A 57,671-nucleotide genomic window follows, 5' to 3' on the forward strand; every position below is an offset into this window, starting at 1 on the left:
CGCACTGTTCATCTTCGCGGTCAGCTGGTTTCGCTGACTCTGCGCAGTGAGGAAACCGAGGTTCGCTTCCTCGTAGGTAACCTTGGCGAGATCAGGGTGAGCCGCCTGGAATCTCTCCGCCGCCACCACGAGGGATTTAGTGGGCACGCAGCCAATATTGATGCAGGTGCCGCCATACATTTCCGGCGAGGCCTCCACCAAGGCAACCTGCTTACCTGAGGCGGCCATTTTCATGGCGACAGTTTTTCCGGCTTTCCCCCAGCCTAGGACAATGAGATCAAAATCAGTGCTAGTCATAGATCAATACTAGGCACTTTGTCCAGCAATAACATTTCGGGGAACTGCGAGGTTGAGGGTTGGGCAGCGGGTTGGGGGAATAACCCATACACAAACACACAAAACCCCGCAAAACCCCCGGTTACGTATGGGGTATTCCCCAAAACAGCCCAAAATTGTCCCCAATTGGGGAATAACCCATACACAAACGCACAAAACCCCGCAAAAACACCGGTTGGGTATGACATTCGGCCAAAAAACGGGCGAATTCGGGCTAAAAATGGCAGAAAGTCATACCAAACTGCACAACCACACTGATTGGTGGGTGTTTGTGTGGGGTATCAGGCGGACTCCATATCCCGGCGGCCAGCCAACACCACAGCCATCAGCACCATCAGCAGGCCAGCGCCACCAAGCACCAGCGCGCCAGTCCAGTGATTACTGCCGTCGGATTGCCGCACCGCCCAGGCAAACAAAGACGCATCTTGCACCCAGTCATCCAGTTTCAACAACTCGCCTAGGATCGAAACAAAAGCCGACCAGGCAATCGGCAGCCACACCAGCCAAGACGCCCTCGGCACCAAAACCAGCAGCAACAAAACGAAACCAGCCGCAGCTAAGGCCGGGCCGACCGAGCCGAACATGACCCAGATGAAAGTGTCACCCAGGTCAGCTTCGCTGCCCGCCTGCGCGACCGCGCCCAAAACCACCGTCACCGCGACGGCGGACACAATGAAGGCGGCAACCCCCACCAGCCAGGAGAAGAACACACTGCGGCGCACCGAAATACCGGACGCGGCCTCGTTCGCCAGATACCCGCGGCGCTCATAGTTGCGGGCGCTCAACACCAGCTGCACAGCCATAATTGTCAGCAGAATCGCCAGCATATTGCCGACCATCAGCAGGTACGCGGTCGCCGGCTCCGAGGTTCCACCCATCGCCGCAATCATCTCCCGCATCCGCTCAGAATCCTCCAGCATCTGCCCCACATTGCCCACAATCGAGCCCCACAGCACGCTCATCACCAGCAGGCCGCCCAGCCAAGACAGAATCGTGGACCGTTGCATCCGCAGCCGCAAACCCAGCAGGCTGTAGCCCTTCGCGGGCTGAGGATTCGCGGCGGAGGTGGTGAGGGTGTCCGGCGTGTACGGGGTGGCCGAGGGCGCTGCCGCGGCCGGGGTTCCAGCGGAGGTGGGTGCATCGCCCGCACCAGCCACCGCGCCCGCCGCCCGCCACCGCCAGGTAGCAAAGAGATCCCGGCTCTGAGACATGTGCGCCGCCAGCCAGCCGAGGGCCAGCACAATCAGCAGCATCGGCGCCAGCGGCCACCACTCGTTCTCCCGGTAGGGGCCGGTCAGATTATGCCAGCCCATGGGTGTGAACCAGTGCAGCCATTTGGTGTCGGCAACGTCCGCGATGCCGCGCAGCACGTAGGCCAGCAGCACGAAACCGAAGGCGCAGAGTTTGGCGGCTCGGCCGCTAGCCGCGACCTGCGCCGCCAGCAGCGCAATCGTCCCGTAGGCCGCAATTTCCAGACTAAAAGTCGCGCCGTACAGTAAAGATTCCGACACCGCAAAATCCTCGATATGTGCCCCGCCGATCGCTAAGGCCAGCCCGCTTCCCATACCTACGGCCAGCGCGGTGCCGTACACAATAGTGGCGGCCGCCCAGAATGGGGCGCTGGGTTTCAGGCCGGCGGCCCGGAGCAGCTCTGTGTTGCCTTGCTCTTCTTGGGTCCGAGTCATTCCAACAGCCAGCAGAATAATCATGGCGGCAACCACGATTTGCAGTACCACACCAATCTTCCATACCGCGAAGTTCGCCAGATTCACCGGCTCTGGAATCGGCCCGTACAGCATCGTGATGCCGTCATTGCCGCGGAATGTCGGCACAATCTCCTGCAGCTCCGCAATCTCTGGGAAGCTGGCGCGATGCGCTTCCGGCATGGCCGCCATGAACCCGATGACCGCCAGTAGCCACGCCGCCAAATAGAACCGCCGCGTTTTCAGGTTGAGGCGCAGCAGCGTGCTCATTTGCGGCTCCTTCGCGGGAAGGTCCGTTTCGGGGTTTCTGGGGCCGAGGACGAGGGAGACTCCGACGTTTCAACCTCCGGCACATGCTCGGCCTCCGGCAGGGTGATGCTCGGTTCGGCAGTCACCGGCTCTGACGCGGGCTGCCGCCACGGCTGAGGTTCTGGCTCCGGTTCAGTGACCAGAGGCTCAGGCATCGGTTCCAGCGCAACCTCCGGCATAACCTCCGGCTCTGGTTCAGTCACCACCGGCTCCGGCTTTTCCTCAGCTAGTGTTGGCTCAGCCAGCTCAGCGAAGACCGGCGGCACGTATCCGCGGTCACTTGGCGGCACATACTCTACTGCGCTGGCCTGGTAATCCTCAATCACCGGGGTCCGCTGCTGTGGCGGCTGCCAGGTGGCCGGTGTTTCAGCCGCCGGCTCATCCCACTGGACGGCAGGCTTCAGCTCAGCCGCCCCACCTACGGTATCCGCAACGCCAGCAACACCCATGGTGCCCGTAGCGCCCGCGGCGTCATCCGCCGACCCGATTATCACCGGTTTGAAGCTCAACACTGCCGGCTCATCCGTATCCGCTGGATCCTCGGCCGGCTCTGCCGCGGGGGCTACCGCCACACCCTCGACACCCCCAATCTCGGCGGGCACTCCCGTCGCGTAATGCGCCAAGAAAATATCCTCCAAGCTGGCGGGCGCACACACAATATCGGTGGCCCGCTGGTCAATCAATCGCTGCAACACGGCGGGCTGCTGGTCGGCGTCCGTGTTCGTTTCGAAACGACTACCGTCAGGCAAAAGCGCCGAAATGTGGAAGCCATGCAGGTACGACAGTTCAGCCAAAGCTCCGGACTCTACGACGCGGCCAGCGCGAATAATCGTAATATCGTCAGCCAGCTGCTGAACCTCGGACAGAATATGGCTAGACAGCAGAACCGAGGTGCCGCGCCCCGCAGCCTCCTGCAAACACTGCGCGAAAACCCGCTCCATCAGCGGATCCAGACCAGAGGTCGGCTCATCCAAAATCAGCACATCCGCGTTCGCGGCCAACGCCGCAATCAGCGCAATCTTCTGCCGATTGCCCTTAGAGTAGGTGCGCATCTTCTTCGACGGGTCCAGCTGGAAACGCTCAATCAGCTCCGCCCGCCGCTGCGGATCATCACCAGAGGGACGCAGCCGCGCCAAAGTCGCCAAAGTCTGCGCACCCGTCAGCTGCGGCCACAACGCCACCTCGCCGGGCACATACGCGGCCCGCGCCGTCGCCGCCGCCGGATCCTTCTGCGGATCATGCCCACCCAACAGCATCCGGCCCGCATCCGCCCGCAACATTCCCAGCAGACAGCGGATAGTGGTGGACTTTCCCGCCCCATTCGGGCCGAGGAAACCGTGGACCGTGCCCGGCCGCACCTCCAGATTCAGCTGATCAACCGCCACGGTCTTCCCGAAGCGTTTCACTAGGCCTTCAATCAGTACTGGGGAGGGGGTTGTCTCGGTCATCTGTCTGCTTCCTATCTTTCCGGCGGGTCCTGCACTGGTGCAGCACTCAAATATCTGTGCTCAACTTTGCCGTATTCTGATAGGGTTTCGCAAGGTTTTTCGGCGGGAAAGACTAAACTCTTGCTGGCGGGTGGGTGGGGAACGCCCTCGTCCTCGGCCCCGAAAGGGCGCCAAATCAGCAACCGGGGCGGCCGTGGCCTACTTCGGGTCCTGCACCTGGTCGCCCACAATCCAGAAATCGCACATGTCGTCGCCCTGCGCCAAAGTCTTCTCACGCAGCAGCTGGGCGCGGCGAGTCTTCACCGTAAGATAATCCAACTCGCAGAAAATCGGCGCCAAATCGCCCATCCCCTGATCATTGAAAAACTTCGCGATAGGGCATTTCGTGAAGTAATAGTAGACGCCGTCCTGGTGGCTGTCATCAAAGTTGAACTTCCAGGTCTCCGGGTATTCTTCGCGGTGCTCCTCCGCCCAGTCCGAGTTGTCGTGCATCTTCTTCCCGAACTTCGCCAGCTGCTTCGGGTCGTTAAAATCACCGTTCCCCATCAGTTTCAGCAGGATCGGGTCGCTGAGGGTGTCGCGCATCAGCTGCCGCAACTCCTGCGGCCCGATCTTGCCGTCGCTAGCTTTCATGAAGGAGAAAAACAGCAGACTGAAATACAGGTTGTCGGCCATCGGGTTCTTTTCGCCAATATTGTCGGCTTGTTCCAGCAGTTTCTTGTATTCGTCCTTGGCGCCACCCATGATCAGTTTGACGTCGGCGGCATCGTAGCGTTTTTTGAGTGCCCGCTTCACAAAAGGCGCCAGAAACAGCCAGTGCTTGGCTTGGTACTTCAGCATCTTTGCTCCTTGGGGCCGAGGATTCGTGGTGTTCTCTCACCATTTACGATACAGCACTGTAGCTTTCTTTGTCTCATTTATGGCCGAGGGAGACGCCGAGCGGCGTGCCCGCGGTTTATGTGAGACAAATTCCCCAAAAAGGGCTGAATTCGAGCGATTTTGGAGAAAACCCCACACACAAACAGGAAGTTGAGGGCAGCGATGGCTACCGAAGGGGTGGGCACAGCGTAGCAACAGGCACTACGGCACGGGCACTTACGGAACAGCTCACCGCACCACCACCGCACCACCACCGCACCACCCGCCGCACCACCACAGCAGCAGCGGAATCCTCCCAAGTGACTTGGCTAACTCCGCTGGGCGTGACAAAATAGAAGTATGCATGAACGCGCTGGCCAGAGGGCCCTTCCAGAAGATTTGATTGATGTCGATGCGGTTGTTTCCGCCTACTATGATTTGGTGCCGGATCCGCAGATTCCTGCGCAAAAGGTGGTGTTCGGAACGTCCGGACATCGCGGTTCCAGCTTGAACACTGCCTTCAATGAGGCGCATATTGTGGCTACTACTGCCGCGATTATTGAGTACCGGCGTAGTCAGGGAACTGACGGCCCGCTGTTTATTGGCCGTGACACTCATGCGTTGAGTGAGCCGGCTTGGCGGACTGCGCTGGAGGTGCTGGCTGCTGCCGACATTGACACGCGGATTGATGCGCGCGGCGGGTTCACCCCCACTCCGGCGGTTTCGCACGCTATTTTGCGCGCCAACGGCGCTGGCACTACCGGCGGCGTCCGCATTGAGGGCCCTGGCCGGGCTGACGGCATTGTGGTGACACCGTCACACAACCCGCCGGCTGATGGTGGCTTCAAATACAATCCGCCCAATGGTGGCCCCGCGGACTCGGATGCGACCAGCTGGATCGCTAACCGGGCCAATGAGCTGCTGGCCGAGGGGTGGCGGGAGGTGCCTAGGCATCCGGATCCTCTCAACGCCGAATGCGTCCATCAAAATGATTACATGTCCGCCTATATTGATGATCTTGCGGATGTGATTGATTTTGATGCGATTCGTGAGGCGGGCGTTAGGATTGGCGCAGACCCCCTCGGCGGTGCGGCCGTAGAGTACTGGGGCATGATCGGGGAACGCTACAACCTGGACCTGACCGTGGTGAACCCGGAGGTTGACCCTGCCTGGTCGTTTATGACGCTGGACTGGGATGGCAAGATCCGGATGGACTGCTCCTCCCCGTACGCGATGGCTTCCTTGATGGACATTATGCGTCCCGCCGAGGATGGCTCCACCCCCTACGATATTGCGACCGGTAATGATGCAGACTCTGACCGTCACGGCATTGTGACCGCTGACGGGCTGATGAATCCGAACCATTTCCTGGCGGTAGCGATCGAGTACCTGTTCACTCACCGTCCCGGCTGGGCGAAGAACGCCGCGATTGGTAAAACCCTAGTGTCTTCCGCTCTGATTGACCGGGTGGCGGCTGATTTGGGCCGTCAGATGATTGAAGTTCCCGTCGGTTTTAAGCATTTCGTGCCCGGCCTGGTGAACGGCTCGGTCGGTTTCGGCGGTGAAGAATCTGCGGGAGCCTCATTCCTACGTAAGGATGGCACCGTGTGGACCACCGATAAGGACGGCATCATCATGTGTTTGCTGGCGTCTGAGATTCTGGCGGTCACCGGTAAGACTCCGTCACAGTTGCACCGTGAGCAGGTCGAACGCTTCGGTGCTTCCGCCTATGAGCGGATTGACTCCGCCGCCACGAAGGCTGAAAAAGCGAAACTGGCGAAACTCTCCCCCGAGGATGTCACCGCCACAGAGCTGGCCGGCGAACCGATCGTTGACCGCCTGGTGGATGCACCCGGCAACGGGGCGCCGATTGGCGGCCTTAAAGTCACGACCGAGAACGCTTGGTTTGCGGCCCGCCCCTCTGGCACGGAGGACGTGTACAAGATTTACGCTGAATCATTCAAGGGCGTGGAGCATCTAAAGGAAGTACAGGAAGCAGCGAAACAGGTGGTGGCGGACGCCCTCGGCGCCTGAGCAGAGGGCACACTAAAAAGAGTAGGTAAAATATGGGAAAGAAAATCGGAAGAATTCCTCTGTACTTGGCTGTATTCGGAGTACTTTTGTGCTCCATCATAATATTCTTCTCCGCATTAAGGGGAATGCCAATCGTACTGGATTTTTTTGGATATGAAGAGCTAGAAACCAACCAGTTGGTAACCATTTCTCTCTCAATCACAGCGGGATTGGGAGCAGCTGTGTTTATGGTGGTTAACTACCGAAAACAATCATTGGAGGAACGTAAATACGCGGACTCGCATGAGTCTGAACTTGTCGCCAGTTTTAACGAGTACGCAAGAGATTTGAATCAGCAAACCACTCAGGCAGTGGCGGCAATTATCGGTATTTCATATATCACAGACAAGATATCAGAACTTGGCCCCGAACATAAAGAGACTTTTAATCAAAGATGCGTGGATATTCTGTGCTCTTTTCTGCGCAGTCAAACTGACGAGAAGAGCCCCCGACTAGCCGAAATAAAACAGTCCGAAGTAATCAAACAGTTTCGTGTACACACACTAGAAGATGCTGAGAACAGTTGGTCTGGATGCACTTTTAATCTGCCTGAAATCAGGTTTTTTGCCAAACTCGATTTACGCAACTCCGTCTTCGATGGCTTGGTAGACTTCAATGGATCACAGTTTGAACGTTCCATAGACCTAAGCTATACGAAGTTCAGTACAGTTAATTTCGATAACACAACATTTATGGGAGAGAAAAACCTCTTCATTCACACCAAATTTAGAGATGAAATCACGTTTACTGGAAACTGCAAGTTTATGCATGATACTTATTTTAACGAGGCAGTTTTTCCAGATCAGGTTGTTTTTGGCAACTCCTTCACTCCCTCAACCCGAGAAAGCGAAGAACACTCAAATATTACAATTTTCTACGGAAACCTATCGTTTCAAAATGCCCATTTTGGGTCAACAGGCTCTGGCAGTGCATACTTCAATAGTGCAATGTTTCGCGATTCTGCAGATTTCTCAAAGGCTCATTTCGGCTCCTTAGAGTTTGTTTATGCCCAGTTTGAAAAGTCACTATACCTCGACCAGACCACTATTCTTTTGGGTATTAATCTAGAGCATGCATCGATTCGTCACGATTTACAACTAAAATCTCTCACTTTTCCCGACGTTAACTATGCGGCACCAGAACTCAAGTTATACAAGACCAAAGTCGGGGGTAGCTTCATACTGGATGAAAAACTAGACGAAAAACTAGGCGAAACGTACGCCGAGAACTTCGAGGAAAATACCGCGCTTCCTCGACATCTACAAATCTCCGAAATGGAGGTAGGAGACGCTTCTCCTAGTTCTATGTTAAACGGATTCTTTGAAACTAATCGGTTACGCATCCATTCCTCCGCAAAGACAGTTTGAGCCCCGCCTCGGTCTTGAGCCATTAAAAGCGCGGCAGCTAGGCTACTTTCAGCCCGGCTGCCGCGCTTTTCAATACGCACTCTGCAAACCCGCACCCCTTCCGCACCCCACTTCAACGCGCGTTTCCCCACAAAATCTTGAACTGTGCGGAAAGTACCAGAAAGCTGTCCCGGGCAGGGTGCATAATGGATACGTGCATATATCGTGCACTAGCGAGGCGAAATCAATGCCCCACAACGGCAAGGCAAATCCAATCCTGCCTGCATGATTTCGCACGTAACCCACAACTGTGACGGCCTCCGCCTGCGCTGAGCGCCGCCCTTTGAGAAGGAATACATGTTGAATATTGCTGCTTTAGGCTTAGCGGCCCTTATCCCGACCGAAACTTGGAGTGAAACCATTAATCAGGCGATTTCTAGAGCACTTGACCCCTTCGTAAATGCACTGTCTGCAGTGGTTTTCTACTCCCCCTCAATCGGGGGGACGCAGATTCCGCTGATTGTGCTGTGGCTGCTGGCTGGCGGTATTTTCTTCACCGCCTACCTGGGCTTCATGCAGCTGCGGGTATCCACTTACCGGCACTCTCGTAAACTCATTAAAGGCCAGTACACGCGCCACTCCGACCCGGGTGAAGTGACCAGTTTCCAGGCGCTCGCCACGGAACTTTCCGGCACAGTGGGCTTGGGCAATATTGCGGGTGTCGCGGTCGCTATCACGATGGGCGGCCCGGGCGCTGCCCTGTGGATCATTATTGCGGGCCTGATCGGTATGGCGTTGAAGATGGCGGAAGCCACCCTCGGCGTGAAGTACCGTGAAGTGGATGAGGACGGCAACACCTCGGGCGGCCCCATGTACTATTTGAAGCACGGTTTGGCGGAGCTAGGGAAGCCGCGCTTCGGTAAAGTGCTGGCTGTTTTCTTTGCGATTGCGACCGTGTTCGGGGTGACTGGTGCGGGCAATATGTTCCAGTCGAATCAGGCGGCGGCGCAGCTGGTGAATGTGACCGGCGGCGACACCAGCTTCCTGTACGGCAAGGAATGGCTGATTGGTGTGGTGATCGCGATTTTTGCGGGCGCAGTCATCCTCGGCGGCATCTCGAAGATCGGTTCGGTGACTTCGAAGATTGTGCCGTTCATGGGTTTGCTGTACGTCTTGATGTGTCTGTTCGTGCTGGTGCCGAATATCACGCACATTCCGGCTGCTTTCGGTGAGATTTTCGAGGGCGCTTTCACTGGCCAGGGTGTGGCCGGCGGCATTTTGGGCGTCATGATTGTGGGCTTGCGCCGGGCGGCGTTCTCTAACGCGGCGGGCGTCGGCACGGCCGGCATGGCTCACTCCGCGGTGAAGACTCGCCGTCCCGCGACCGAGGGTTTCGTCGCCATGTGGGAGCCTTTCGTGGATTCGGTGGTGATTTGTACTCTAACGGCTTTGACGGTGATTATTTCCGGCGTCTGGAAGGGTGCGCAGGGTATCGAGGGTGTGGCATTGACTGCAGCCGCCTTGGAGACCAGTGTTTCTTGGTTTGATGTGCCGCTGACGATTGCGATTATTCTGTTTGCTTTCTCCACGATTCTGTCTTATTCCTACTATGGGATGAAGGCGATGGGTTTCCTCTTTGGCGGTTCTAAGACCGCGGAGAAGGCTTATAATATCGCCTATTTGCTGCTGATTGTGGTGGGCGCTGCGGCCTCTTTGGATACGATTATTGCTTTCTCTGACGCCATGTTTTTCTTGATGGCGGTGCCGAACTTGCTGGGCATGTACATGCTGGCGGGCGTGGTGAAGCGTGAGATTTTTGGTCATCGAGAGAAGGTCGATGCGGGCGTGATTTCTGAGGTTGCCAAGGACGAGCAGGTTGGTGTTTTCAACGCGGCAGAGGCGGATGAGTCTCATGCGGCGGTCGCGCAGGCGGAGACGGTGGCGGCTTTTGAGTTGGCGGCGGAGGCCCGTTACGATGCGGAGCAGGCGCAGGCTGATGACAGTGTGAATGAGGCGGCGACCGAGGCGGCGGTTTCCGCCTACCAGGAGGCTTCGGCGCAGGCGGTGGAGACGGCGCAGCAGGCGCGCGAGATTTTCGCGGCGGCTGACGATGAGACTGGAATGCTGCCGGAGGAAGCTGACGTGGAGCCTTTGGTGACTGGTTTCGCGAATGAGATTATGCCTGACCTAGAGGAATCAGGGACTGGGGACGAGGGTTCTCAGATTTAGTTGAGGTTTAGGGCCGAGGGTTTCACACCTGTTGAACATTGGGGGACGGTGAATCCTCGGCCCTAAAACACAGACGCCTAATAGGCTGTGCGGGAAAACCAGTTTTTTACCAATATCACCGCTCTCAACTACTGAGTAAAACTGATTGACTTTTTCTTACATCTACTCTACAATGAGCATATTATTGAGAAGTAGACCACACCTATGTGACTACACTCACACTAAAGGGGAGTGTTGTTGATGACTATCTTGACTAAACGTTTATTTCAACTTTCGTTGCTATTTTGATAGCAATAGGCGGAATTGCCGCAGTCGACTATTCAGTGGCAAATGCCTTGGGATCGTACTGTACAGCTTGGATTAGAACAGTGGGCAACGCGCAACAAGGACAAGGTAGGTGTTCTTGGATAAGTGCCGACACTAAGGTTAGGGTACATCTTTCCATCCCCTATTGGCCAGATCATTACTCTAGCTGGTTTACTCGTACCCATAAAACATATTCCACCAGCTGGGCTGTTCAATGGGGATCGTGGGAAGCTGGATGGGCTCGCACTGAGCAGTATCCACGTTATTAGAAAGGTAACCCTGTGATTGAGTGTTCTGAGGTTTCTTTTTCATTTCCCGGAGCGCGCTCCAGTCGGCTGATTTTTGACCGAATGAACGTGTCTTTTGCGGAAGGGAAGTTTCATGCAGTCATGGGTCCGTCTGGTTCAGGTAAAACCACTTTGTTGAATCTACTTGATGCGACGCTTCGCCCGCATTCAGGTAGCATCACAATCGCAGGAAAAGAAGTTGGAGCATATCAACTGGGGGAACTGCGCGGACACATTTTGACTCGGATTTACCAGGATTACCGGCTGATTCCTTTTCTTACTGCCGCCGATAACATTCGTTTAGCACAGCAGGTGGCAGGCAACCTTAAATCTAAACCGGACTGTGCGTTAGATTTATTGCAACGTTTAGGAATCTATGATTTGGCTGACTATCCGGCCAGTCAGCTTTCTGGGGGAGAAGCGCAAAGAGTAGCGATTGCGAGAGCATTAGCAAACTATCCGAAAGTAATCTTGGCAGATGAGCCCACCGGCGCTTTAGACGAAAAGGCTTCACTTGAAATAGCAGTCTTACTGCGGAACTTAGCGCATGAAACGGGCGTCTGTATTGTGACGGTAACGCATGATCCGGCATTGGCGGCAGCAGCAGACAGGGTCGTGCTGGTTCACGACTATCAGATGGTGGAAAAGAATTTGTCTACTTCACCCCAAGGTAGTTTCTGATGTTGAACAGGCGGATAGTTTTAGGTGTTATTCGCAGTAACCTAAAGATTGTAGCCGCGTTCTTTGTTGGTTTGCTTGTTTTATCGTCATTATCCTTGTTGGGAACAATGGTCTCAGCGACCTATCTTCGCACAGTTGAAAATGATGTTCGTTCGACATATGGGGGTTTCCGGTATCTTGTTGGATCTACCACCTATGCCGGACAGGAACGGCTTAGCGATGAAGCAAAAGAACCGGATTTTATCAAGTTTATTAAAGGAAACTGCACCCTCTCCGATACTAATAAGATCACAAAAGTTGATTTGATTAAAGTAGGTGGAAACCTACAATACAGTCAGCTACTGGCTGGACGTTTTCAAAACAGTCCTAACGAGGTAGTGCTATCCCGTCAGCTTGCTGACCTGCACAATCTGGAGCTAGGCAGCCAAATAACCTGCGATAAGCTCAATGCCACAGTTGTAGGCATTTCAGTGCTCCCCGCCCGCACCAGCGAATTGTTTATAGTCACAAAGATTAGTAGCGACGAACCATCTGAAACGTCTGGCTACTGGTACACAAATACAAATCCTGAAAATGATCCGCGCCTCAAAGACTTAGAGAGCAACAATTTCGGAGTAATTTCTGTAGAAGGTAACATCCAGTTTGCTCAAGAGTCAGTGAAAGATTCGTTAATCAGAGTGTGGGATGCGATTGCATACATTCTCATAGTCGCAGTGGGCGTCCTTCTATTCACCGCTTTTTCTGTGTTTTCGAATGTTACCTATAAGCTTCGTATCGCCCTTGAAGCCGCAGGAATGGCGAAAAGAAAAACCTATTTTCTGACTATCACCCCACTGCTAGCTTTATCATTCACTGCCGTACTATTAGGATCACTTTGTACCCATTTATTGGGGTTTTGGTTGGCTCAGCCGCTTGGATCCTATTTTGATCACTACTGGCTGCAAATAGAATGGACTGGAATTAAACAAGGCTATCTGGGGATTTTTATATCATGCTTGGCGGCTGTGGCAGTTGGATTATTCTGGGCACGCATTAGAACCAAATTTGCTTTCAAAACCGACAACCTATCTTCAAGCGGCAAATCAATCAAAGGCTTGTCGATATTCACTTTACTGATGATAGGTTTCGGCGTTGCCAGCGCGCCTTTCGCTTACACTCATCCCTTGTGGAATTACACATCAGTAATCGCTTTAGCTATGGGACTGGGTCTAACCGGTTTTATTTTAGCTTGGTTGCCCTATGGAAAACCATTACGAATCGCCGGCTACCGCAGTGGCACACCAGCAATCTCTTTCACCCCAATTATTGCAGTCGTTTGCGCGATAGCTACGACTGCCGGCACTCATTTATGGATGCAGAACAAGGCACTTTCAGGGGGAAACCTAAATGCGGGCGGCTATGTTGCAATTTCGTCTCTCACTCAAACAGATGTGGATTATTTGCAGGCAAAATTTCCTGAGATGATAACTAACGCAATAGTATTTGCTGTCCCGGAGAAACCTCATGCTCAAATACGCATAGGTTCAGAACAATCTGCCCAGTGCAATGAGGCCACTTCTAGCGACAACCCAGCTTGCAAATCCTTTACCGGACTATTCGGCTTTGTGGTTTCAGATAATGGTAAAGATTTGATAGGAAAGATATCTCCTGAGCTTGCCGAAGCCCAAGCAGGAAATACCTATTCCCTTTTCCAATTCGATTCCACCCCCAGTAGATTTGACGAAAGTTTTCCAATCACACTAGGTAAAGTCACCCTTGAAAAAGATGTAGATCAGCGTTTGGGAAATGCGCAATTACCCGACTGGATTGCTGACCCAAGTTTAGCCGTGTTCCGCGAAAAGAATATTCGCATCGGATTGGAAAGAGCCCTCTACATTCCAGACTTCAACCGTTATCCTGTCACTGATCGGCAAAATTTTTTCAGCACAGTTTCATCCCGCACTTTAGGTTTTATTAACCAACCGGGCGAGATTGACGGTAGCACTTTGCGGCTTCTCAGCTATGGCATCTTCGGTTTTGAAAGTGGATTGGCTCTTTTAATGGCTGCCATCGGATTGGCTACCACTAAGCGCTATCGCAAAGAATTTTTTGCCACCATGATTGATTACGGCGCGAATCAATACTTTATTTTCCGCCTCCAGCTTTCACACCTATTCCCATACCTGTTCGCTATTATCAGTGGATCAGTGATTGGCCGTATGCTGGTGGTCCCCGTCTTTGTTGGAAGGGCATTACCCGAGAAAGTTGAGCCCGGTCTGATTTGGCTTACACCCGTTTTTGTCGCCATCATAATTTTGATTGTTATATACCTTGTCCGATACCCAAAACTACAACTGAAAGGAAATTGAAATGCACAAGACAATTGTGACTCTAGCTGGTTTGGCACTGGCTTGCACAGGTGCTAGTATGCTAATCATTGAGCCAGATATCGAATATGCCCAGAATTGAGCTAAGACGTAAGTGGTTTCGCGAATGAGATTATGCCAAATCTGGAGGATTCAGAGGCGGGGGACGAGGGTTAGTCTGCCCCTCAGTCTGCGGAAGGCTAGGCCAAAGGGAGTGCTCCGGGAAGTTGTACTTATAGAGACAGGGTGGGTGGTTTGCTGCTGATTGCAGTCAAACCACCCACCCTGAGGTTTTAGGATTAGCTGGAGAAGTTATCCTGCACCTCCAGATGCGAATCCGATATAGAACAAGATAGCAGGGCTCAGCATGAGCAGAACGCCACCTACTGCAAGCGCCAGCAGCAAGTAGTCCGCGTTTCTCTTGTTAAGAGAGACGATGAACAGGGCTGCGGCGCCAAGCGCGGTAACTACCCCGCCAAGCATCACGATTGTCGTGAGAACAGCGGTGTAAGTTCCTGCCACACCAGTTAGCGATACGGCTAGCATCAGCAAGGAGAGAAGAAAAACTACACTCGCGATTAGTCGGATAGTTTTCCGCAAATCCGTAACTTTATTCATTTTGGTCACCATCCTTTCAGTTACTTCTTGCAGTTATCAGCGGATGACTGGAAGTAAAGCTTAGCTTCCTTCAAGAGATATCCGAGAAACTGTTCAGGGCACCAACTTGACACACGATTTGCATCGTTGCTAAGCGCATGTTAAGCTGATACAGGCGTCATTTCATTATCATAGATTTTTGCACACAAAATACATTGTGACTCTACTCACATTTACTGTAGGTTGGTTATATTGCTCGGTAACTGCAGGTAGCGGCAGTCTCCGCACGGTCGCCGGGCCGCAAAACCAGTAGAGAATCCGCGCAGGCGTCAATCAGTTCAGGGTCGTGCGTAATCACCAGCACGTTTACGCCACTTGCCGCTAACTCGTTCAACCGGGCCGCTATCCGCCGCAAATGCCGGTAATCGACCCCCGAAGTCGGCTCATCAAACAGGTACAGTTGCGCATCTCTTGCGACCGCCGCCGCAATCACGAGGCGCTGTTTCTGCCCACCCGACAGGCTTAAAGGATGCCGGTCCGCTAAATCTGCCAGCTCGAACTGCTCCAGCAGGCCGGGCACATCAATACTTTCTTGGCGTTCCTTACTCAAGCCTAAAGTGATTTCATCTTTAACTTTCGCGGAGAATAGTTGCCGGTGGACGTCTTGCATGACGAGGGCGGTTTCGGCCTGCAAATCCTCCGGTTTACGTAAAGTTCCGTGCCGGTAGATGCTCCCGCCGGGCAGCGGTTTCAGCAGGCCGGACAGGAGTTTAGCGAGGGTGGATTTACCGACGCCGTTGTGTCCCACTATGGCGGTCACTTCACCGGCCGGCAGGTCTAGGGCCGGAATCTCTAAAACGATGCGTTTGCCGTAGCCGGCCCGAATTTTCCGTAGAGAAACCCCGGATTCTAGCGGCTCGCTAGGTGAACTAAGGGCTTCGGCGGGTCGGGCGACAGGCGCAGAAATAGGTTCACCAGCATGAGCCGTCGGGCTGGGCGCTGGCGTGCTGCCCGTTTCAGTTGGAGCCGTCTGCGCCTGGACGGGCGCATCATGTTCCGAAATTACTGGGCACTCTGCGACGCTCTTATCCTTCACTGGCGGATGGCCAGCGAACACGCCCTCGTCGCGATGCAAACGCCGCAAACCTAAGTCTCGGCGCTGCTGATCGGTGAGGGCAAAGAACTCGGCGCCGGTGAAGCGGCGGGCCACCCGGCCGCCCTCCATCAAGAGGACCTGGTCGGCTAGACCCTCCAGGAAAGCGAGGCGATGCTCCGCGACGACCAGGGTTTTGCCATCCGCTTTGAGGCGGCGCAGCAGGGCCGCGAAATCCGCGATCGCGGGGACGGACAGGTTGGAGGTCGGCTCATCGAACAGCAGGACCGGCGTATTCGACATGACAGCTTGGGCGCAGGCGACGCGCTGCAGTTCACCGCCGGAAAGCTGACGCAGATTCCGGCCCAGCAGGTGCGCGACGCCTAGGGCCTCCCCCTGCTCACTGATGCGGTCGCGGATCAGCTGCGGATCCAGCCCATAGTTTTCGTTGCGGAAAGCCAGCTCAGACAGGACCTCGGAGGTGAAGAACTGGGTGCGGGGGTTTTGGAATACGGTCGCAGAAACCCGGCCGGTTTCCACCAGTGGACTGTCTGAGACTTGTCGGCCGGCGACTTCGACGCTGCCGCTCAGTTCGCCCGTATGAAAATGTGGAACCAGACCGTTGAGCAGGCGCAAAGCGGAGGATTTACCGCAACCGGACGCCCCACACAGCACCGTCAATGAGCCTTCGGGGACGGTAAAAGACACGTCAGTGAGGGCGGGCATCGCCGGGCCTCCTCCAGGCACCGGCGAACCGGTGTCTGGTGCGTCCTCGTCCTCGACGCCGTAACGGAATGTCACCTTGGAAACCTTAATCACAGCAGCCACCCCCAAATGGTGGAGGCGAAAGCGATGGCCGCGGTCGCCGCAATCAGCGCCGCGTCATGCCAGGTGAAACGCAGACGCACAATGCTGGTCGGCTGGACGGCGCCACCCAGCCCGCGCGTCAAAGCGGCGGCGGACAGCTCATCCGCCATCCGGATAGATGAGGAGAGGAGCGGCACCAGAATGTACTCGGCGGTGCGAATCGGATGCGCCAGCACCCCGAAAGCGCCGGGGAACAGGCCGCGCAGCCGCATGGCGTCACGGATGGCGAACAGTTCATCAATGACGGTCGGAATGTAGCGCAGCACCACGGTAAAGGGAATCACAATGAACTGTGGGATGCGAAGCCGCCGCAGCGCCGCCGTCAGTTGCGCCGGGCCGGTCGTCAAAATCACGTAGATTGCTGCGGAGATTGACACCCCGAAACGGAGTGTCCAGTAGCCGATAGTCACAAAAATAGCGACCAGCACGTTCTGCCACAGCAGCGGCAGAACATAGGCGCAAAACGCGGCGGGCAGCATAATCAGCAGGTAGGGGCGCAGCGACCGCCAGCCGTCACTGACAACCAGCAGGAAACCGGCAACCAGCATGCCGACCAGAATCTCGGGCGCCTTCGCCGCATGCATTAGCGTCGTATTCACCACCACCAGAAACAGCAGCTTGGTGCGCGGATCCACGTTGGATGCGGTCACGCCCAGGCGCGTCATTAGGGGTCCCGAGGGCGAGGGTGCGCGCGTCTCCCCTAGCAGGGGACTAAATGACGGCGCGGAGCCGGCGGCAGCGGATTCAGTACTCATAAATCAGTTGGTTTTGAAGTGCTTTTCCACGATTAGGGCGCCCACCCAGCCGGAAACCAGTGAGCTCGCAAAGACGCAGGCAGCGAATAGGAGCATCCCGGCGGGCGTGAAAATCTGGCCCATCTGCTGGGCAAAATCGGCGCCCAGGCTTTCCGTAATGTGCTGCAAGAAATTGTCGGTGTCGTAAAGAATCGGGGTCAGTGGCGTAATGTTCCACAGGGAGAACACCGCGTACGCCAACACGTTTAGGGCGCGGTTGCGGTACTTTCCGGCGCGGGCAATCAAATCACCAAGCAGACCCGTCAAAGTGGCAACAATAATGGTGTACCAGATGTGTCCGCCCATGAAAATCAGCAGACCAATCAGGAATCCCATGATGGCCAGCGCCCAGGGGGCACGGACTTTGCGGAGGAACAAAATGATGACGGGACCGGAAATCAGAATGGAAATCAGCGGGCCAATGAACATCATCAGCGGGTTCAAGATCCCGGCGATGCCGCCGACTGCTAACAGCACAAAGTAGAGGGCGGTGAAAACTCCGGTAGTGATTAGAGTTTTCACATCCAGTCCGCCAGCTGATGATGCCGTTTTCATTGCTTAACCTGCCTTGAATTGTTCTGCTCCTGCTCATTGAAACATAAGCCTTAGCTAAGTAGCAACCCTTGGAGCAGGGAAAACCGCTGAGAGGTAGAGGCAGTTTGGACTGGCAAACAGCTAGAGACGCGAAAACTTATTCGCCGTCTTGAAAAATGACCCCCAAAAGGAAACTAGCGGTATCCCCTACGTCAATGCAGGGGGTACCGCCTTGGCTGCGCCTTTAACCTAAACTCAAAAAGCCTCTTGATCAGATTGCAGCAGCAAACTTTCTAACTCTAAGTCGCGTAGGTAGAACAGACTTTAATCGGGCCTACCAGAGCTTAAGTGCCGTTCTATTTTGTACAGGAAGTAGCAGCCCAAGATTACAGCTGCTCCTACAGCAACTTTTCCTACTGTCGCCACAATTAGAATAAAAGCGTGCATAACAGGCACCTCCTAATAATTAAAATTTGCAATACGCAAACAACTTGTCAAGTAGCTAAAATCCGCCAGATAGTGAACGGTTTTCAAGAATCTTCCCGTTGTCCGCGTCCACGAGGATGTAGCGAGCTTGGTTATCATCTGCCTTATCTGGAATGACGGTGGTAAATGCCTTGTCCAGATTATCTGGGGTTGGGGTCGGAGTTGCCATAGCCAAGCTAGCTGATGCGCCAGCTAATGCGATTACGAATGTGCCAGCGGATAGGATAGAAAGAATGCGTTTCATTTTTGCCTCTCTTTCAATGTAGACAGCCATTGTCTACAAACGAAAATTTACGCTAATTTACTGAGAAAGTAAATCAGTTTTCTATTTAGGATGTGCACAGATATTGCGTTATTAACCTCTGCCGAATCAGAGCACAGAAAATAGAACAAAGACCTGTAGAACCCCAGTGAATAGACAAGCGCATGCGGGGCGGTCGCCTTGACGGCACCGCGGGTTCCGCTAGTGCCATAGTTTCACACGGTTTGGAAATGTTTCCGAATGATAATGGCCCCCACCCAGGCGGACAGAGCCGCACACACGAACACGCAGACAGCGAATAAACCCATGCCGGCGGGAGTGAAAATCTCGCCCAGAGTCTTCGCATAGGAGGCGCCCATGCTACCCGAAATATGACCCAAGAAATTGTCCGTATCGTACAAGATGGGAGCCAGCGGAGTGACTGTCCAAAGCGCAAACACCGAATACCCCAGCAGATTCAAAGACCGCTTCCGGTAGTTCCCAGAACGGGCAATCAAGTCACCCAACAGCGCGGCAAAGGGAGCGACGAGGATGCAATACCAGACCCGGCCAATCAGCATCATGAGCGCCCCAATGATGAATCCCAAAATCACGAAAGCCCAAGGGGTGCGGACTTTCTCCAGAAACAGCATGATGACCGGGCCGGACAGCAAGATAGCGACCAGCGGCCCCACGAACATCATGAATGGATTCAGCAAGCTGATCATGGCACCGACCGCCAACAGCACAAAATACAGGGCAGTGAAAATGCCAGTGCTAATCAGTGCTTTGACGTCCAGCTGGGCGGTTGCGGCAGAGCTCATAGAATCCTCAGCTTGTGGTAGTGCGGGCGGAAAAGAAGTAAGGCAAACCAAACTTATGCGACACTATTCAAAACTGTGTCATTTTCTTCTGTTTCTATTGAAGCACTACACTGCGAGGCTGGCAACTCGCGGCGCCCTCGTCCTCGGCTCAGTGAGAAAGTTCCGTGCAGCAGTCGAAAATCTGGCGGCAGCCATGCCAGAATGAGAGCATGTTCAGCTCATACCGTGAAATTCTGTCAAAACCCGGCGCTGCCCTATTTTCGGCCGCCGGCTTTGCGGCACGCTACCCGATGGCGCTGATTTCACTGTCCATGCTGATTCTGATTCACACCGCCTACGGCAACTACACGATCGCCGGCCAGGTCAACGCGGTCGGCATCCTCGGTTTCGCCGCGGGCGCCCCGATGCTGGCGCGGCTGGTAGACCGCTACGGGCAAGCCAAAGTGATGCGCCCAGCAATCATGCTTTCTTCAGCTTCCCTTTTGGCGGTCGCTGGGGTTGCCGCTATTCAGGGTCCGGTTTGGTTGCTGTACGTGTTTTCAGTGACGGCAGGCATGTTTGCTGGCTCCATCGGGGCGATGGTCCGCTCCCGCTGGTCCAATCTTTTGCATCAGCCCGACCTATTAAATACGGCTTTCGCCTTAGAGGCCGCCCTCGATGAGATTGTGTTCATGACGGGGCCAATGATTGCGACCGCACTGACCACCTACGTGCATCCGACAGCCGGCCTGATTGCCTGTGCCGTAATCGGGGTTCTAGGCGGAATCTGGTTCTTTAGTTTGCGCGCCACTGAGCCGGCTCCTACGGGGAAGATCGCGGCCGGCTCCCTGGACGCGGGCATGATAATGAAATCCGGCACGATGCTGTCGATTGCGGCGACTTTCGTTGGGGCGGGCGCCATGCTGGGCTCCATCGACGTGGCAGTCGTAGAGTTCACGAAAGAGTTAGGAGTGCCCGCCTCAGCGGGACTGCAACTGGGGATCATGGCGACCGGCTCACTGCTGGGTGCTCTGATTTTTGGGTCCCGACAGTGGCGGGTGCCGCTCAGTCGCATCTACATTTCTGTGGTAATTGCACTGGCTTTAGGCACTTCCACTTTCTTATTCACCACCGCACAATGGTCTTTGGGGATCGCCATGTTTATCACCGGCATGGCTTTCGCCCCCACAATCACAATCGCGACCACGATTGTGCAACGAATCGTGCCGGCTTCCCGCCTGACCGAGGGTTTAACCTGGATGAACACGTTCATGAATATTGGGACTGCCACCGGTCTAACTGTGGCAGGGCGGTTAACCGACCTGCACGGTTCTACTGGCGGTTTCTTCATGGCGATGATCGGCGGTGCCGCAATGACCGTGGTGGCAGTCGCAACTTTGCCGCTGATACGCACCTCTTTGCGGGCTTCCCGCCGACAGCATTCGCAGGAACTACAGGACGCAATTTCAGGCGAAGAGCATACGGAATCCTCTACCGGGAGGACTGAGGATTTGAGCTCATCTGCCGAGACTGCCGGATCCGCTGAGTCTGCCGAAACTCAAAATCCGGGGGAAAAAGTTGAATAACTGGCTGCATAGATCCGGGGCGCTAGCTGCCCTAGTGGAGGATTGGATTTATGCTGGGCTGCGTCGTTGGGGGCGCTGGCGAGGGCTGATCGCCCAGCCTTTCCCTCTGGCGGCCTACGGTTCCGCACCACCCTCGGACCCAAACCCGTCCTCCCCCACTGATTTTGCGCGCATTATTGTGCGCGTATTGATGGTCTCACCCCATTATGATCGTTGGGAATTTTTGCGCCAAAGAAGGGGGTTCTGGCAGTTTTTGAGCCTGCAGCTGGCGGGCGTGCCCGTGCAGATTCGGCTGGGTGCCGCAACTTTGGAGACGATCACTGATCGGGGCGGCTATGTTGATGTGGTGTTGCGCGGGCATGGGCTGCCGGCCGGCTGGCATGACGCGGTGGTGAGCGTATCCGGAGGCAAACCGGTCAGTCAGCCTGTTCAGATTGTGGGGGCGGAGCCAATCCGCGGCATTATTTCGGATGTGGATGACACGATTATGAATACGGCTTTGCCGCGGCCTTTCCTGGCTTTCTGGAATGCTTTTGTGGCGCATACGAAGGCTCGTTCCGCAACGGTGGGGATGCCAAAATTTTTTGCAGCCTTGCAGGCTGAATGTCCCGGCCCGGTGATTTACTTATCTACGGGGGCTTGGAATGTGATCGGAAATTTGCAGGATTTTGTGCGCCGGCACGGATATCCGCGCGGTAGCTTTCTGCTCACCGATTGGGGGCCGTCGAATACTGGCTGGTTCCGGTCCGGGCAGGAGCATAAACGCACTCAGCTGCGCCGCCTAGCTGCCGAGTTGCCGCAAGTCTCATGGGTGCTGGTCGGCGATAATGGGCAGCATGATCCGCAGATTTACCGCGAGTTCGCCCTGGAGTTCCCTGACCTGGTTGACCAGATTGTGATTCGGACCCTCTCCCAGCGGGAGCATTTTTTCGCGCACGGCACGGTCGCGCCGCTGAAGGTGGTTCAGTCCAAGAGGTCGTTTAAGGACCGCCTAGTGGGGGATTTCGAGTAGGTTTTGGGGGCCGAGGGAGGGTCCGTGGCTAGTCTCCTGTTTTGTGACTATTGCTCGGCGGCTTGGCGGCCTCGTTTAGGCAGGGAATCTAGCGGATATTTAGCAATATTCTTCGCAATTTTGCGGCGGGTAGCTTCCTCCAGGTTAATATCGCAGGCGGTGCACAAGTGGAGCAGGAAAATAAACACGTCAGCTATCTCATCACTGACGGCTTCGTGGGCTTCCCCCTCGGCAACTAACTCTGCGGCACGGTCCGCGGGCAGCCACTGGAAGCACTCCGCCAGCTCACCCATCTCCCCCATCATGGCCAGCAGGATCGCCTTCGGGTCATGGAACTTTGCCCAGTCTCGATCCTCAATAAACTTCTTCATTTCGAGGCGCAGTTCTTCAATCTCAGACATTGGCATTTCCTTTGTACGTAGTAGACCTACACAATAGTATGACGTAGAGTACAGAGACTACTAGAGTTTAGAGCATCCAGAGTCCGGAAAGAGAAAGCTCATGTTCAAGTTAGCGGCAGCCTATATTCGCGGCAACATTAAACGTTGCCTAGCGATGCTCCTGTCACTGACCCTCACCGTCCCAATTTTTGTGGCGCTCAGCGCTAACCTCGGCACGCAACAGTTAAAAACCATCCAGACTCTCAACCAAAACTGGCGCGGAGCCTACGATATTCTGGTGCGGCCTCCAAACTCTGCGCTACCCCTCGAAGCTGAAAAAAATATTGTCCGGCCCAGTTTTCTCTCCAACACCTATGGCGGAATCACGCTACCACAACTTGACACCATTCGGAGCCTAACCCAAGTGGAAGTCGCCGCCCCCATCGCAATAATTGGGCAAATCTACCCCACCCTGTTTCCTTATAGTGACGTTTCCGCACTCACCAGCACCGACCAACCCACTCTGCTGAACGTAAAAACCAATACCCTCAGCAGAAATGGCCGCTACCAGAAAACCACCGACAGTTTCGTGTTCCTCTCCCCCGACCGGCTCTGTTTCGACCCTGAACTGGCCTCCTACACCAACTGCACCGAGAAAAAACCACTAAACCACATTCCCACCCAGAATGAACCCCCCGTTTTCAGCTACGGACACACCACAGACCCTGAAGAAACTAAGCACCTCACTACCGGCACCGCCAACCTTCCACCCGCCCAGAACATAGTCCCCATCGGGCTTAACTATCTTCCCCTCACCTGGGCGGCCATAGACCCAGTCGCAGAAGCACAGCTAATCGGTTTAGATAAAAGCATTAGCCGAGGACAATACTTGACTGCTAAAAGCGGAATCCAAACCCTCCCATACGAGACACTTTCACCCGAACTACCCACCTCCACACAACGGATCCTCCCCGCTATTTTAACTGCCCGCATGCCTGCCGTGGATTTGAAATATCATCTGGAAGTTAAACAATTAGAGCCGCAACTTGCACAACTTTGGAAACATGAAGGGGCCAGTGAAACCCTCGTCACAAAGCTCAGTTCGGCGCCACAAAACACCCTCATTGAAAAAGATATTCCCCTCAACTACCTGTGGCAGCAGTTCCAAAACCAGTTCAGTTTCTCCCCCCAAAATCTCCACCACAATGACGACAAAATCGCTCTCACCCAACTCGACCGGATCGGGGACGTCACCTACCGGGCCAAATCTGAAAACCATCTCTAAGCGCAAAACCTACCCCCTCTCACACAACAACGAAACGATTTCCATTACAGGGGCCTGCCCGGCGCCGAAGACAGCTCCTACCGCAAAGTACAAACCCTCATTCCTTTCCCCGCCGACCTCAATCCCGACGACTCACTTGCCCTGCTCCCCATCGGACTCTACGACACTGACAAATTAGGCGCCCTCACCGCCGGTGGAACAGCCCGCCTCCCCCTCGGCATTTACCAGAATCTACCAACCGAAACCGCCACCCCAGCCAGCCGCGAAATCCTCGGAAATAGCCAATATTTATCCGACCTGAACCCTGCCGGATACCTCCAAATCCCGCCCGGAATCCTCAGCGACCTCGACGCCACCGTGCAAGCCTTAGCGTCCTCCCAGCAGCCGGAACTAGCCGACGCCCCCATCAGCGCAATCCGCGTCAAAGCCGCCGGCATCCAAGCCATGACACCCCACAGCCGGGAAACCATCCGACGCCTAGCCGAAGAAATACATCACCGCACCGGCCTCCAAGTCGATATCATTACCGACTCTGCGCTACTGCACCAAACCGTGACTTTGCCTGCCTCCGCGTGGGGGATTCCCGCCCTTGAGCTAACCGAGCTGTGGTCCAAAAAAGGTGTCGTCACCCAGATTGCGCAAGCCACAGACTACAAAACCTTATTCTTGAGCATCATCATTTTGATCTGCTCACTTGCCACCACCGTACTAACCGCGCACGCGAACCTCCTCGCCAGAAAAACGGAACTAGAAATCTTAGCGCACCTCGGCTGGCGAAAAACCAGAATCTACCGGCTCACCAGCATAGAAGCAATCATTCTCGGCACAATCGCAGGCCTCGCCGCAACCGCGCTCACCCCGGCTCTCACCAAACTGGCCGGACTAGAAATCGGCGGGCCTGAAAGCGGCTGGCTCATCCTGCCGCTCATTCTGCCCCTCACCATTATTCTCACCCTCACCACTAACCTAATCGCCACCCTCAGCTACTACCGCCAAAACAAGCCGGCGAAAGCTAAAGCGCGCCCAATGCGTTTACGGTTAACCCCATTTAGTCTCGGGTTTGCTTTATTTTCAAAGCATCCGACCCGCAGCCTAGTCTCCCTCACCACCTTCACCATTGGGACCAGCAGCCTCAGTCTCCTCATCTGGATGAACAACACCTTCCAAGGGCAGCTGGCTGGAAACCTGCTAGGAAATCAGATTAGCCTGCAAATCCGCTCCTCAGACCTGATAGCGGCCGGTTTTCTAATCGCGTTAGCCCTCCTTGCAATCAGCACTGTCAACTGGATCAGCAGCCTCGAAGACCAGCCCGTTTACCGCAGTATTACCGCCATCGGCTGGCGTCCTCGGCAAGTATTCTTCACCCGCATCGCCCAGCCTCTCCTCACCAGTCTCACCGCCTCACTTATCACCCTCGCTTTAACCACCATAATTGCCCGCAGTCTCAGCCACCTCACCACGACACTCTCAGTTTGTGCGGTCAGCATGATTGTTAGCATTCTGATTTCCGCCATCCAAGCCCACACTTGGCAAAGGCAGACGGCTCCTGACAGAAAGACAGCAAATGAGTAGCGCACCATGGCAACAAGTCGCCCCCTCGGCCAGCTTCGGCAGCAGCCTAGAACTGGTAGACGTAAACAAGTTTTATCAAAGCGGCACGGATCATGAGATTAAAGCCGTGCAAAACCTCAGCCTGTCTGTGCCAGCCGGCCAGTCGGTAGCTTTGGTCGGCTCATCCGGTTCCGGAAAATCCACGCTGCTACATCTAATCGGTGCCATCGACAAAGCAGATTCCGGGCAAATACGCGTCGGAGACACCTCCATCACCAGCCTGAAAGGCAATGCGGCAGCAGATTATCGAGCCAGCATCGGCATCATTTTTCAACATTTCTACCTGATTGATTCACTGAGCGCCCTCGATAATGTGATGGCGCCACTGATTGGCCGCAAACCGCGCAAAACTCACCGAGACCTCGCCCTTGAGGCTCTTGCCCAGGTAGGTTTAGCAGATCGAGCCGCATCCACACCACAGCAACTATCCGGTGGGCAACAGCAACGGGTGGCAATCGCCCGCGCCCTCGTCGTGAAACCCCATCTCCTATTAGCGGATGAACCCACCGGAAACCTTGACTCTGACACCTCCGCACAGATTCTGGAACTATTAGCACAGTTACAGACACAACTGGGAATCACCATGCTGGTAGCAACCCATGATCTGGCCGCTGCCCGACAACTAGACCGAATGATTGAGCTCAAAGACGGGCAGATTATTAAAGACAACAGTAGGGCGGTCAACTAGACGGCTATGCTGACTGGTTGGTTGGCTGGGTAACTGAAGAATCAACCAGACGGGCAACCCGGCAACTGCCGAATCGCCGAGGGGACGCGGCTCCCCACCCTCGCTCCAACACAGTGGGATTTTGCCGCCCACCTCCATCTGCGCGAGCAACTGCCCCTTATCTACATTTGCGTGTGGGAATTTGCCACACATTATTGTTTTTGTGTGTCAAAAAGCCAAAATTAGGGCGAATTTGGGCGATTTTTGGTATTTTCGCACACAGTATCGAAACTGTGTGGCATTAGTCCACACACAAACGTGTGATTGTGGCAGTTTTGCACACAATTTCGAGGATTTAATCGAATCGAGGGCGTGGGGACGCCGGTTTTTCATGGATTACACGGAATCCTTCACCGACTGTGATGCTTAAAAACAATTGTGCACCTTGCACGGTGCACAATTGTTCGTAAGGTGCACACTCGACGGAAATGGTGGTCATCAGAGTCCACCAAGCAAAAACCCGCAGTTTTGATAGTATGAAACGTTAATCAAATAAGGATTAAAAAGTCGAAAGTAGGACTCTTTGTACTGGTTAGAAGCATTTGGGTGGCTGGGCTCAGCTGTTGTGGTGATTTCGCTAATGTTGGGCTCAAGCAAACAGTTCCGCTGGTGGAATTTTACTGGCTGCGCGCTGGCTACCGCCTATAACGGAATCATTGGGGTTTGGCCTTTCTTCGCGATGAACTTTATTATTGCGCTGATTGACGCGTACTGGCTGGTGCGAATCTATCGGGAGGAACGTCAGCTGGCGGAAACGAAAGCGCAGACCGTGGAGCAGGCGCTGGCAACGGAGGGTGCGGATGCCACTATTTGCCAGTGCCCGAATTGCGGTCACCTGATTAAGGCTTAATCTCCCCAAAATCTTGCGGGAGTTTAACTGTCGGGCAGGTAGCAATAACGGAGTTGATTGCCTGCTTTTCCGCCCTGGTCATTGACAGGTCCCATTTAGCTTTGACGGCCAGCTGCCGCGCCACGTAGCGGCAGTGGTAGTGACGGTTGGCGGGCAGCCATTGGTCCGCGGAGGCGGAGCCTTTCTCATAGTTGGCTTTGCCGTCGACGGCCAGCAGGTTCAGCGGATCGTTCGCGAAGCGTTGCCGTTTCGCCAGGTCCCATTTTTGCGCGCCGGACCGCCACGCGTCCCCCAGCGCTACGACGTGGTCAATCTGCACTAGCGGGGAGGTATTCGGCCCTTTCACAAACTCGACGGATTCACCCGTGTAGGGTTCCGCGAGGCGCCCGGACAGCACTTTGCAGGGTTTGCGTGGGCTGGTGTATTCGACGTCGGAGAGGTCGCGCGACAGAATATCGTTGCGCGTATTGCAGCCGTTGTGGTCCTCATCCGCCCACGCCTCACCGAAATCCTCACGCTCATATCGGCGGGTGGATTCATATTCGCCCTCGCGCACCCGCACTTTCCCTAGGGCGGTCACGATTTCGGGGTTGATTTGGGACGAGGACGAGGGTGATCCCCCGGTCCCGCTGCTGCTGCGCCCAAGGTCCAGCAGGTCGGGGCCCAGCCCGGGGATCAGCAGGTAGCCGGTAACCGCTACCAGAATAATCAGGGTGAGGAGGTTCCTGATTCTGCTGCTACGCGAAGTCGCCTTGCCGGCTGGCCGGTTAGTTTTCAAGGTTCTGTGACTCTTCGGTCTCTAGGTCGTGGATAGCTTCCGTGATGGCTTCAGTCGCAGCTTCAGTCGCAGCGGAAGTGGCGGCAGAAGTAGCAGCCTCCGTAGCTGCTTCGGTAGCAGCGGAAGTGGCAGCCTCAGTCGCTGCTGCCACCGCCTGCTCCACGGCCCGCTCAATCGTGACTTTGCGTTGACGTCGCAGCACTTTACGTAGCTGCGCGGTAGTCATAGTGATGGTCCAATCATCAGCGGCAGGCAGTTTCCATTTCCTCCAGTTGGACAGGACGGTGAAAGCAAAACCGACCAGTGCGGAAACCAGCATGCCGATGCGTTGCTCTCCGGCATACCAGAAGCTCAGAGTCGTCAGGGAGGAGATAGCCGCCGGGGTGGCGTACAGGTAGTTGCCACCAAAAACCATGGGGACGTTTCCGGCCGCAATATCGCGGATCATGCCGCCCCCGACCGCGGTCAGCATACCCATCAGTAGGGCCGGCATGGGGCCAAATCCTAGGTTCATGGCTTTGACCACGCCGGTGGCGGACCACAGGCCCAGCACCACACCGTCAGCGGCGATCACAAATTTCACGGACCAGGATGAATCCATGCGGAACAGTAACGCCACTAGGGTGCCGGCCAGCGCAGTGTAAAGATAGTACGGGTCGGTGATGGCGTAGGGCGGTCCCGCCGCCAGCATGACGTCACGGATAATGCCGCCACCCATGGCGGACATGATTCCAAGCACAATGAAACCGACCGCGTCGAAACGTTTTTGCCGGGCCAAACGCCCACCCACAATACCGTTGAGGAAAACACCGGACAGGTCAATGAAACGAAAGACCGCATCCAATGACAGAGTGGATGAATCAAAATCCCAGACGGAGGCATCTAACGCGCCGGAAAGAAGCAGGGTCATGCGTTCACCTCACCGTGTTTAAGCATTTACGCACCGAATAGGATGCCCAGCAGGTAGGTGACAGCGGCTGCACTCAAACCGATGAGTAGCTGCCGCACACCCCGCCAGAAGGGCGGCTGACCGGACAGGATACCAACAATGGAGCCGGTCACGAACAGGGCAACACTCACCACCACTGCGGAAATCACCATGCCGAACACGCCCTCGGCCCCAAATAGGAACGGGAGCAGCGGCAGGAGCGCGCCGGACGCGAAGAAGCAGAAGGAGGCGATGGTCGCACCGAAAGCGGAGCCGATTTCTTCAAAGTCGGAGTAGCCGGCGGGCGCGAGGGCGTCGTCGAGGAGGCCACCGTTTTTGAAGCGGCGCAGGGACTCGTCGGCGGCCCGCTGGGCTTTCTCTTCATCCATGCCGCGGGCGCGGTAGATGAGCGCCAGCTCGTTCGCGTTGACGTCAAGGGCGGGGAAGTAATGGTAGGCGGAAACGTCCGGGGTGGAGGCTTCCAAGAGTTCACGTTGGGAGCGCACGGAGATGAACTCGCCTGCCGCCATGGAGAGCGCGCCAGCCAGCAGACCGGACAGGCCCGCCAGGATAACGAAAGCGTTGGAAGCACCGGAGGCGGCGATACCCATAATGAGCGCGAGGTTGGATACGAGGCCGTCGTTCATACCGAAAACTGCGGCACGGAACATTCCAGACAGGCGGGAGCGGCTCTTCGCAGCGAGGGCGCGGACCACTTCGCCGTGTACGTGCTCATCGGCGGCCATGGTGTCGGGCGCATCCTCGTCCCCGTCATAGCCGGAACGCTGCTCGGTGCGCTGCATCATTGCCAGCGTGAAAATGGAACCAAAGTTGAGAGCTAGGGTGGACAGCAGGCGGGTGCTCCACGCGGTGCGCGGCTCCGGCAGGGCACGTTCGCCCAGCAGGGCCAGCCAGTAGGATTCGTGGCGTTCTTCAGCGTCCACTAGGCGTTCGAGGATGCGGCGCTCCTCCCCGGTGTATTTGCGGGCGAGGGCGCGGTAGGTGTCGGCTTCGTGGCGTTCGTCAGCCAGGTAGCGACGCCAGCGGCGAATCTGCTCACGCGTCGGTTCGGGACGTTCCGTGGTCTGGGAGCTCTGCGTTTCCATGGTCGTAATCAGTCGTTATTCTCAGTGGTTTCTTCGATTACTTCAACGTCAATGTATTCGCCGCGGCTGGTGCCTGAGCCGCCGTTGGGGGCGCCAAAGAGGCGTTCTTTTACGGCGTCAGCAACCTTATCGGTGACAACTTCACCCTGGTGGCGGATAGCTTCGGCGGCGCGTTCACCAACCCGGTCGAGGGGTTTGGCAACAAGGTTCGAGTTACGCACTTTGGAGGCGGCCCGAAGAATCTGCTCATAGCGTGCACGGCCCGCTCTGGAGCCGAGGATGTATCCCACCCCAACGCCGAGAAGAAGATTGAATTTTTTGCCCATTTTAGCCTCTCTAATCTGGTCCGCTGACTGGCGAATAGGCTAGCGAACAGCCTGGCGTTTATTCTATCAGTGCTGGGGACCTGCACGCTCAAATCGTTAGGTACTGCTCATTCAGGTGCACGTATGAGCAGTTTATTCCCCAATTGGGCTTTGACTGTTGCGCCTGGGGATGTGGCGTGCTTAACTGAGTTTATGAAAAAATTAATCAATGATCCCAAAGATGTTGTCACTGATTCCCTCAAGGGTATGGCACTAGCGCATCCCGACCTGCTTGACGTAGATGTGGACACCCACATTGTTTACCGTCAACTTAAGAAGACCGATAAGGTCGCAATTATTTCCGGCGGCGGCAGCGGCCATGAGCCTTTGCATGCCGGTTTTGTGGGTCACGGAATGCTGGATGCCGCTTGTTGCGGCGAGGTATTCACTTCCCCGGTCCCCGATCAGATTATGGAAGCCACCACGAAGGTGAATGCCGGCAAGGGTGTGCTTCATATTGTGAAGAACTACACCGGCGACGTCATGAACTTTGAAATGGCTGCGGAGCTGGCTGCGGCGGAAAGTGACGTTGAGGTCGCTACCGTGGTGGTTAATGATGACGTAGCGGTGCAAGATTCCCTTTACACTGCGGGCCGCCGCGGCGTGGGTGGCACCTTGTTCGTGGAGCGTATCGCTGGCGCTTTGGCTGAAACCGGCGCGGATTTGGAGGCGGTGCGTGAGATTGCACAGCGCGTCAACGACAATACGCGCTCTTTCGGTTTGGCTTTGACTTCCTGCACGGTTCCGGCAGCGGGCCGCCCGACTTTCGATTTGGGCGAGGATGAGATTGAGCTGGGCATCGGTATTCATGGTGAACCTGGCCGTGAGCGCCGGCCTTTGCAGTCTGCGCATGAGCTGGCGAAGGAACTGGTTGAGGCGATCACCGCCGACTTGGACTTCACTGGCGGCCCGGTAATCGCCATGTTGGGCGGCATGGGTGCGTCCCCGCTGTCTGAACTGTACTTGATGTATGGTGAATGCGAAGCACTGCTAGCTGAGAAGGGGATTAAAGTGGCCCGTTCTTTGGTTGGCAACTATGTAACCAGCTTGGATATGGCTGGCTGTGCCCTTTCAGTATGTCGCGCTGATGATGAGATGCTGAAACTTTGGGACGCTCCAGTTAAGACCGCCGGATTGCAGTGGGGAGAGTAAAACAATGAGCGCAACAGTAGAGCAGATTCTGAAGTGGATGGATGATTACGCCGTCCTGATTCGCCGTCATGCGGCTGATTTAACTGAGCTGGATCGCCTGATTGGCGACGCTGACCATGGGGCCAATATGCAGCGCGGCATGGAAGCTGTTCTGAAGTTGGAGGGTAAAGAGTTCCATGATGCCTCCACTTTGCTCAAGCGCGTTGGAATGACCCTGGTCTCGTCTGTGGGCGGGTCTTCCGGCCCGCTTTACGGCACTTTCTTCATCCGTATGGCGGCTGCTTTTGCCGCCGAATCGGAGGATCAGAAACTAATCAGCGCGGAGACTTTCGGTAAGGGTCTCCATGCTGGTGTCGAAGGTATTGCTGCCCGCGGCAAAGCTGAGGCGGGAGATAAAACCATGCTTGACGCCTGGTATCCGGCTTTGGCTGCCTACGACAAGGCCCTCGCTGAGGGCAAGGGTTTCCACGATTCCTTGGAGGCTGCGGTTTTGGCTGCAGAGCAGGGAGCGGAGGACACCATTCCGATGGTGGCGCACAAGGGTCGCGCCTCCTACCTGGGTGAGCGTTCAGCCGGGGTGAAAGATCCCGGCGCGGCTTCTTCAGCTTTGCTGTTGCGTGCCGCATTCGACACCTTCACTCAGGAATAGTCGGAGAACATTTCCTTAGTGTTCTAGGTGTGGGCTGGTCGGGATTCTCGGCCAGCCCACATTTTTGGCCGCACGTTACCCGGTTTTCGCTGACGGGTTGCCGGGGTCATCCTCGTCCCCTCCTAGGCTACCCGTCGGAGCCGTATCTGACGGCCTGCCTTATCTGCCCCCGACCCGCCGACACTGTATCTGCCCGCCCACTATCCCGTCCCTTTGACTTTTAGGAGTTTTCCCATGATTGGTATTGTTTTGGTTTCTCACTCTCACGCGCTGGCGGCCGCGGCCCGGGATTTAGCGCAAATCATGCTGCCCGATGACGGCCCAAAGCTGCTGCTGGCGGCCGGCATTGAGGGCGGCGCGGGTTTCGGCACTGACGCGGTCGCAGTCTCTGAGGCGATCGCTGAGGCTGATAGTGGGGACGGCGTGCTGGTGCTGGTTGATATGGGTTCCGCCCTGATTTCCACAGATATGGCTTTCGAGTTCTTGGATCCGGAGCTGGCGGAGCGCACTCGCGTGGCGGCGGCTCCTTTCGTGGAGGGCCTGGTCGCCGCGGCGGTGACCGCTGCGGGCGGCGGCTCTTTGGCGGCGGTGGCGGCTTCCGCGGAGTCCGCTTTGGAGGCGAAGCGGGAGGCTCTAGCGAATTCGAGCCTTCCGGCCATGACGATTTCCGAGGACGAGGGCGAGGGTGCGGCGGCCGCTGAATCCGCGGTTTCCGCTGCACCAAGTGGTGGAGGCGATGATTCCCTCACTAAGATCCTCACCATTAATGATCCGGTCGGTTTGCATGCCCGTCCGGCAGCGGTGCTGGCCACCGCGATGGGTGAATTCGATGCGGAGATTGAGGCCTTCAATGACACGGATGGCACCGGCCCGGTCGATGCGGCTTCGGTAATGATGCTGACGACGCTGGGCGTGAAGGGCGGCGGCCAACTACGTTTAGTGGCTTCCGGCCCGGATGCGGCAGCGGCCCTCGCTAAGGCCGAGGAAGTTGTCGCCGACCTCTAGCCATAAACCGTTTACGTATGAGTTATTCCCCAAAACGGGCTGTTTTTGGCCTGTTTTGGGGAATAACTCATACACAACTGTGGAGCTTCTGTGAGCTCAGGGTTCAGGCGCGAATCATGTCCAGCAGCCGAGAATAAATCCCCGCCCCATCAGTGCCAATCCCAGAATGCTGGAAAACATTAGTAATGTAGGGTTTCAAACCAATCAGCTCAGCGGTCCGAATGGACGGCTCCAGCGGCACAAAAATATCGTCATAATAGATGGCGGCCGCGCCGGGGACATCAACCTCGGCCAGAACCTCCGGCAGGTAGAGCGGCGGCCAGTCCGTGTACTGCGCCAAAGCCATGGCGGCAGGTTTCAATGCTCTGAGCGCGGGGTCCTCATCGAACTGCCAGGGGTAAATGTGTTCGCCCGTCAGATAGAACGGCTCATTAAGATTCCGCGAATCTGCATCCTCGGCGAACCCGGGAACCTCGGCCCGCATCCGGTGCGCCGCCCAGTTAGTCGCCTGCCCCGCCAAGGCTGGGGTGGCGCCCGCATAGATGGCCTCATGTATAAGGCCGTAGAGCGGCCCGCCCGCGAAGGAGAGGTCCGCGCCGATTTCGTTGAGGAAGCCGAGGGAGAGGCGCTTTTCCCCGCCCACGGTAACGAAGGGATCTTCCAGCAGGTAGCGCAGGGCGGTGAAGCCGGTGTCGCGGCCCAAGTTGATGCCCAGCATCCGGAAGCGGCGGGAGGTGAGGCGTTCACCGGTGGGAAGGAACTCTTCCACATTGTCTAGGTGATGGCAGATTTCGCGGATTCGCGCGTCAGCAAAGGGGACTTGCTGGTAGAACTCGCGGCTCCGTTTGGCGACCTTCGCGTAGGTGAGGCGATACAGTTCGTCAGCATTCTGATCAAGGGTCGGGGTGCCGCCCGTGTAGAGCACGCTGGTCAGCGCGTCAGGATGATAAGACAGGTAGGTGGTGATACAGAAACCGCCATAGGATTGGCCGCACACTGCCCAAGGTTTACCGTCGTTAAGCTCCGCCCGGAAGGCTTCCGCATCTTCAACAATCTGGTCGGTGCGCAGCAGCCGCAAATGCTGAACCTGCGCCTCCACGTCACCGTGCGCCAGAATCGTGTGCGCATCTTGGCGGGTAGAGCGGCCGGTGCCGCGCTGATCTAGCAGCAGCACTCGGTATTCTTTAAGTAGTCGGCCAATCCAGCCGCCCTCCAGGTTCAACGGGCGCGGGCTTCTCCCGCCCGGCCCGCCCTGGAAGAACATAATGTACGGGTAATCTTCCCCGCCCGGCGGCACGATTTCACGCACGAAAACATCTAGTGTTCCCAGAGTTTTCACCGGATCGTGATGATCCCAGGGGACTTCTAGGGTGTGGTCATGAACGGTGTGGCCTTGCAGGCGCCATGTTTCAGTTCGCATGCCGTCAGTTTACTATGATGGCCCACGATTCACGACCAAAAACAGCAGAGTCAGCGCAGCAGCATCAGCCGACAGATTTACCGCCAGCCGCCCTGCCAGACCGCGTCATTCGGCATATTCAGGGGCTGACGATGATCGATCGCGTGAGTCACGAACTCACGGGCGACCGACACGGCTGCTTCCACCTCGGCCCCCTTCGCAAGCTCGGCGGTAATCGCGGCAGCCAAAGTACACCCCGCCCCATTCAAAGGTTGATCCCCGCGTTTGCGGGCCCTGAACTCGGTAATCTCGGAGCCATCCCAGAGGACGTCAACGGCGTCCTCGCCCGGCAGTCCCAGGCCGCCCTTCGCCACCACGTAGGGGACGCCCAGGTCGCCAATCGCCCGTGCCGCATCCTTCAACTCGTCCAGGGTGGTGACCTGACGGCCCGACAGTGCCTGCGTCTCAAACAGGTTCGGGGTGACCACGGTGGCGGACGGCAAAATATGCTCAATCAGCGCCTGATCCACCGCCAAAGCGGAGGACGCCTCCTGGCCTTTGCAAATCAGCACCGGATCCAAAACCACATGCTTCCACTGCTGCAAAGACAAGCCCTCAGCGGTGGCCTCAATGGAGGGAACCGTCCCCAGCATGCCAATCTTGGTTACCTCAATGGGGCGAATCTGGATGGCGGAACGAATCTGCTGCAGGATTTGTTCAGGCGGAATCGGGAAGAAACTATGACCCCAGCCGGCATCCGCCTGGAAAGACACCAGGCAGGTGACCGCACCCATGCCGTAGACGCCCAGCTCATGGAAAGTTTTCAAATCCACGGGCAGGCCGCCAGCACCGGAGGCAGCGTTCCCGGCAATCGTCAAAGCAGTGGGGACAAAAGCAGAATCATTCACAGTTTTCATGCAAAAATACTACACCGGGTAGGCAAAACCGTGACATTGCGGCCAGCTGACCGCGAACACTGGGAAATGACGGTAGAATACCCTACATGATTGGAAACACTAAAAAAGCAGTAATTCTGGCGCGTGGCCTCGGCACCCGGATGCGGGCTGAAGCTGAAGGAGCACAGCTCAATGATGAGCAGGCGAAAGCAGCGAACGCTGGCGTGAAGGGCATGATCGATGTGGGCCGCCCCTTCCTTGACTATGTGATGAGCGCCCTTGCGGACGCCGGCTGCACCGAGATTTGCTTAGTAATTGGCCCCGAACACGACATGATGCGCGACTACTACGGCAACTTGAACTCGGAGCGAATCAACGTTCACTTCGCCATTCAGGAAAAGCCGCTGGGCACCGCTGACGCCGTGTTGGCTGCGGAAGAGTTCGCCGGCGATGACGCTTTCATCGTGGTTAACTCTGACAACTACTACTCTGCGGCGGCGCTCACCAAACTGGCCGCCCTCGACACTGCGGGCCTCCTCGGCTATGAACGTAACGCCCTGATTGAGCAGTCCAATATTCCCGCTGACCGGATTGCGGCCTTCGCCATCATGGACTACCTGGAGGACGGCACTTTCAACGGCATCCTCGAAAAGCCTGCCCCGGAGGTTTTGGCGGCCCGCCCCGACGCCGGCATTTCCATGAACGCGTGGCGCTTCACGAAGCCTATTTTTGCGGCTTGCAAGAACATTGAGTCCTCCATTCGGGGCGAGTACGAGCTAGCTGACGCAGTCCGTTACGCTATCGATCACGGCACCCCGTTCAGCGTGGTGGATGTGGCCGAGGGCGTCCTCGACATGTCTCGCCGGACCGATATTGCGGCAGTTAAAGAGGCTCTTTCCGACGTGGTGGTAACGCTTTGAACCAATCCTTAACAGTTCCGCCCGAGCTGCTTCACGACGCGCTGCCGACCACGGCGAAGCGGGTCAGCTGGTTTGTTCCCGGGCGGATTGAAGTGCTGGGTAAACACACTGACTATGCGGGTGGGCGTTCCCTGCTGGCGGCCGCGAATGTGGGTATCACTTTCGTTGCGGAAGCTAATGACGAGGGCGTGGTGCGGATTTCTTCCGACGCCGTTGAGGGAACTGTTGAGCTGCCGCTGGCAGAAAATATTGAAGGCTACGACAACGGTCACTGGGCTGGCTACGCCCGCGCCGTAGTGACCCGTCTGGTGTTGAACTTCGGTGATCAGGTTGTGGGCGCGAATATTCACATGACGACGACCCTGCCGTTGGCGTCGGGGATGTCTTCTTCGTCCGCAATGGTGGTGGGTTTGGCCCGCTGCCTGATGGATCTGTCCGGGATTGAGTCCACTGACTTGTTCCGCCGTAATATTTCCAGTGCTGAAGAGTTCGCCGCCTATCTGGCTTGCATTGAAAACGGCATGAGTTTTGGTGAACTGGTAGGGCATCGCGGTGTTGGTACTTTTGGTGGCTCCGAGGATCACACCGCCATGCTGTGCGGCGTGGAGGATTCCCTAGTGCAGTACGCTTTCTGCCCGGTCCGTCGCGAAGCCGTAGTGCCGTTCGCCTTGGATCATAGTTTTGTGGTCGCCGTTTCTGGTGTTTTGGCGGAAAAGTCGGGTGCGGCGCGGGATGCGTACAATCGTGCCTCCCAGTCGACGCGCGACATTTTGGCGCAGTGGAATGAGCACACTGGACGTGAGGATAGTTTCCTAGCTGACGCGATTGCGGCCACCCCGGAAGCTGCGGAGCAGATCCGTGGGCTGCTGGGCGAAGGCAACTATTTGCGTAAGCGTTTCGAGCAGTTCCTGATTGAATCCGATCAGCTGGTAGTGCAGGCGGCTGACGCCCTGCTGGCCGGCGACCTGGAGGATTTCGGTCGCGTCGTGGATTTGTCTCAGCATTGGACTGACGTGGGCTTACAGAACCAGGTGGATGAGACGCGGGCTCTGGCTGCTTTGGCGCGCGAGGAAGGTGCGGTTGCTGCTTCCGCTTTCGGCGCTGGATTCGGCGGCTCCGTCTGGGCTTTAGTTCCAACCACCGAGGCGGAAGAATTCGCTGGCCGCTGGTTAGAGAAGTATATTGCCCAGTTCCCCGAGGTTGCTGGGCGGGCACACACTGTGATTACCCGCCCGGGATCTAGGGCAACCCGCCTGGAGTTAGAGCTGGCCTAGAGGCCGCCGGTGTCCCCGCGATCTTCCGCCATATTCTGGAAGCGTGAATAGTGGCCTTGGAAGATTGCACCCACGGTTCGTGTCTCACCATTACGGTGCTTAGCGACAATAATGTCGGCTTCGCCTTTGCGTTCCATGTCGTCTTCTTTGCCGTAATAGTCCGGCCGGTGCAGCAGCATAATCACGTCAGCGTCCTGCTCCAGTGAACCAGATTCACGCAGGTCAGCCATCATTGGTTTCTTGTCGTTACGCTGTTCCGGGCCACGGTTCAGCTGAGCAGCTGCCACGACCGGCACCTGTAGTTCCTTGGCCAACAGTTTCAGGTTACGTGAAATCTCTGAGACTTCCTGCTGACGCGACTCCACTCGCTTATTCGTAGTCATCAGCTGCAGGTAGTCAATCACGACCAGTTTCAGGTCATGCTGCTGCTTGAGCCGGCGAGCCTTCGCCCTAATTTCTGGGAGCGTCAGGTTCGGGGAGTCATCAATGAACAGTGGCGCATCATGCATCCGGCCGATTCTCTTTGCCAACCGATCCCAGTCGCGGTCCTCCAGCTCTGCCCGGTTAATGGAAGACAGGAAGACCTCACTCTCCGCGGAGAGCATACGTTTCACAATTTCGTCGCGGCCCATTTCCAAGCTGAAGAAAACCGAAGCCATGCCATGATGAATTGAGGCGGAACGACAAAAGTCCAGAGCCAGCGTGGATTTACCCATCGAAGGACGAGCCGCCACAATAATCAGCTGACCCGGATGCAGGCCGTTCGTCAGCTCATCCAGACGAGCCAAACCGGTGGGCACACCAGCAGAATCCTGAGCTGTGGAAGACCCCAACAGCTCCATCATCTCATCCACCACCGGGCCAATCTGCACGAAATCCTCAGTAGTGGAATCCATTGAAACGGACATGATTTCGCGCTGCGCGGCATCAACTAGATCGTCGACATCCCCGCCCTCGTCGGCGTAACCCAACTGCACAATCTTCGTGCCCGCATTCACGAGGTTACGCAAGATAGCCTGCTCGCGGACAATATGCGCATAGTAGGTGGCGTTCGCGGCGGTCGGGACAGAAGCAATCAGGGTGTGCAGGTAGGTGGCGCCGCCAACCCGGTTGAGGTCGCCGCGGCGGTTCAGCTCCGCCGCCACAGTGATAGCGTCAGCGGGCTCACCCTTCGCGAAAAGCTCCAGTGCGACCTGGAAAATAGTGGCATGCGCGGGACGGTAGAAAGCATCAGCGGTGATGATTGCGTCCACATCCGCAATAGCTTCCTTAGACAGCAGCATGGCGCCTAGGACCGAGATTTCGGCGTCAATGTCCTGAGGTGGGGTGCGGTCGAAGCCGTCTTCTTCGGGATCCATGCCTTTTCCTTCCCTAGTTGCCTATGTTGCCGGTGCTACAAGCGCCAGCGTTGCCGGCGTTTCTGGTGTTGCCAGTAATGCCAGCATTTCAACTCCACGCTACTTTTCAGGGGCGTTTTCTGGGTTTTTACCTTACACCTTCGGTTTACAGCAACTACGCTAACCGACTGATTTAAGTTCACTCCTTTGATTATGCCTTCTCACCCGCACATAGTCGACACCAATAATGTGGATAATCGGTGGATAATATGTGCACGACACGCGAGGGCACTGTGGAAACAGTTGTGGGGAAAACTCGGGGTTTTTCTGACGGATTCATAAATGTATTGAGTTTTCCGCAGAATCCTCTATCCACATGTTATTAACAGGCTGTGGAAAAACACCTGTGGGTAACTGGCGAGTGGTAATTGCGACATTCCTCTTCCTCGACCCAACTCGGGTTACTCTCCGCTGGAAGCATCCGTTAGGGTGAGAGTATGAAAGAGCGCAAACCCACCCCGACCGAACCGGATGTGACTCCCGCGGCCAACAGCAAAGACGTTGACAAACAGATTCTGGGGCTGGCGCTGCCTGCCTTGGGGGCGCTGATTGTTGAGCCGCTCATGGTGCTGGCCGACTCCGCAATGGTCGGACACTTGGGGACGAACCCGCTGGCTGGTTTGGCGCTGGGGTCAACCATCATGCTGACCATCGTGGGCCTGTTCATTTTCTTGGCCTACACGACTACCGCGGTGGCGTCTCGGCAACTGGGCGCCGGTGATGAGGCAGGGGCGATTCGGTCGGGAGTGGAAGGCATCTGGTTCGCCGGATTCCTAGGGCTGCTAATGGCGCCCCTGATGTGGCTGTTAGCGCCGACCGTGGTGGGCTGGTTCAGCCCGGAGCCGGCAGTTTTCATCCACGCAGTCGCCTACGTGCGCTGGGGCTCGCCCGGACTACTCGGCATGTTTTTGGTGCTGGGCGGCACCGGAGCGCTACGGGGCTTATTGGATAATCGCAGCCCCATGTATGTTTCAGTGGGCGGCGCCATTTTGAACGTTATTTTCAATGCCACCTTGATTTATGGATTCGACATGGGAGTGGCAGGTTCTGCTGCGGGTACTTCTTTGGCGCAAACATTAATGGCTGTCGCTTTGACTGTGCTGATTTCTCGGGGGGCGCGCCGGCACGGGGTGTCTTTGCGTCCCACTTTCCATGGGGCTCGCGCCGTGGGCGCAGCCGGCGCGCCTTTGATGGCCCGTACCGCGGCTTTGCGTGCTGCTTTCTTGCTGACCACTTGGGCGGCCACCTCGGCTGGTGCTGTTCCTTTAGCCGGTCACCAGATCACTATTGCTTTGTGGGGTTTGGGCTCCTACGGGATGGATGCTTTAGCGATCGCGTCGCAAGCACTGATTGGTCACGGTCTGGGTACTGGTTCATCGGAGCGGATCCGCCAGGTACTGCGGCGTTGTCTGACCTGGGGCTGGTGGATTGGCTCCGCTGTCGGTGTGATTTTCTTGGTTTTGTCCCCGGTACTGCCGTGGCTGTTCACCCAGGACCAGCCAGTGTTCTGGCCGACCACGGTGGCGTTGATTATCTGTGGCTTGTCTCAGCCAATGACCGGCTATGTGTTCATTTTGGATGGCGTCCTGATTGGGGCTAATCGAACCAAGTATTTGGCTGTTGCCGCGGTGATTAACCTGGCCGTCTATCTGCCTTTCGTCTTGCTGATTGGCTGGTACTCGGCTGCTTGGGGAAATGTTTGGGCTTTGGGCGCACTGTGGTTTGCTTTCAGTTTCATCTACACCGGGATGCGGGCGGTAACCAACCGCTACGGCGCCAAAGACCTGCTCCGCTAGCCGCCGACGCGCCACAGCTCCCGCACCGGATGCTGTTCATCGGTTCGGTATGACTTTCCGCCACAAATAGCCCAAAAACACCACTTTTCAAGCCCAAACCCATACCAAAACAGACATTCCCCCCGTCACCACGAAATATATCCACAGGTTCCTTATCCACAACTTGGAGAACTACAGGTTTCAGAAAGCCGTATTGGCGCGATACACCTTAGTCATGACACTACTAAGGGAAATTCATGTGGCAAGAGCAAGTGAGATACCCAGGATCCGCTACTCATCCAACGACAATGACACCAAGCGCCCCGAAATTATGCGGGTAAAACGTGGATGCTACCTAACGGGACTACCAAATAGAGAGCCTAGTGGATACTGGGAAGCAGCCAGGATCGTCGCGATAGCTAGAGTGCTTGCACATCAGATTGCGAGACCGACAGCCACATTCACCCTAGAATCTGCCTGCGTAGTTTACGGATTTGCTGTTAATGACGCAAATCCTCCAATCATCACTCTCTCGGATAGAAAACACAACAGGCAGACCACTGTATTCCCAGCGCTAACCATTGGTACGCACAGTGTGGATGCCGCCCACCTGAAAATGATTTCCTACCGGGGCGTACCGAAAGAAAATCGCCAGATTGAGGGTATAAATGTGGTGGATCCAGTAGAGCTTATTTGCACATTCTTGCGATATCGTAAGCCGCTTGACGCGATGACTTCGGTGGACAGCATTTGTGTTGCCCTTTGCCGGGCGGATGCCCGGGCGCGGGGCCAGACGGAGCAGCGCTTCAAGCATTTGAAAAAGCAGGTGCTGACTAGGTTAGATGAGCTGCATGGGTGTCACGGGCTGAAGCGGGCCCGGCAGCTGATTGAGCTGATGACGCCGTGGGCGCACTCGCCACTTGAGACTCGGTTTCGTCTGCTTTGTGCCGCGTATGGCTTCCCGCGGCCGGTCTTGCAGCAGCGCATGGATACGGGGCGGGGCCTGTTTTTCTTGGACGCATATTTTCCGCAGCAGCGGCTGGGTGTGGAATTGGATGGTTTGATGAAATACCGGTCCGCCAGCGTTTTGCGGGAGGAGAAGCTCCGAGACGTCGCGATTGAGCGAGAGGGTTTGCGGATCCTGCACTATGTTTTCGCGCAGCTAAGGCGGCCGGAGCTGGTGGCGCGGGAGATTGCTGAGTGGGTGGCGCCTTCACGGCCTTTGGTGGTGATCTGCCCAGAGTTCTTAGAGGGTTGGTAGTTGTTTTGGCCGAGGACGAGGGTGTGCCAGTTTCCCTACCGGCTGTTTGGGTATGAGTAAACGCCAAAAAAGTCCAGATTTAGAGCAATTCCCGGCAAAAAGTCATACCCAACCGAACTTTTCTGAAGGAAAGTCTTGTTTAGGTATGGGTTTAGGCTTGAAAAGTGGTGTTTTTGGGCTATTTGTGGCAAAAAGTCATACCCAACCGCTGAAAGGCCGGTGGGCTGCTGCACCAGAGCACAAAAAGAACTGAGGATGGCGGATGCCACAACATCATCCACCATCCTCAGTCCCATAGCCACCCCGGAAGATTAATCTACTCGGGGACGATTCGACTGTGGGCTAAGATTCTAGCCCAGCTCTTTATTCCGCTTGTAAAGACCAACTCGCTGGGATGCGGCCCTTGCCGCATCCTCACCCTCGGCCTCAATGGCGGAGATGAAAGACTCAACCTCTTCGGGAAGCTCCGGTGTCGGTTTGAAACGGAGGTTCCAGATCCAGTAGGCCAAGCCGCCCCAAACTAGCACCATGGACACAATCATCATTACGATCGCTTGGGTATTCATCGGGTTTCTCCTTCAGTTGCGGCGGATGCGCCAGCCGCGTCGGCAGCGGCACCGGCAGATTGGTACTGCGCGCCATATTCAAAATCATCGTCTTGTTCACGGTCACCCGTTACCTTGGGAGCGACCGGCATGAGGGAGACACCCTCGTCCTCGCGTAGCAAACGACCGTAACGGTCACGTGGCCGGTGCGGCAACGGCATGACAGTGAAGTCATCCACGTCATTACGCCAGCGCGTCAGAGTCAAAACATAGGCGCCCACCAGCAGCAGACCCAAAGTACCCCAACCGAAGACACCTGTGTACCAGGACGGGTAGCCGCCGTAACCGTTTGAAATCAAATCCAGCACGGTCTGCACCCACATGCCAGCCAAAGCGGCAGGGATGACGAAACCGATGAGGAAATCCCACCAGCGACCGACCTTAACGGTGGACAGCAGGTTGAGGTGGCGACGCAGACGCGACAGACGCGGATGCAGAACGGCCACAATAACAGCAGTGGAGATGGCGGTAAAGACCACGCCGACCTCGTTAATATACTTATCCACAATGTCCAAGGTCAGCAGTCCGGACGTGGTGGAGAAGAACGCTAGGGACAGCACCATTGAGGGCACTGACACGGAGATGGCGGCACGGGAAGGCGACCAGTTGAACTTGTCTTGGAAGCCGGCGGACACCACCTGGATCAGTGACACGATGGAGGTCAGGCCAGCAACCACAAGGCTGGTGAAGAAGAGAACACCGAAGACTGCTCCGCCGGGCATAGCACCGATGATGGCGGGGAAAGTGATGAAGGACAGGGAAACACCGGTGATGCCTTCCAAGTCTGACACTAGGATTCCCTGCTGGTGAGCCATGAAACCGAGGGCGCCGAAGACGCCGATGCCGGCCAAGATTTCAAAGGAGGAGTTAGCGAAAGCCGCGACGAATGCGGTGCCGCCTAGGTTCGAGCGACGCGGCAGGTAGGACGCGTAGGTGACCATGATGCCGAAAGCGATTGACAGGGAGAAGAAAATCTGGCTGAAGGCGGCCAACCAGACGCTACCGTCGGCGAGGGCGGGCCAGTTCGGGGTGAAGAATGCGTTCAGGCCGTCAACTGCGCCGGGCAGGGTGACGGAGCGGATCACGACCGCTGCGAACAGTACCACTAGCAGGGGCAGGAAGATTCGGTTGAGGCGCTCGACACCTTTTTGCACGCCGAGGGCGAGGATCGCAATCACGATTACCCATACTGCAAGCAGGGGAAGTGCAACACCCCAAACCGGGCTGAAGCTGAGGCTGTCGCTGAGTTCTAGGAATTCTCCGAAGAAGAAGCCTTTGGGGTCGTCTCCCCACGCTAAGGTAACCGAGAAGAAAGCGTACTTAGCTGCCCAGGCGATGATGACGGCGTAGTAGGTCATGATGACGAAGGAAATTAAGACTTTCACCCAGCCGATCATTTCTACGCGGATATGAATTCGCCTGAATACGGTGGGGACTGCACCACGTAGCCGGTGTCCTAGTGAATAGTCTAGGAGTAGGAATGAGACACCTGCGACGAAGAGAGCTACCAAATACGGAATCATGAAGGCGCCGCCACCATTGGTGTAGGCAACTCCAGGGAAACGCCAAATGTTGCCGAGGCCGACCGCTGAGCCGACTGCAGCAAGCAAGAAGCCGGTCTGAGAGGACCATGTTTCTCTGTCTCCGTTTGCGGCACCCTGCTTTGGGGGAGCCGCCTTTGTTCGGGTAGTCATGTTATTACTCCTAATTTTTCAACTATTCGAGCTTCTATTTAAGCATTCTTTACCTTTACTTGAAACGGCAGAGCCAATTAAAGTGGGTTTTGTTATCTATTTGAAACGCTACCTGCGTAAATATGCACCTTGTCTTACAATTAACGGGTGATTGAAGTAAAGACCGAGGGTTCTGTGCGCATCGACGTCTGGTTGTGGGCGGTCCGACAGGTTAAAACGCGCTCTTTAGCAACCAGCGAATGCAAAGCTGGCCATGTGAGAATTAATAACGAGCCAGTAAAGCCTTCGCAAAAAGTTCAAATCGGCGACACGGTCCGCTACCGTTTTCAAGGTTTTGACCGAGTGCTAGAAGTTACGGGCCTGTTGTCGAAGCGGGCGTCTGCGGCACTAGCGCAACAGTGCTACATTGATCATTCTCCGCCGCGACCCACCCGGCTTAACGCCCCGGCCCCGATTGTGCGAGCACGCGGAACGGGCCGTCCCACCAAGAAAGAACGACGCGCCCTCGACCGCTTGCGGGCGCAGGAGCGGAGTGCTTTCGCGGAGCTTTGGGATGATGAGTAGCGCCTTGAGGGGAGGGCCCGAGGGCGCACAGAGCCAGAGCCAGGCAGGGCAAGGCTGAGCTGTCCGAGGGTGCGTCTACTTTCCGGCCCGCAGTTTGCTGACTTTTTCTAGCGCCTGGTTGATGGCCGCCACATAGTACTGTTCTCCAGATGGTCGCGGATGCACTAAATCCCGGTACAGGGTGTCTTCATGTCCCTTAATTGTTTCGTCAAAGGGCGCAATCACAATCCGATTCGGATATTTGGCTTGGGCTTCACGGATCAGGTTATTAGAATCCCAAATGTATTTTTCGGCGGGGCGACCATGCCCCGTGACTAGCACTAGGGTCCGGTCAGGGCCGGCCAACTCCAGCCAGCTTTCCACCTGTTGCATGCGCAGGGTGGAGTTGCTGGTGACCCCAATGATGACGACGGAGCGGAGCTCTCCTTTGTCGGCATATTGTTTCATCAGGCCGGCAACCTGCGGGGAGGCCCGGTTTTTTAGGCCGTCAATAATCATTTCAGGCCATTTGTTTTTCAGGCTTTTTTCCACCATGACGGTGACTGAGTCGCCAATGAAAGTGATCTGGTTGGCGGGAATCGGCGTAGCTTCTGGGCTCTGCTCACTGCCCGCAGCACTACCCGCAGCACTGCCCCCAGCACTGCCCCCAGCACCTTCTGGACTGTGCGTTTCGGTCGTGCCCGCTACCGCGCCACCGGCTACTGTGCCCGCAGTGCCACCTTCAGCAGTAGCGTCTGCCGCGCCGGCTCCACCATTTCCTTCCGGGGTTTCGCCGGTGCCTTCAACCGTGGCAGCACCCGGCTCTTGCGCTTGGCTGAGCTCATTTTGGGCGGGAGCGAAAGCACTCACCGCTAAGAACGCGGCAACTAGGCCGCCGACGGCTCCGCGCCGAATCCAGGCGGGCCGCACGTCTGCGCCCTCGTCCTCGGGCAGCCGCAACCAAGTCTTGAGGGTCGCGATAATCCCGTTTTTACGCATCGGGCTTTCCACGAAAGTGAAGGACAGGGCGGCCAGCACGGTAGCTAGGATCAGGACGATGATTGAGGTGACGCCCTCGGACAGGCCCGGGAACAGGTACCAGAGCACCACCAGGATGGGCCAGTGCCACAGGTACACCCCGTAGGAGCGCTCACCGAACCAGACCAGCGGCTCTCTATCTAGGAAGCGGCGCAGGGTTCTGGCCGGGCCGACCTGGTTTTGCACTGGCGCGACGAAAGCTTGAATCATGGCGGCGGTCGCGAAACAAGCCATCAGCGTCACCCACGGGTAGCTGACGGCGGCTTCGTCACTGGCCACCGCGAACGCTACCAGCATGACAGCGAACCCTGACCAGGCGACCAGGCCGCGCACATAGGCGGACTCCGCGGCAACGACTTCCCTGCTGGGTTCGACGACGCGCCCCAGCCACAGCGCCAGCGCTGCCCCCAGCATCAGTCCGAAGCTGTGCGTGTCCGTTCCTAGGTAGGCGCGAGATGGGTCCGCCATCCCGTAAGCAAGATAGGCCATGCCGACGGCTGAAGCAATGCCGAGGACGAGGGGGAGCGCCGCAGATTCCCGCCGGTTTAGCGGAATCAGCAGCAGCACTATCGGCCACAGCAGGTAGAACTGTTGCTCCACTGAAAGCGTCCACATATTAGTCAATAGTTGCGGCACGCGGGAATCAAAATAGGAGCTGTCCGTCCAGATCAGCACCCAGTTGTGTGTGAAACTGAGGGCGCCGGCGGCTTGGCTCCGGATTCCGGCAACCAGGTCCAGGCTGAAAACCGCGGCGACCGGAACCATCACAATCACCATTAGAGCGACCGCCGGGAAGAGGCGACGAATCCGGCGCAGCCAGAACTGCCCGATCGCAATCTTCCCGTCCCGATGCCACTCTTTCACCAGCAGACCAGTGATCAGGAAACCAGACAGCACGAAGAACACGTCCACACCCAGGAAACCGCCCCCAAACTTTGAGGGGAAAGCGTGGTACAGCACTACCGCGATAGCGGCGAAGGCACGCACCCCATCTAGGCCCCCCAGTCTGAACTGAGCGGCCTGCGCCTGAGACTTAGTTTTAGGCGTCCGCGGCTGCGCTTGCGCGGCCTGCGCCTGAGTTTTAGGCGTTCGCCCCTTAACTTTCGGGGCCCGCGCCGATGGTTTTTTCTGCTGCACAACTCCACATTAACCAGCGCGCGGGACATTAACAATCAACACGTCTGACTGTCGAAACAATTGGAACGCGGGCATTCTCACACCGGCGTTACCCGGCGGTACTTTCACAAAGATGCTACCCTCTTGGTAGACGTTCTTTAAGGCGATCCTGTGAGGTCGCGAAGGTGTCGAACAAGGTTAGGATACGGCCCTGCAACCACGAACAGTGGCTGCTGCGGTTTCAGGATTCTGCCGTGGATTGTGTGCTTTCGCCCTCATAGGCGGAAGCTATTTTTGTTTCCCCGGAAACGGGCAGGCAAAGGTGGCGCAAATATTGGAGTAGCACATGACCCAGCCAACCAGCCCGGCCGCTCACCTTCTCAGCATTGCTGATTTAAGTATCGAGGATGTGCTTTCCCTCCTTGATCGCGCCGCAGAGTTCAAACAGGGCGCCACCCCAAAGATCCCGTCAGGCCTGGTCGCTATCAATATGTTCTTTGAGAACTCGACCCGCACGATGACTTCCTTCCAGATGGCTGAGCACCGTCTCGGCATGAAGGTACTGGATTTTAATCCTGACCATTCCAGCCTGACCAAAGGGGAAAGCCTCTACGATTCGGTTCGCACAGTGGACGCGATTGGGGCGCATGTGGCGGTGATTCGCCATCATCAAAACGCCTACTATGATGAGCTGCTGGAAACCGGCCACCTGCGCCTCTCCATTGTTAATGGCGGTGACGGCTCCGGCCAGCATCCCAGCCAGTGCCTGCTGGACCTGCTGACGATTCGGGAAGAATTCGGTCACTTTGAGGGACTGAAGGTTGCTATCAGCGGCGATATTGCACACTCTCGGGTGGCTCGCTCCAACGCGGAAGTCCTCACCCGGCTGGGAGCCACCGTGTATTTCACCGGCCCGCATGAATGGATGGATGAAAGCATCACCGCCTGGGGCACGGTCGCTAGGCTTGATGAAATCTTGCCGCAACTAGATGTCTGCATGATGCTGCGCGTCCAGCATGAGCGTTTCGATGCCGGCCCCGACTTTAAAGCCAGCGACTACCTGGCCGCCTACGGTCTTACTGAGGAGCGGGCCGCCCGCATGCCCAAGCACGCCATCATTATGCATCCCGCCCCGGTGAACCGCGGCTGCGAACTAGCTGACGCCCTGATGGAAGCCCCCCAGTCACGAATTTTCCCGCAAATGACGAACGGGGTACTGGTCCGCATGGCCATGCTGGAGCGCGTCCTACTGAACAACTCTGCCGCTCAACAACAGAAAGCGCTTGCGAAATGAACCCCAGTCAGCCACTGCTCATCACCAACGCACGCACCCTCGGCGCCGGCACTTCCGACAGCCTAGAGGCCACCCAGATTCTGGTGGCAGACGGCAAGGTTAAAGCCATCGTCACGGGCCGCGCTGACGCCCCACAACAGACCGACGCCCGCGTGATCGACGTCCAAGGCGCCCTCGTCACCCCCGGCCTAGTGGATATTCACGTCCACCTGCGCGAGCCGGGTGAAACCCATAAGGAAACCATTGCGACCGGCACGGCAGCGGCGGCGCGCGGCGGCTGGACCACGGTTTGCGCCATGCCGAACACCGTCCCCGACCCGCACACCCCGCAGCTGCTAGCCCAGGTGCAAGAACTCATCCGGGAGCACGCCGTCATCAATGTTCACGCCTACTCCCCCATCACGCGCGGTCTCACCTCAGATGACGTGGTTGATATTATTGCGCAGGCCGAGGCGGGGGCCGTCGGCTTCTCCAACGACGGCAAAGGCGTGCAAAAAGCCGGCACCATGTGGCGGGCCATGCAGCTGGCCGCGCAGGTGAACCGCCCCGTCGCCACCCATGCGGAAGATGAATCCATTAAAGGTGAAGGCGTCATTAACGAGGGTGAAGCCTCCGCCCGCCTTGACCTGCCGGGCATTCACCGCCTCGCGGAAACCGTGCAGGTGGCACGCGACGCCCTAATTGCGGAAGCGACCGGCGCCCACTATCACCTCTGCCATGCTTCCACGGTGGAATCCATGCGGATTCTACGCCGCGCCCAAGCGGACGGCGTCAACATGAGCGCGGAAGCAACGCCGCATCACCTGCTGCTGACGGATGCGGATATTCCCGCCGACGACGCCAACTGGAAGGTCAATCCGCCGCTGCGCTCACAGCTGGATGCCGCCGCCGTCCTAGAGGGCTTAAACGACGGCACGATTTCCGCTATCGCCACCGATAACGCCCCCCACACTGACCCGGAAAAGCACTGCTCTTTCCGTACCGGCGCTTTCGGCCTAGTCACCAATGAGCACAGTTTCGCACTGCTCTACACGCACCTGGTCCGCACCGGAAAACTCAGCCTGCGCCGCCTGGTGGAGCTGCTCACCACCGGCCCCGCCGACCTGTATCACCTGGATGCCGGCCGGCTGAGCGTGGGCGTCCCGGCAGATCTGGCGGCCTACGCCCTCGACTCGCAAAGCCTGATTGACCCGGCCGCTTTCGTCGGCATGGGCCATAACAATCCCTTCGTGAACACGCCCGTACAAGGTGACTGTGTCCTCACGCTCTGCGGCGGACGGGTCGTCAACTGGCAGCCCACCCTCGGCCCCCAAAACTAGCCAAATCCCCCAAATCTCAACTGAAATCAGCAAACCCAAATAAAGGATGAAAATGAGTAGTCGCTTTCGCACCCTCCTGTTAGCGGATGGCTCCACGCATGTGGGCCGCGCCTTCGGGTCGGATACTGAAACTACCGCGGAGGTGGTTTTCACGACCGGCATGACCGGCTATCAGGAGACGCTAACCGACCAGTCCTACAACGGGCAGATCGTGACTTTCACCTACCCGCTGATTGGCAACACCGGCATTAACCGCGACGACATGGAGACCCTGTTCCCCACCACGGCGGGCCTGATTTGCCGTGAGGTTCCCCGCCGGCCCTCCAACTGGCGCTCCGACCTGGGCCTGTCCGAGTTCATGGCGACACACGGCATTCCGGGGCTGGCTGAGATTGACACGCGCGCCCTGGTGCGCAGGCTTCGGGCCGAGGGCGTCATGAAGGGCACCTTCCTCAATGGCCAGCCGGGCGTTGATTTTGCGGTCGAAGTTGAGCTAGAACGCCTGCATGAGCGGGAACTGCCGCGCGATCAGGTGCAGCAGGTTTCCACCCAGAACTCTTACGCTAATCCGAATACGGGCCATAACGTGGTGCTTTTCGATTTCGGTTTGAAGCATTCGATTCTGCGTGAGCTGAGCGCCCGCGGCTGTGCGATTACGGTGGTGCCGCATGATATTAGCGCGGAGCGGGTGCGGGCTTTGCATCCGGACGGAATCATGCTGTCGAATGGTCCGGGCGACCCGAAAGATCACCTGGAAGTGCTGGATGTGATCCGGGATTTGCAAGAGGATTTCCCCATGTTTGGTATCTGCCTGGGTCATCAGCTGATGTGCCTGGCGAACGGCGCGGACACTTATAAGCTGCCTTTCGGACACCGCGGATTTAACCATCCGGTGCGGGAGCTGGCCACCGGCCGGGTTGATTTCACCAGCCAAAACCACGGTTATGCCGTGGAGAAAGCCTCCCTGGCGGGAACCGACCTGGAGGTTACGCACGTGCAGATTAATGACGACACGGTGGAGGGCGTGCGCCATCGCAGCCGCCCCGCTTTCAGCGTGCAGTTCCACCCCGACGCGGCGGCCGGCCCGCATGATGCCGTCCACATGTTCGACCAGTTCATTGACTTGATGGAGGCCAACTGATGCCACGGCGCAGCGACATTAAAAGCATCCTAGTGATTGGCTCAGGCCCAATCGTGATCGGCCAGGCCGCAGAGTTCGACTATGCGGGCACGCAGGCCTGTCTGGCTTTGAAAGAGGAAGGCTATGAGGTCATTCTGGTGAACTCTAACCCGGCCACCATCATGACGGACACCGATATTGCTGACCGGGTTTACATTGAGCCGATCACTTTGGAGTTCGTTTCCCAGATTATCCGCAAGGAGCGGCCCGACGCGATTGTCGCCACCCTGGGCGGGCAGACCGGCTTGAACATGGCGATCGACCTGTCCCGTAGCGGCATTTTGGATGAGCTGGGGATTGAACTGCTGGGCACCGACCTGGAAGCCATTGAGAAAGCAGAAGACCGGGACCTGTTCAAGCAGCTGATGGAGGAGCTGGGGCAGCCGATCCCGGCCTCCGCCATTGTTCACACCGTCGAAGAAGCCATCCAGGCGGGACGAGAGATCGGTTTCCCGCTGATTGTGCGCCCCGCCTACACCCTCGGCGGAACCGGCGGCGGCATTTGCGCCACCCAGGCGGAACTGGAAAGGATCGTGGCGAAGGGCCTGGAGCTCTCCCCCGTCACCGAATGCCTGATTGAGCAGTCGATCTCTGGTTTCAAAGAGATTGAGTACGAAATGATGCGCGACGGCGCCGATAACACCATGGTGGTTTGCACCATGGAGAACTTCGACCCGGTCGGTGTCCACACCGGCGACTCCATTGTGTTCGCGCCAACACAGACACTGACTGACCGTGAGCATCAGATGCTGCGTGACGCCTCCATTGAGATTGTGCGCGCCCTCGACATTCAAGGCGGCTGCAATGTGCAGTTGGCTTTGGATCCGAACTCTTTTGACTACTATGTGATTGAAGTGAATCCGCGCGTGTCCCGCTCTTCCGCGCTGGCTTCCAAAGCGACCGGCTACCCGATTGCGAAGCTGGCCGCCAAGATTGCGGTCGGCCTGACTTTGGATGAGGTTTTGAACCCGGTCACGGGACGAACCTGGGCGATGTTTGAGCCTGCCCTGGACTATGTGGTGGCGAAGATTCCGCGCTGGCCTTTCGACAAGTTCGCTTTGGCGAACCGGAACCTGGGCACACAGATGAAAGCGACCGGTGAAGTCATGGCTTTGGGTCGCACCATTGAAGAATCCCTCCTGAAAGCGGTCCGCTCCCTAGAGATTGGTTGCGACAGCTTGGATTCACGCAAGGTCAAGTCCTTGAGTGATGATGAGCTGATGATGCAGATCATTAACGCCACCGATGATCGCCTGTTCTGCCTGGCGGAAGCCATGCGGCGCGGCAAGAGCCCGGATGAGCTGGCTGAAATCACGAAGATTGACCTGTTCTTCCTGGACAAGCTGGCCCGCATTATTGAACTGGAAACCGAAGTGTCCGCCCATCCTGGTGACGCCGCGGTGCTAGAGTCCGCGAAGCGGGCCGGTTTCGCTGACACTGCGGTGGCCCGCGCCTGGGGTCAGACCCCGCAGCAGGTCCGGCAGTTCCGTCACGATCACGGCCTGCGTCCCGTCTACAAGATGGTGGACACTTGCGCCGGAGAGTTCGACTCTGCCACCCCGTACTTTTATTCCACCTACGAGGTTGAGAACGAGTCGGTCCGCTCAGAGCGTCCCAGCATTCTGGTGCTGGGTTCAGGCCCGATCCGTATCGGTCAGGGCATCGAGTTCGACTATGCGACCGTCCACTCTGTGAAAGCCATCCAGGATGCCGGCTATGAAGCCATCATCATGAACTCCAACCCGGAGACCGTCTCCACTGACTTCTCCATCTCTGACAAGCTCTACTTCCAGCCGCTCACTTTGGAGGACGTGCTGGATGTGATTGAGCTGGAGCAGCCCGTTGGCGTCATCGTCCAGTTCGGCGGGCAGACGGCCATCAACCTGGCCGGACCGCTGCATGAAGCGGGCGTCAACATCCTCGGCACCCAGGTTGCGGACCTGGACCGCGCTGAGGACCGTGACGAGTTTGAGAAACTCCTCGCCCAGTTGGAGATTCCGCAGCCTCCCGGCGGCATGGCCCACAACGAGGACGAGGCACTAAAGGTAGCGCAGCAGCTGGGCTACCCGGTGCTGGTGCGGCCCTCCTATGTGATTGGCGGCCGCGCCATGGCGATTGTTTACAATGAGCAGGATCTGCGCGCCTACATGCGTAACGCCGTGGAGGTCACGCCGGATCGTCCCATCCTGGTGGACCGTTACCTGCAGGGCACCGAATGTGAAATCGACGCGATCTGTGACGGTGAGGAAGTGCTGCTGCCCGGCATTATGGAGCATATTGAGCGGGCCGGCGTGCATTCGGGTGACTCCATGGCGGTCTACCCGCCGCAGCAGATGAGCCAAGAAATCATTGACATGATCGTGGAGCGCACCACGAAGCTGGCTTTGGGGCTGGGCACTTTAGGCATTTTGAATATCCAGTTCGTGATTGCGGACGGGCAACCCTACGTGATTGAAGCGAACCCGAGGGCGTCACGCACCGTTCCGTTCCTGTCTAAAATTACGGACGTGCCAATGGCGGAGGTGGCGACCCGCGTCATCCTCGGCTCCAGCCTCTCTGAGCTGGGCTACCAGCCGGGCCTGCTACCCGAATCTGACCGCATCCACGTGAAAGCCCCAGTTTTCAGCTTCTCCAAGCTGGATCTGGTGGATTCGCATCTGGGCCCGGAAATGAAATCAACCGGTGAGGTGATGGGCTCCGACGTGACCTTGGATAAGGCACTGTACAAGGTGTTTGAGGCCTCTAACCTGCACGTGCCGGAGTATGGTCGCGTGCTGCTGACGGTCGCTGATGATGCGAAACCGGAGGCGCTGATTCTGGCCCGCCGTTTCGCTAATATGGGTTTCCGCCTGTCCGCCACGTCCGGCACTGCGAAGTATTTGCGTGACGCCGGCCTGCGGGTCGGTTTGGCCGGCAAGATTAGCGAGGGCGATCACCGTAGCGTCGGTGAGACGGTCTCTGAGATGATTAGCCGCGGCGGCTGTGACGTCGTGATCAACATTATGGAGCATTCCTCCAGCACGGAAAGCGACGGCAAGAAGATCCGCCGGGCCGCCATCATGCAGGGCATCCCGCTGTTTACTTCACTGGATACGGCGCAGGCGATTTGCACCATGATGGAGGCCCGCACCTTCACCACGCAGGTAATCGGACGGTGATTGGTAAATGAGCTGTTTCAAGCCCGCGCCCGTGAATCTGCCGGTGGTTTCTAACCGGCAGATTGCGGACAGTATCTGGGAGCTGGTTTTCACCTGGAATGGCAGCCCGGTCCCGCCCGGCACTTTCGTGATGGTCAAGCCCGCTTTGGCGAAGGATCTGCCTTTGGGTCGGCCGATTTCGGTCGCTGATATGGCCGATGACGGCTCCACTTTGACCATCATTTACCGTGTCGTCGGGGTGGGGACGGCCGCCTTGTCTCAGCTCACGCCGGGCACCGAGGTCACCGTGCTAGGCCCTTTGGGTCAGGGTTTCCCGCTGCAGATTGAGGGGGCCGAGGGCGACTCGGCTGATTCGCGCCGAGCCTTACTGGTCGGCGGTGGCGTCGGAATTCCGCCGCTGTATCTGCTGGGCCGCCGGCTCAAGGAGCTGGGCTGGGAGCTGAGTTTCCAGCTGGGTCTGCGCGGTGAACACGAGATTTTCTGGGCTGATAAATACGCTGACTTGGGCACGGTTCATTGGGCCACCGATGACGGCAGTGCGGGAACGCATGGCACGGTGGCGCAGATTGTGCTGCCGGAGACGGAAGCTCATCCCGACGCAGTCCACGCTTGCGGGCCGCTCCCCATGTTGCGGCATGTGAAGGAGCGTTGGATGGATACTTGCCCGACTTTTGTGTCGGTGGAGCAGCGGATGGCTTGCGGCGTGGGCGCCTGCTACGCCTGCGTTATTCCGAATCCGCAAGATCCTGAGCATCAGCACCGAATCTGCTACGACGGGCCGGTTTTTGCGGCTGCGGAGGTGACCTTGTGAGCCAGAATCTGAATGCCTCGATGCCTGACGCACCTGCGACCTCCCCCGACACCGCGCAGTCACGCCAGAATCCTCACCCTCGTCTCGCGGTGAAACTGCCGGGCCTTGACCTGCAGAACCCGCTGATGCCGGCTTCGGGCTGCTGCGGTTTCGGGCAAGAATATGATGAGTATTTTGATCTTTCCCGCCTCGGCTCCATCATGGTGAAAGCTACGACTTTGGAACCGCGGGCCGGCAATCCGGTGCCGCGGGTGGCGGAATCCCCCTCGGGAATGTTGAACGCAATCGGTTTGCAAAACCCCGGCATTGACGCCGTCATGGCACAGAAGCTGCCGTGGCTGGCGGAGCATCACCCCACTCTGCCGGTGATTGCGAACGTGGCCGGCTACACGGTGGATGACTATGTGGGGGTGGCGGAGCGGATCTCCACGGCGCCGAATGTGGCGGCTTTGGAGCTGAATATTTCCTGCCCGAACGTGAAGCAGGGCGGCATTACTTTCGGAACTTCACCGACTGTTGCGGCGGAGGTTACTGCCGCAGTGAAGGCGGTCTCCCAGGTGCCGGTCTATGTGAAACTGTCCCCGAATGTGACTGATATTGTGTCGATCGCCCGGGCTGTTGAGGATGCCGGCGCGGATGGTTTAAGCATGATTAATACGCTGCTGGGGATGCGCCTGAATCTGCGGACGCGGCAGCCGATCATTGCGAACCGGACGGGCGGGCTTTCTGGTGCCGCGATTCTTCCGGTCGCTATCCGCATGATTGACGCGGTGACCTCGGTGGTGAAGATCCCGGTGATCGGCATGGGTGGCGTCACGGATGCCCCCTCGGCCCTGGAAATGATGATGGCGGGCGCGTCAGCGGTGGCGGTCGGCACGCACATGTTCACTACGCCGCTGGCTTGCATTGACATTATTGAGTCTTTGGAGCCGCTGCTGGATGAGCTGGGGATTGAAACTTTGGAAGATTTGATTAGAGAAGTTCGTGAAGCAAAGGAAAACCGTTAATGGATACGTCTCGACCGATTATTGCCCTGGATGTGCCGAGCGCGCAGGCTGCCCTAGATTTTGTTCGTCTTTTCGAGGGCGAGTCCCTGTTCGTGAAGGTCGGCATGGAGCTGTTTTATGCGGCCGGCCCGCAGGTGGTGACGCAGATGCGGGAGGCCGGGCATGACGTGTTCTGCGACCTGAAACTGCACGACATTCCCAACACTGTGCGCGGCGCGGCGCGGAGTTTGTCGCGTTTGGGCGCGAGCCTGCTGACTGTGCATGCGGCGGGCGGGCAGGCCATGATGGAGGCCGCCTTGGAGGGTTTGCGTGAGGGCGCTGGGGCCGAGGGTGAGCAGCCGTCGGTTGTCGCAATCACGCAGCTGACTTCCACTAGCCCGGAAGCTATGCGTCGCGAGCAGCTCATTGAGGTGCCTTTGCAAGAGTCTGTTTTGAACTATGCGCGGGTGGCGCAGGCCGCTGGTGTGGCGGGCGTGGTCTGCTCTGCTTGGGAGGCTGCCGCCATTAAGGACGCCACCAGTGAGGACTTTTTACGGATCACGCCGGGTATTCGTCCTGAGGGCGCCGATATTGGCGACCAGGCCCGCGTGGTGACCCCGTCGAAGGCCGCGCAGATGGCTTCTTCGGGAATCGTGGTGGGCCGTCCCATTGTGCAGGCCGCTGACCCGGTCGCCGCGTATCATGAGATTAAAGCCGCCTGGAACAGCTGATTTTGGCGGCTGAACACCCCCTCGTCCTACCCAAACCCACCCTTGTTTTTTGAAAGGATCCCCATGACTGTCTCCGACCCGAAACTTGCCGCCCAGGTGGCCGCCGCCCTGCTGGATTGCGAGGCCGTGTCTTTGCGCCCGACCGATCCGTTTACCTGGGCGTCGGGGCTGCGTTCCCCGATTTACTGCGATAACCGGGTGACCTTGTCGGTTCCGGCAACGCGCTCTTTGCTGGCCGAGGGTTTAGCGGCTTTGGTGCGGGCGCAGTTCCCGGAAGCCACCGTCGTGGCTGGTACCGCTACCGCCGGGATTGCGCACGCGGCGCTGGCGGCTGACCGTTTGGGTTTGCCGATGGCGTATGTGCGGGCTGCCGCGAAGACTCACGGCAAGGGCAATCAGATTGAGGGACGGATTAGGCCGGGCGCGAAGGTCGTCATGGTGGAGGATCTGATTTCTACGGGTGGTTCCGTGTTGGAGGCAGCGAAGGCAGTGCAGGCGGCAGGCGCTACCGTGTTGGGTGTGATCGCGCTGTTCTCTTATGAGCTGCAGGCAGGTAAGGACGCTTTCGAGGCGGCCGGTTTGCCCCTGTTCACGCTGTCTAACTACCCGACTTTGGTTGAGGTGGCAATGACCGAGGGTAAGATTAGCGAGGCCGAGGAAGCCGCACTGTCTACTTGGTCAGCGGACCCGCAGGCTTGGTCTGACGCCCACTGACTATTGGTGCAGGTGCAGCACATAATTCATCAACGACTGTTTAACTATACTGCTATTCTTGGTGAGTATGAGCAGAAAGTTTCCTAGTATTGAGGTTGGGATTGGCGCTATCGGCACTAGCTTGGACAGCTCCTCCGCGACTCTTACGAATTTTCGTTCAGAAGCACGCCATCTGTTTTTCGACCTTAGTAACGAATGGTTGAATGAAGAAGTTGACCATCCTCCCTTGTGGCACACTTTTTATGAGGACGGAGAGCCGGAAGGCTTAGCTGATGCTGTGCTTGCTTTCGTGGAGATGATGGTCGACTCTCAACATAATATTTCAGTCTCACTCCTATTCCAGGCTTTACAAAACTGTTTGGATTACCTTGGGGATAATCAAGTCGACGGCTATTTCCTTAGCGTGGGATCTTTCGTAAATCCGGTCGATGATTCTCTGCTTTGGTATTGGACCGACGGAGAACGTAGTCTTAAAAGAGCTAGGTTCTTTATTCCGGATGTGCGGCTCGGCGCAGATTTAGCTTGCTTGAGCAGACGCCAGAGCAACAACACCCGAGTTGAAATCAGCCTACTTACCCCGCAAAAACCCGGCATTGAAGCTCAGCTAGCTGAGGTTTCAGAAATCTTTTTAGAAGCTATCACCCTAGAGCAACCAGCGCTAATAAACTTCGCAGAAGCGGATTCAACCACTGTTTCCAGTCCCGCTTCCTACATTGAGATACCCCAGGAGGTAGCTGAGCTGCACCTAGTCGGGGAGCTGCCTGGCCTGAACCCCATCTACGCTGGGGTG

50 protein-coding genes (2 of these 50 running past the window's edge) are annotated in these 57,671 nt (G+C 56.9%); 29 read left to right on the top strand and 21 right to left on the bottom strand.

Annotated features, from left to right (window positions below; translation table 11 throughout):
* From BM477_RS00495 to BM477_RS00510, 4 genes are all read right to left on the bottom strand, one after another.
* On the bottom strand, positions 1-297 hold the 5' end (the start) of the coding sequence (locus BM477_RS00495) for a dihydrolipoyl dehydrogenase family protein (protein WP_075360725.1). It extends 1,095 nt beyond the left edge of the window; only the first 297 of its 1,392 coding nucleotides appear in the window; the start codon lies at positions 295-297; its stop codon lies off the left edge, out of view.
* Positions 298-617: 320 nt separating this feature from the next.
* Entirely contained in the window at positions 618-2,309 is a 1,692-nt protein-coding gene (locus BM477_RS00500; RefSeq protein ID WP_075360726.1) for a hypothetical protein, read from the bottom strand.
* Positions 2,306-3,796 (bottom strand): ABC transporter ATP-binding protein, encoded by a 1,491-nt coding sequence (locus BM477_RS08450; RefSeq protein WP_075360727.1) that lies wholly within the window; start codon positions 3,794-3,796, stop codon positions 2,306-2,308. Before BM477_RS08450 ends, BM477_RS00500 begins: the two co-directional genes overlap by 4 nt.
* A gap of 198 nt (positions 3,797-3,994) precedes the next feature.
* Positions 3,995-4,636, bottom strand: a complete 642-nt coding sequence (locus BM477_RS00510) for an L-2-amino-thiazoline-4-carboxylic acid hydrolase (protein ID WP_084543601.1) — start codon at positions 4,634-4,636, stop codon at positions 3,995-3,997.
* 378 nt (positions 4,637-5,014) lie between these two features.
* On the opposite strand from BM477_RS00510, the gene pgm reads away from it, so the two are divergent.
* From pgm to BM477_RS08515, 5 genes are all read left to right on the top strand, one after another.
* Entirely contained in the window at positions 5,015-6,688 is a 1,674-nt protein-coding gene (gene pgm / locus BM477_RS00515; RefSeq protein ID WP_075360728.1) for a phosphoglucomutase (alpha-D-glucose-1,6-bisphosphate-dependent), read from the top strand.
* Positions 6,689-6,720: 32 nt separating this feature from the next.
* Entirely contained in the window at positions 6,721-8,094 is a 1,374-nt protein-coding gene (locus BM477_RS00520; protein WP_075360729.1) for a pentapeptide repeat-containing protein, read from the top strand.
* 336 nt (positions 8,095-8,430) lie between these two features.
* Positions 8,431-10,302 carry an alanine/glycine:cation symporter family protein gene (locus BM477_RS00525; RefSeq protein ID WP_075360730.1) on the top strand — a complete coding sequence of 624 codons (1,872 nt, stop codon included), beginning with the start codon at positions 8,431-8,433 and terminating at the stop codon, positions 10,300-10,302.
* Between the two features lie 587 nt (positions 10,303-10,889).
* Complete coding sequence (locus tag BM477_RS00530; RefSeq protein ID WP_075360731.1) at positions 10,890-11,576, top strand: ABC transporter ATP-binding protein; 687 nt, start codon at positions 10,890-10,892, stop codon at positions 11,574-11,576.
* Positions 11,576-13,924: an ABC transporter permease family protein gene (locus BM477_RS08515; protein ID WP_075360732.1), complete on the top strand. Its 2,349-nt coding sequence runs from the start codon at positions 11,576-11,578 to the stop codon at positions 13,922-13,924. The genes BM477_RS00530 and BM477_RS08515 overlap by 1 nt, the downstream gene beginning before the upstream one ends.
* 309 nt (positions 13,925-14,233) lie before the next feature.
* On the opposite strand, the gene BM477_RS00540 is transcribed toward BM477_RS08515, so the two are convergent.
* From BM477_RS00540 to BM477_RS00565, 6 genes are all read right to left on the bottom strand, one after another.
* A complete protein-coding gene (locus BM477_RS00540; RefSeq protein WP_075360733.1) occupies positions 14,234-14,539 on the bottom strand; it encodes a hypothetical protein in 306 nt (101 codons plus the stop codon).
* Positions 14,540-14,765: 226 nt separating this feature from the next.
* On the bottom strand, positions 14,766-16,430 hold the full coding sequence (locus BM477_RS00545; RefSeq protein WP_084543604.1) for an ABC transporter ATP-binding protein: 1,665 nt from the start codon (positions 16,428-16,430) through the stop codon (positions 14,766-14,768).
* Complete coding sequence (locus BM477_RS00550) at positions 16,427-17,233, bottom strand: energy-coupling factor transporter transmembrane component T (protein ID WP_084543605.1); 807 nt, start codon at positions 17,231-17,233, stop codon at positions 16,427-16,429. Before BM477_RS00550 ends, BM477_RS00545 begins: the two co-directional genes overlap by 4 nt.
* Positions 17,234-17,236: 3 nt before the next feature.
* A complete protein-coding gene (locus tag BM477_RS00555) occupies positions 17,237-17,827 on the bottom strand; it encodes an MptD family putative ECF transporter S component (RefSeq protein WP_075360735.1) in 591 nt (196 codons plus the stop codon).
* A gap of 481 nt (positions 17,828-18,308) precedes the next feature.
* Positions 18,309-18,536 (bottom strand): hypothetical protein, encoded by a 228-nt coding sequence (locus BM477_RS00560; protein WP_075360736.1) that lies wholly within the window; start codon positions 18,534-18,536, stop codon positions 18,309-18,311.
* 233 nt (positions 18,537-18,769) lie between these two features.
* On the bottom strand, positions 18,770-19,357 hold the full coding sequence (locus BM477_RS00565) for an MptD family putative ECF transporter S component (RefSeq protein ID WP_075360737.1): 588 nt from the start codon (positions 19,355-19,357) through the stop codon (positions 18,770-18,772).
* A gap of 164 nt (positions 19,358-19,521) precedes the next feature.
* On the opposite strand from BM477_RS00565, the gene BM477_RS00570 reads away from it, so the two are divergent.
* Together BM477_RS00570 and BM477_RS00575 are read left to right on the top strand one after the other, a co-directional pair.
* Positions 19,522-20,922, top strand: coding sequence for an MFS transporter (locus tag BM477_RS00570; RefSeq protein WP_158024332.1), 1,401 nt, complete (start codon positions 19,522-19,524; stop codon positions 20,920-20,922).
* The gene (locus tag BM477_RS00575) at positions 20,915-21,934 is read left to right on the top strand and encodes an App1 family protein phosphatidate phosphatase (RefSeq protein WP_075360739.1); all 1,020 of its coding nucleotides are present in this window, start codon (positions 20,915-20,917) and stop codon (positions 21,932-21,934) included. Before BM477_RS00570 ends, BM477_RS00575 begins: the two co-directional genes overlap by 8 nt.
* Before the next feature lie 47 nt (positions 21,935-21,981).
* On the opposite strand, the gene BM477_RS00580 is transcribed toward BM477_RS00575, so the two are convergent.
* Positions 21,982-22,335, bottom strand: coding sequence for a nucleotide pyrophosphohydrolase (locus BM477_RS00580; RefSeq protein WP_222842257.1), 354 nt, complete (start codon positions 22,333-22,335; stop codon positions 21,982-21,984).
* Between the two features lie 100 nt (positions 22,336-22,435).
* Here BM477_RS00580 and BM477_RS00585 point away from each other — a divergent pair, with 100 nt between their 5' ends.
* From BM477_RS00585 to BM477_RS00600, 4 genes are all read left to right on the top strand, one after another.
* Positions 22,436-23,599 carry a hypothetical protein gene (locus BM477_RS00585; protein ID WP_075360741.1) on the top strand — a complete coding sequence of 388 codons (1,164 nt, stop codon included), beginning with the start codon at positions 22,436-22,438 and terminating at the stop codon, positions 23,597-23,599.
* Between the two features lie 357 nt (positions 23,600-23,956).
* Entirely contained in the window at positions 23,957-25,171 is a 1,215-nt protein-coding gene (locus tag BM477_RS00590; protein ID WP_075360742.1) for an FtsX-like permease family protein, read from the top strand.
* Complete coding sequence (locus tag BM477_RS00595) at positions 25,164-25,898, top strand: ABC transporter ATP-binding protein (RefSeq protein ID WP_075360743.1); 735 nt, start codon at positions 25,164-25,166, stop codon at positions 25,896-25,898. The genes BM477_RS00590 and BM477_RS00595 overlap by 8 nt, the downstream gene beginning before the upstream one ends.
* Positions 25,899-26,460: 562 nt before the next feature.
* Positions 26,461-26,787, top strand: a complete 327-nt coding sequence (locus BM477_RS00600) for a hypothetical protein (protein ID WP_075360744.1) — start codon at positions 26,461-26,463, stop codon at positions 26,785-26,787.
* Here BM477_RS00600 and BM477_RS00605 read toward each other — a convergent pair.
* From BM477_RS00605 to BM477_RS00620, 4 genes are read right to left on the bottom strand one after another with little or no spacing between them, the layout of a single operon-like run.
* On the bottom strand, positions 26,777-27,565 hold the full coding sequence (locus tag BM477_RS00605) for an HNH endonuclease family protein (protein WP_084543606.1): 789 nt from the start codon (positions 27,563-27,565) through the stop codon (positions 26,777-26,779). The two genes, BM477_RS00600 and BM477_RS00605, sit on opposite strands and share 11 nt — an antisense overlap.
* Positions 27,555-28,475, bottom strand: coding sequence for a trimeric intracellular cation channel family protein (locus BM477_RS00610; protein ID WP_075360745.1), 921 nt, complete (start codon positions 28,473-28,475; stop codon positions 27,555-27,557). Before BM477_RS00610 ends, BM477_RS00605 begins: the two co-directional genes overlap by 11 nt.
* A 26-nt stretch (positions 28,476-28,501) precedes the next feature.
* Positions 28,502-29,599 carry a VIT1/CCC1 transporter family protein gene (locus BM477_RS00615; protein ID WP_075360746.1) on the bottom strand — a complete coding sequence of 366 codons (1,098 nt, stop codon included), beginning with the start codon at positions 29,597-29,599 and terminating at the stop codon, positions 28,502-28,504.
* Between the two features lie 8 nt (positions 29,600-29,607).
* On the bottom strand, positions 29,608-29,925 hold the full coding sequence (locus tag BM477_RS00620; RefSeq protein ID WP_075360747.1) for a protoporphyrinogen oxidase: 318 nt from the start codon (positions 29,923-29,925) through the stop codon (positions 29,608-29,610).
* Positions 29,926-30,117: 192 nt separating this feature from the next.
* On the opposite strand from BM477_RS00620, the gene dhaK reads away from it, so the two are divergent.
* The 3 genes from dhaK to dhaM all read left to right on the top strand — a co-directional run bounded on the left by dhaK (position 30,118) and on the right by dhaM (position 32,770).
* Complete coding sequence (gene dhaK / locus BM477_RS00625; RefSeq protein ID WP_075360907.1) at positions 30,118-31,116, top strand: dihydroxyacetone kinase subunit DhaK; 999 nt, start codon at positions 30,118-30,120, stop codon at positions 31,114-31,116.
* Positions 31,117-31,120: 4 nt separating this feature from the next.
* Positions 31,121-31,765 (top strand): dihydroxyacetone kinase subunit DhaL, encoded by a 645-nt coding sequence (gene dhaL / locus BM477_RS00630; RefSeq protein WP_075360748.1) that lies wholly within the window; start codon positions 31,121-31,123, stop codon positions 31,763-31,765.
* Between the two features lie 234 nt (positions 31,766-31,999).
* Entirely contained in the window at positions 32,000-32,770 is a 771-nt protein-coding gene (dhaM, locus tag BM477_RS00635) for a dihydroxyacetone kinase phosphoryl donor subunit DhaM (RefSeq protein ID WP_075360749.1), read from the top strand.
* 103 nt (positions 32,771-32,873) lie between these two features.
* Here the strand turns inward: dhaM and BM477_RS00640 are convergent, their stop codons facing one another.
* Both BM477_RS00640 and BM477_RS00645 read right to left on the bottom strand, forming a co-directional pair.
* Positions 32,874-34,190, bottom strand: a complete 1,317-nt coding sequence (locus BM477_RS00640; protein WP_075360750.1) for an alpha/beta fold hydrolase — start codon at positions 34,188-34,190, stop codon at positions 32,874-32,876.
* Between the two features lie 77 nt (positions 34,191-34,267).
* Positions 34,268-35,086, bottom strand: coding sequence for a PfkB family carbohydrate kinase (locus tag BM477_RS00645; protein ID WP_075360751.1), 819 nt, complete (start codon positions 35,084-35,086; stop codon positions 34,268-34,270).
* 86 nt (positions 35,087-35,172) lie between these two features.
* Between BM477_RS00645 and BM477_RS00650 the strand changes: the two genes are divergently transcribed.
* On the top strand, positions 35,173-35,985 hold the full coding sequence (locus BM477_RS00650; RefSeq protein WP_075360752.1) for a sugar phosphate nucleotidyltransferase: 813 nt from the start codon (positions 35,173-35,175) through the stop codon (positions 35,983-35,985).
* On the top strand, positions 35,982-37,259 hold the full coding sequence (locus tag BM477_RS00655; protein ID WP_222842258.1) for a galactokinase family protein: 1,278 nt from the start codon (positions 35,982-35,984) through the stop codon (positions 37,257-37,259). Before BM477_RS00650 ends, BM477_RS00655 begins: the two co-directional genes overlap by 4 nt.
* On the opposite strand, the gene dnaB is transcribed toward BM477_RS00655, so the two are convergent.
* The gene (gene dnaB, locus BM477_RS00660; RefSeq protein WP_075360753.1) at positions 37,256-38,617 is read right to left on the bottom strand and encodes a replicative DNA helicase; all 1,362 of its coding nucleotides are present in this window, start codon (positions 38,615-38,617) and stop codon (positions 37,256-37,258) included. The two genes, BM477_RS00655 and dnaB, sit on opposite strands and share 4 nt — an antisense overlap.
* 476 nt (positions 38,618-39,093) lie before the next feature.
* Between dnaB and BM477_RS00665 the strand changes: the two genes are divergently transcribed.
* The 3 genes from BM477_RS00665 to BM477_RS08240 all read left to right on the top strand — a co-directional run bounded on the left by BM477_RS00665 (position 39,094) and on the right by BM477_RS08240 (position 41,945).
* On the top strand, positions 39,094-40,452 hold the full coding sequence (locus BM477_RS00665; protein WP_075360754.1) for an MATE family efflux transporter: 1,359 nt from the start codon (positions 39,094-39,096) through the stop codon (positions 40,450-40,452).
* 238 nt (positions 40,453-40,690) lie between these two features.
* Positions 40,691-41,692 carry a hypothetical protein gene (locus tag BM477_RS00670; protein WP_143230150.1) on the top strand — a complete coding sequence of 334 codons (1,002 nt, stop codon included), beginning with the start codon at positions 40,691-40,693 and terminating at the stop codon, positions 41,690-41,692.
* A gap of 52 nt (positions 41,693-41,744) precedes the next feature.
* Entirely contained in the window at positions 41,745-41,945 is a 201-nt protein-coding gene (locus BM477_RS08240) for a hypothetical protein (protein WP_143230151.1), read from the top strand.
* Between the two features lie 97 nt (positions 41,946-42,042).
* On the opposite strand, the gene BM477_RS00675 is transcribed toward BM477_RS08240, so the two are convergent.
* Positions 42,043-42,258, bottom strand: a complete 216-nt coding sequence (locus BM477_RS00675; protein ID WP_075360756.1) for a methionine/alanine import family NSS transporter small subunit — start codon at positions 42,256-42,258, stop codon at positions 42,043-42,045.
* Positions 42,255-43,991, bottom strand: coding sequence for a sodium-dependent transporter (locus BM477_RS00680; protein ID WP_075360757.1), 1,737 nt, complete (start codon positions 43,989-43,991; stop codon positions 42,255-42,257). The genes BM477_RS00675 and BM477_RS00680 overlap by 4 nt, the downstream gene beginning before the upstream one ends.
* A 147-nt stretch (positions 43,992-44,138) precedes the next feature.
* Here BM477_RS00680 and BM477_RS00685 point away from each other — a divergent pair, with 147 nt between their 5' ends.
* Positions 44,139-44,555, top strand: coding sequence for an RNA-binding S4 domain-containing protein (locus tag BM477_RS00685; protein ID WP_075360758.1), 417 nt, complete (start codon positions 44,139-44,141; stop codon positions 44,553-44,555).
* Positions 44,556-44,630: 75 nt separating this feature from the next.
* Here BM477_RS00685 and BM477_RS00690 read toward each other — a convergent pair whose 3' ends face one another.
* A complete protein-coding gene (locus BM477_RS00690) occupies positions 44,631-46,709 on the bottom strand; it encodes an acyltransferase family protein (protein WP_075360759.1) in 2,079 nt (692 codons plus the stop codon).
* 325 nt (positions 46,710-47,034) lie between these two features.
* On the opposite strand from BM477_RS00690, the gene BM477_RS00695 reads away from it, so the two are divergent.
* From BM477_RS00695 to BM477_RS00735, 9 genes are all read left to right on the top strand, one after another.
* On the top strand, positions 47,035-47,982 hold the full coding sequence (locus tag BM477_RS00695; RefSeq protein ID WP_075360760.1) for an aspartate carbamoyltransferase catalytic subunit: 948 nt from the start codon (positions 47,035-47,037) through the stop codon (positions 47,980-47,982).
* Entirely contained in the window at positions 47,979-49,301 is a 1,323-nt protein-coding gene (locus BM477_RS00700; RefSeq protein ID WP_084543607.1) for a dihydroorotase, read from the top strand. Before BM477_RS00695 ends, BM477_RS00700 begins: the two co-directional genes overlap by 4 nt.
* 52 nt (positions 49,302-49,353) lie before the next feature.
* Positions 49,354-50,442, top strand: coding sequence for a carbamoyl phosphate synthase small subunit (locus tag BM477_RS00705; RefSeq protein WP_075360761.1), 1,089 nt, complete (start codon positions 49,354-49,356; stop codon positions 50,440-50,442).
* Positions 50,442-53,639 (top strand): carbamoyl-phosphate synthase large subunit, encoded by a 3,198-nt coding sequence (gene carB / locus BM477_RS00710; protein WP_075360762.1) that lies wholly within the window; start codon positions 50,442-50,444, stop codon positions 53,637-53,639. Before BM477_RS00705 ends, carB begins: the two co-directional genes overlap by 1 nt.
* Positions 53,640-53,646: 7 nt before the next feature.
* The gene (locus tag BM477_RS00715) at positions 53,647-54,450 is read left to right on the top strand and encodes a dihydroorotate dehydrogenase electron transfer subunit (RefSeq protein WP_075360763.1); all 804 of its coding nucleotides are present in this window, start codon (positions 53,647-53,649) and stop codon (positions 54,448-54,450) included.
* Positions 54,447-55,457 carry a dihydroorotate dehydrogenase gene (locus BM477_RS00720; protein WP_281247069.1) on the top strand — a complete coding sequence of 337 codons (1,011 nt, stop codon included), beginning with the start codon at positions 54,447-54,449 and terminating at the stop codon, positions 55,455-55,457. Before BM477_RS00715 ends, BM477_RS00720 begins: the two co-directional genes overlap by 4 nt.
* Positions 55,457-56,167 carry an orotidine-5'-phosphate decarboxylase gene (gene pyrF / locus BM477_RS00725; protein ID WP_075360764.1) on the top strand — a complete coding sequence of 237 codons (711 nt, stop codon included), beginning with the start codon at positions 55,457-55,459 and terminating at the stop codon, positions 56,165-56,167. The genes BM477_RS00720 and pyrF overlap by 1 nt, the downstream gene beginning before the upstream one ends.
* Positions 56,168-56,230: 63 nt before the next feature.
* Entirely contained in the window at positions 56,231-56,881 is a 651-nt protein-coding gene (gene pyrE / locus BM477_RS00730) for an orotate phosphoribosyltransferase (RefSeq protein ID WP_075360765.1), read from the top strand.
* Between the two features lie 67 nt (positions 56,882-56,948).
* Positions 56,949-57,671 carry the 5' portion of a hypothetical protein gene (locus BM477_RS00735; RefSeq protein WP_075360766.1) on the top strand. 84 nt of this gene lie beyond the right edge of the window, so 723 of the gene's 807 nt are visible here — the first part of the coding sequence; the start codon lies at positions 56,949-56,951; the stop codon falls past the right edge of the window.

It is taken from the genome of Boudabousia marimammalium, from assembly GCF_001936115.1.
GTDB lineage: Bacteria > Actinomycetota > Actinomycetes > Actinomycetales > Actinomycetaceae > Boudabousia > Boudabousia marimammalium.

What these genes read in the sequence shown, in the direction of transcription:
- dhaM (WP_075360749.1), top strand. Translation starts at nt 32,000, where the DNA reads ATGATTGGTATTGTTTTGGTTTCTCACTCTCACGCGCTGGCGGCCGCG.
- BM477_RS00560 (WP_075360736.1), bottom strand. Translation starts at nt 18,536, where the DNA reads ATGAAACGCATTCTTTCTATCCTATCCGCTGGCACATTCGTAATCGCA.
- BM477_RS00695 (WP_075360760.1), top strand. Translation starts at nt 47,035, where the DNA reads ATGACCCAGCCAACCAGCCCGGCCGCTCACCTTCTCAGCATTGCTGAT.
- BM477_RS00595 (WP_075360743.1), top strand. Translation starts at nt 25,164, where the DNA reads ATGAGTAGCGCACCATGGCAACAAGTCGCCCCCTCGGCCAGCTTCGGC.
- BM477_RS00675 (WP_075360756.1), bottom strand. Translation starts at nt 42,258, where the DNA reads ATGAATACCCAAGCGATCGTAATGATGATTGTGTCCATGGTGCTAGTT.
- BM477_RS00540 (WP_075360733.1), bottom strand. Translation starts at nt 14,539, where the DNA reads ATGAATAAAGTTACGGATTTGCGGAAAACTATCCGACTAATCGCGAGT.
- BM477_RS00680 (WP_075360757.1), bottom strand. Translation starts at nt 43,991, where the DNA reads ATGACTACCCGAACAAAGGCGGCTCCCCCAAAGCAGGGTGCCGCAAAC.
- BM477_RS00645 (WP_075360751.1), bottom strand. Translation starts at nt 35,086, where the DNA reads ATGAAAACTGTGAATGATTCTGCTTTTGTCCCCACTGCTTTGACGATT.
- BM477_RS08515 (WP_075360732.1), top strand. Translation starts at nt 11,576, where the DNA reads ATGTTGAACAGGCGGATAGTTTTAGGTGTTATTCGCAGTAACCTAAAG.
- pyrF (WP_075360764.1), top strand. Translation starts at nt 55,457, where the DNA reads ATGGATACGTCTCGACCGATTATTGCCCTGGATGTGCCGAGCGCGCAG.
- pyrE (WP_075360765.1), top strand. Translation starts at nt 56,231, where the DNA reads ATGACTGTCTCCGACCCGAAACTTGCCGCCCAGGTGGCCGCCGCCCTG.
- BM477_RS00580 (WP_222842257.1), bottom strand. Translation starts at nt 22,335, where the DNA reads ATGTCTGAGATTGAAGAACTGCGCCTCGAAATGAAGAAGTTTATTGAG.
- dnaB (WP_075360753.1), bottom strand. Translation starts at nt 38,617, where the DNA reads ATGGATCCCGAAGAAGACGGCTTCGACCGCACCCCACCTCAGGACATT.
- BM477_RS00525 (WP_075360730.1), top strand. Translation starts at nt 8,431, where the DNA reads ATGTTGAATATTGCTGCTTTAGGCTTAGCGGCCCTTATCCCGACCGAA.
- BM477_RS00650 (WP_075360752.1), top strand. Translation starts at nt 35,173, where the DNA reads ATGATTGGAAACACTAAAAAAGCAGTAATTCTGGCGCGTGGCCTCGGC.
- pgm (WP_075360728.1), top strand. Translation starts at nt 5,015, where the DNA reads ATGCATGAACGCGCTGGCCAGAGGGCCCTTCCAGAAGATTTGATTGAT.
- BM477_RS00565 (WP_075360737.1), bottom strand. Translation starts at nt 19,357, where the DNA reads ATGAGCTCTGCCGCAACCGCCCAGCTGGACGTCAAAGCACTGATTAGC.
- BM477_RS00585 (WP_075360741.1), top strand. Translation starts at nt 22,436, where the DNA reads ATGTTCAAGTTAGCGGCAGCCTATATTCGCGGCAACATTAAACGTTGC.
- BM477_RS00620 (WP_075360747.1), bottom strand. Translation starts at nt 29,925, where the DNA reads ATGGGCAAAAAATTCAATCTTCTTCTCGGCGTTGGGGTGGGATACATC.
- BM477_RS00520 (WP_075360729.1), top strand. Translation starts at nt 6,721, where the DNA reads ATGGGAAAGAAAATCGGAAGAATTCCTCTGTACTTGGCTGTATTCGGA.
- BM477_RS00640 (WP_075360750.1), bottom strand. Translation starts at nt 34,190, where the DNA reads ATGCGAACTGAAACATGGCGCCTGCAAGGCCACACCGTTCATGACCAC.
- BM477_RS08450 (WP_075360727.1), bottom strand. Translation starts at nt 3,796, where the DNA reads ATGACCGAGACAACCCCCTCCCCAGTACTGATTGAAGGCCTAGTGAAA.
- BM477_RS00715 (WP_075360763.1), top strand. Translation starts at nt 53,647, where the DNA reads ATGAGCTGTTTCAAGCCCGCGCCCGTGAATCTGCCGGTGGTTTCTAAC.
- BM477_RS00510 (WP_084543601.1), bottom strand. Translation starts at nt 4,636, where the DNA reads ATGCTGAAGTACCAAGCCAAGCACTGGCTGTTTCTGGCGCCTTTTGTG.
- BM477_RS08240 (WP_143230151.1), top strand. Translation starts at nt 41,745, where the DNA reads ATGAGTAAACGCCAAAAAAGTCCAGATTTAGAGCAATTCCCGGCAAAA.
- BM477_RS00500 (WP_075360726.1), bottom strand. Translation starts at nt 2,309, where the DNA reads ATGAGCACGCTGCTGCGCCTCAACCTGAAAACGCGGCGGTTCTATTTG.
- BM477_RS00555 (WP_075360735.1), bottom strand. Translation starts at nt 17,827, where the DNA reads ATGAAAACGGCATCATCAGCTGGCGGACTGGATGTGAAAACTCTAATC.
- dhaL (WP_075360748.1), top strand. Translation starts at nt 31,121, where the DNA reads ATGAGCGCAACAGTAGAGCAGATTCTGAAGTGGATGGATGATTACGCC.
- BM477_RS00705 (WP_075360761.1), top strand. Translation starts at nt 49,354, where the DNA reads ATGAGTAGTCGCTTTCGCACCCTCCTGTTAGCGGATGGCTCCACGCAT.
- BM477_RS00665 (WP_075360754.1), top strand. Translation starts at nt 39,094, where the DNA reads ATGAAAGAGCGCAAACCCACCCCGACCGAACCGGATGTGACTCCCGCG.
- BM477_RS00615 (WP_075360746.1), bottom strand. Translation starts at nt 29,599, where the DNA reads ATGGAAACGCAGAGCTCCCAGACCACGGAACGTCCCGAACCGACGCGT.
- BM477_RS00610 (WP_075360745.1), bottom strand. Translation starts at nt 28,475, where the DNA reads ATGACCCTGCTTCTTTCCGGCGCGTTAGATGCCTCCGTCTGGGATTTT.
- carB (WP_075360762.1), top strand. Translation starts at nt 50,442, where the DNA reads ATGCCACGGCGCAGCGACATTAAAAGCATCCTAGTGATTGGCTCAGGC.
- BM477_RS00550 (WP_084543605.1), bottom strand. Translation starts at nt 17,233, where the DNA reads ATGAGTACTGAATCCGCTGCCGCCGGCTCCGCGCCGTCATTTAGTCCC.
- BM477_RS00700 (WP_084543607.1), top strand. Translation starts at nt 47,979, where the DNA reads ATGAACCCCAGTCAGCCACTGCTCATCACCAACGCACGCACCCTCGGC.
- dhaK (WP_075360907.1), top strand. Translation starts at nt 30,118, where the DNA reads ATGAAAAAATTAATCAATGATCCCAAAGATGTTGTCACTGATTCCCTC.